The following is a 57,671-nucleotide window of genomic DNA, read 5'->3' as shown; positions in this document are numbered from 1 at the left end:
ATCTCAAACAGATGGTATTTGACAAAACGGGCACCTTAACAACTGGCGATTTTAATATCAAAGCGATTCAGACCTTTGGTATTGAACAATCGCAAGTCGAATCGATCATAGCACAATTGGAGAGTTATTCGAGTCATCCGATTGCCAAGTCGATCCGAAAACAACTCAAGGAGATAAAATCTTACCGCATTATCTTTAAGGAAGTCAATGAAATAAAAGGGAAAGGGATATTTGCTACAGACACAAATGGTAATAACTATTCCATTTGCAATGCAAAACTTGGTGAAAAGGATTACTCCAATCGCTATGATCTTGCCTTAACAATCAATGGCGTTGTAATTGCTGGAATTGTATTGGAAGATCAGATTAAGCCTTATGCAAAGGAACTCATCCAATACCTCAAAGATAAAGGGATACGCCCTATTCTTTTGAGTGGGGATCGACAAAGTAAATGTGAACGCACAGCACAAAAGCTTGGTATTGCTGATGTATACTGGGATAAGTCGCCAGAAGAAAAACTAGAAATATTGTTCAAGCTCAAAAAGAATGGCCCTACTGCAATGGTTGGTGACGGTATCAATGACGCTCCGGCATTAGCTGCTGCCGATGTTGGCATCTCGCTCGGTGATTCGACACATATTGCTATTCAATCGGCAAAGGTGGTTTTATTAAACAATGATCTCAAATCCATTGAAAAGCTGCTAAAGATTGGTCACCATACCCTATTGACAATAAAACAAAATCTATTTTGGGCCTTCGCTTACAATATTGTGGCCATACCGCTTGCCGCTGTGGGCTTTCTCGGACCTATGCTTGCAGCCTTAAGCATGGCCTTTTCAGACTTAATTGTCATAGGCAATTCGATTCGGCTCCGCTTTAAAAAAATCAAATAAAAACGATACCCCATAAGTACCAAGACAATCCATAAAAGATTGTCTTTTTTGTGTATATTAGGGCTTAAATCATTCGCTTTTGAGGTTAAATTTTTGTAACTTCGCATGCGTAGCAAGCCAGTTTACAGGGCTTGCTTACTAGTTTTATTGAAACCAAATTCATATGGCTGAAGAAACAGAAAACGACAACAATCTTGTTCCGGCAAACGACCGGATTATCCCAATCAACATCGAGGATCAGATGAAGTCTGCCTACATTGACTATTCCATGTCTGTCATTGTATCAAGAGCACTTCCTGATGCCCGTGATGGCATGAAACCAGTACACAGACGTGTTCTTTATGGCATGCTGGACTTAGGGGTTACCAGTGGCAAGCCTTACAAAAAGTCTGCCCGTATCGTCGGTGACGTATTAGGTAAGTATCACCCACATGGTGATTCGTCCGTTTATGACACCATGGTTCGTATGGCTCAAGATTGGAGTTTACGCTACCCTTTGGTAGATGGTCAAGGTAACTACGGTTCCATTGATGGCGATCCACCTGCGGCGATGCGTTACACTGAGGCAAGATTAAAGAAAATTGCCGAGGAAATGCTATCCGATATCAACAAAGATACTGTTGATTTCCAAAATAACTTTGACGATTCCTTACAAGAACCAACAGTCCTTCCTACGCGTATCCCAAACCTCTTGGTAAATGGAGCTTCGGGTATTGCTGTAGGTATGGCTACAAATATGGCTCCGCATAACCTATCTGAGGTTATCGATGGTACAATTGCTTTTATTGATAATCGTGATATTGAGGTTCCAGAATTGATGCAGCACATCAAAGGCCCAGACTTCCCTACAGGTGCATTGATCTACGGCTATGCCGGGGTTCAAGATGCTTGTAATACAGGACGCGGTCGTATTGTCATGCGTGCAAAAGCTGAAATAGAGGCAACCAAGTCTGGAAGAGAGCAGATTATTGTTACCGAAATTCCCTATCAGGTGAACAAGGCGAATATGATCGAGCGTACAGCCGAACTGGTTAATGAGAAGAAACTAGAAGGTATCTCTGCCATCCGTGATGAATCTGACCGTACGGGTATGCGTATTGTGTACGACATCAAACGTGATGCAAATGCAAATGTTGTTTTAAACAATTTGTTTAAATACACAGCGCTACAAACTTCATTTTCAGTAAACAACATTGCTTTAGTTAAAGGAAGACCAATGCTGTTGAATCTGAAAGATATGATTCATGAGTTTGTGGAGCATAGACATGATGTAATCGTTAGACGTACACGCTATGAACTGGCAGAAGCTGAAAAACGTGCTCATATTCTAGAAGGGTATTTAATTGCCTTAGATCATTTGGATGAAGTCATCAAATTGATCCGTAACTCGGATACACCAGAAGATGCACGCGTTGGATTAATTGAGAAATTTGGCCTGTCCGACCTTCAGGCTCGCGCGATCCTCGATATGACATTACGTCGTCTAACAGGACTGGAACGTGATAAAATCAAAGAGGAATATGCTGAATTGATGAAAACAATTGACTATTTGAAATCGATATTGGAAGACGAAGAGCTTCGTATGAAAATTATCAAAGACGAGTTAATTGAAATCAAGGAAAAATACGGTGACGAACGTCGATCTCAGATTGTACACTCTGCTGAAGATATGCGTATGGAAGATTTTATTGATGATGAAGAAATCGTTATCACAATCTCCCACAATAGTTACGTAAAACGTACACCATTATCCGAATACAAACGCCAAGGCCGCGGTGGTCGTGGATCAATTGGCACAAACACACGCGAAGAAGATTTTACCGAGCATATCATCACGGCCTCAGCACATAATTATATGTTGCTATTTACAGAGGCAGGTCGCTGTTTCTGGTTGCGTGCATTTGAGATTCCTGAAGGAAGCCGTACTTCTAGAGGTCGAGCACTTCAAAATATCATCAATGTTCCAAAAGAAGAAAAAATCAAGGCCTTCATCCTGGTGAAGAACTTGAAAGACCAAGAATATTTGGAAAACAACTTCATTATTATGTGTACCAAAAAAGGTACGATTAAGAAGACGTCTTTGGAAGCCTATTCTCGTCCAAGAGCAAACGGCATCAATGCCATCAATATTAATGAAGGCGATCAATTAATTGAAGCTTGTTTGACTACTGGGAGCAGTGAAATTGTCATGGCTCTCCGTTCTGGTCGAGCAATTCGTTTCAATGAATCTACAGTTCGTCCAATGGGCAGAACGGCAACAGGTGTACGTGGTATCACCTTGGGAGCTGAAAGTGATGAAGTGATTGGCATGATTAGTGTGAATGATTCGGAAACTACCGTGTTGGTCGTTTCTGAAAAAGGATACGGAAAACGGACAGATATCGAGGATTATCGCGTAACGAATCGTGGTGGTAAAGGTGTGAAAACAATCAACGTTACAGATAAAACAGGCGAACTCGTTGCGATAAAAGGCGTTACAGACAACGAAGATTTAATGATCATCAACAAGTCTGGTATTGTTATCCGTATTGCTGTGGAAGAATTAAGAGTAATGGGACGTGCAACACAAGGTGTAAGACTCATTAATTTAAAAGATAACGACGAGATCGCTTCTATTACGAAAGTCGATCGTGAAGAAGAATCTGAAGAAGAGTCTGAACTGACCGAAGAGTCAACGGAAAATGGCGATTCAACTTCTGAAGAAAACACGGACTCAAACGAAGAATAAATAGTCTAATGAAAAACTTACTGATATCATTGTTAATATCTGCAAGTAGTTTAACTGTTGTTGCCCAATCCAATCTGAAAGAGGGCAGCAACAGTTTTGCTTTATATACCAAAACTGGCGAATTTAAAAATCTTGAAAATGCGCGAAAGTTTGCAGACGCCGCCTTCCAATCGAAGAAAGATTCTGCTTCTGTCAACAATAACCTTTTAAGAGCATTGGTATATAGCTCCTTGGCAGTTGCAGATTCAACAAGGAAGCAGCCATATAAAATGGATCCTATCGACGTATCCATCAAATCACTTAAGCTTCTGGATCAAAAAAAAGCACGTCGAAACTTTCCTGCAGAGATGGACTATATTCGTCAAAATCTTGCTGGAGCCATCTCCTATCAGGGAGCTTTGGCTTTAAAAGATGGCAAGTTTGACAAAGCGTATAAAGCTTACCTTCGAATAGATTCACTTGGCTTCAAAAATAATGATCTCAAATATAATCTGGCCGTACTCTCCGGCAAGAATAAAGATTATATGAATTCGATCAAATATTATGACGAACTCATTAAAAGTGAACATCCAAAACCTAATTACTTTCTTGAATTGGCACAGATTTATTCGCTCGGAGGTACTAAACAGGATGTCTTGAACGTTCTTGAAAAAGGACATGCTATATTTCCTGAAAATAAACAGATACTTTTTAGATTAATTGATGTGTATTCAGCCAATAATTCTTATGACGCTATCTTAAATGTCATTGCTGATGCCATTCGTTTAGAACCTGAAAATGTCGAACTGAACTATATTGCGGGCTATTCTTATGAAAACGCCAATGATATAAAACGAGCGAAAGAGTATTATAATAATGTATTGCGGTTGGATCCGAATAATTATGAATCTAATCTTGCATTAGGACTAATTAATCTGGAGACTTTATTAAAGGAACCTTCCAACCAAGATATACAAGAATTGACCATCGAATATCTGTTGAAGGCAAATGAGATTAAGCCTTATGATGTCAATGCGCTTAAAGCTTTGGCTAAATATTATAAGCTTATTGATGACGCATCACAATTAGACAGAGTGAATTTATTATTGAATCAATTAACAGTTAAATAGATATGAATTTAAAATCTCTATTATTATTAGCAGCAATAGGTACTGTATCTACCTCAGTTTCTTTTGCGCAGACGGGTAATGTTAAAAAGGCGAAGTCAGCCCTAGCGAAATTCCAAGAATTGAAAGACGCTGGTACAGTTCAATTGGGTATCTCCAATTTGAAATCGGCAAAAGAAGCTATTGACGCAGCTGTTGTCAATGACAAAACAAAAGATAATGCTGAGGCATGGACGGTATACGCATTGGTAAATGCAAACCTATCAACAATAGATAAGTCATCTGAATTAGCGAAATTGGCTGAGGACGGAATTGCTAGAGCAAAACAGCTCGATACAGACGGTGCAAATAAAGCGAATATTACTGTTGCAGAACAAATTCTGGGACAATATAATTTCAATTTGGGTGCAGAAGCCTATCAAGCACAAAAATATGCTGAGTCTTATAGCTCCTTTACAAAAGCATTGACATATCTTCCTGGAGATACATTAGTTACTTATTACAGTGGCGTTGCAGCACTATCAAACAAAGATTATAAGAATGCTGTGGAACGTTATAAAGAACTAATTCCAAGAAAAGATTTCTCTTCGCATAAAACGATTATGGTCGATTTACCTAAATTGTACCTCTCTATGCAAGATACGACTTCAGCACTTGAATATGCAAAAAAAGCAGCTGAAGCTTATCCAGATGACAATGCAGCAATGACTCAAAACATCGAATTGAATTTGATTACAGGTCACGAAAAAGAAACAATTGATGCCATTACAGCACAATTAGCAAAAGATCCGAACAATAAAAGCTTAAATTATTACTTAGGTATTGCCCAATCTTCAGCAAAAAATGAGGATGCAGCAGTTGCAGCATACAAAAAGGCTTTGGAAATCGACCCTAACTTTTTTGAAGCAAATACAAATTTGGCGATCACGTTGATGAACAAAACACGTGAAAAATTAAATGTTGTTAATAATAACAGAAAATTGACGCAGGCCCAATATGATGCAGAATTAAATAAGATTAAAGCAGAATTAAAGCCAGTGCTTCCGTACTTGGAGAAAGCAGTTTCTTTGCAGCCCAAAAATGTAGATGCTTTAACGAATTTAAAGAACTACTATATTTTTATGCAAGACGAAGCTAAAACTGCAGAAATCAATGCTAAGATCAAAGAAGTAGAATAAAAAAATAAACTTTCAAAAAAAGCCCGCATCTTGTTATGCGGGCTTTTTTTTTGAAAGTCTTTTTTGTGTTAAGCTAAAATGGCAATCAACTCAATCTGAAATATCAACGTACATTCCCCTCCTTTTCGAGGTAACAATTCTTCCTTTCCATAAGCCAGCTTTGGTGGAAGACACACCTCCCAGATTGACCCAACAGGCATCATTGAAATCGCTTCTTGCCAACCGACTATGAGTTCATTGATATAAAACGTTTCGGGGCGCTTCCGTTTGTACGAACTGTCGAATACGGTTCCGTCTAAAAGCTCGCCTTTATAATGACAGATAACTTTCGCGGACTTTTTGGGAATCTGCCCCGCCCCCGTTGTTAATACCTTATAGTGCAAACCCGATGCACATACAACAGCTCCTTCCTGCTGTGCATACTTTTCCAAAAATACCTTTCCAGCCTCTAGATTCTTTTCCGCAAGCGCTGCTGAACTTAACTTATTTTTCTTTCTCTGAACCAAAACTCAATTGATTAAAATTCAATATTGCTAATTATTTATGATATCCTCAAAATAACAGCTTTTTCTCCTTTTTACGAAAAAAGACCGAGTTTTTGTTCAGTACTGTACCTTTATCAGCGTAGCTTTGCATCTAAGGTTTTCTCGAAGCTGAACGCCTTACTCACAGGACAGTTTTCCTTCGCTTTATGCGCTATTGTTTGAAACTCAGCTTCGGTAATCGTTGGAACCTTTCCTTTCAACTCCAGTTCAGATCGCACTATTGAACCGTTTTCGAATACAATTGTTGACACTGTCGTTAATTCCTCGGGAACAAAACCAGACTCAGAAAGATAAGCGCTCAATTGCATGGTGAAACATCCAGCGTGCGCTGCTGCCAATAATTCTTCGGGATTTGTCCCAATACCATTTTCAAAACGTGTCGAAAATGAATATTGCGTATGATCCAACGCTGTACTGTCTGTAGTCAGACTACCTTTTCCTTCTTTCAGATTGCCATTCCATTGGGCTGTTGCTTTTCTTCTCATGTTTTCTACAATCAATTATTTAATTTTTCCTATGTCAATTTCTCCTATCGCGTTTCTAACTTTTCAGGTATCTTTTATAGAACAAAGAGTCGATCAAAAAGTTGTACACTATTGAATAAATTAATGTCGCATTTTAGACAGTGCTTACGTTAACAGTTGTATTAAAACTAAACTCATGAATAAACTATTGTACCTTTTTATCTTTGTAATTGCGTTCACTTCATGTAAAACTCGTCAAGTCAAAGAACAGGCTTTAATACAAGACTGTCCTGAAGAGAAGATTGTCAATAAAATCCCCGGCCCTCCAGTAAAGGGTGAATCTGAAAAAGTTTACTATATCTATCAAGGCAAAAGAATTTCACCAAAACAATTTGATCAAGAATGGCTCGAGAAAAATTGTGATATTAAAGAGACAGTTGTTTATTGATTTTATTTCTAAAAACAAGCATAAAGACGTAATTTCGCCTAAAATTTTTTATAATGACAATTTCTCTTCGGGAGGTCAATCAAAAGATTTTAGGCTATGTCTCTTTAACTTTCCTTGGTTATTTCACAATCGGCCTATCGCTTGCAACCCTTCCCATCTTTATTCATCAAACTTTAGGATTTAATACAATTATTGCGGGATTGGTCATTAGTGTTCAGTATGTTGCTACATTCTTAATCCGCAGTTATGCAGGAAAAATTGTGGACACCAAGGGTCCCAAGATTTCAGTTTTGCGCAGCATGTTATTTTTTGCATTATCTGGACTCCTTCTGCTCCTTGTTTTCTTATTTAAATCACAGCCTTTTATCAGTTTAGGGCTTCTGCTCATTACCCGTTTGTTTACTGGAATTGGAGAGGGTCTGGTGGGTGCGAGCCCTATAAATTGGGCGTTAATGGAACTCGGCGATGAACATGCTGCAAAAGCAATTTCTTTCAACGGAATAGCCAGCTATGGTGCATTGGCTATTGGCGCACCCCTAGGTGTTTTGCTGGTGGATCATATCAATTACGAAGCTTTGGCTCTACTTACCAGTGCGGTTGGCCTCCTTGCTTATTTTTATTGTCGCGCTAAAACGCCCTACCAAGTGGCACGAAAAAAGGCTGAAAAAGTGAGTTTTAAACGCGTATTGCTTTTAGTAGCACCCTTTGGAATCTGTCTTGCTCTAGGAGGTCTAGGCTTTGGCAGTATCTCCACATTTATGACGCTTTACTATGAACATTTCAATTGGCAAAATGGTGCAGCTTGCTTAACTATATTTGGCGTATTCTTCATTTTAACAAGGCTTATTTTCAATAAGGTTATTGACCAATATGGCGGACTTAAAGTTGCTTTAGTGAGTCTTTTCGTTGAAACATTAGGTCTCATGGTTATCGCGGTGGCTATTGATCCATTATGGACCCTATTGGGCGCAGCATTAACGGGTTTTGGCTTCTCATTGGTATTTCCAGCACTTGGTGTCGAAGCCATTAAGCGGGTAGATCAAAGTCAACAAGGCTCTGCTCTGGCTGCTTACGGGCTATTTATAGACATTTCACTAGGCATCACAGGCCCTTTAATTGGCTTTGTGGCCAATAATATGGGTATGACAGCGATATACCCATTTAGTACCATTATGGTCTCTATTGGTTTTGCCGTTGTTGGAAACCTACTCTATCAAAAACGGCGGGAGCTGACACCATAGTCTCCTAAACATATAAACATAGCATCAAAGATATACCTACAAAAAGAGCGGAGAATGTTTAAACACATTCTCCGCTCTTTTTGTAGGTATATCCGTTAAAATTAACCTTCAATACTAGGTACACCAACAACTTCATTGGTATCAGCGTTGTAATCGATACCGTCGAAATTGAAACCGAACAAATTGAAAAACTCGTTACGATAACCTTCAATGTCTGAAATTTCGGCTAAATTTTCAGTTGTTGCTTTCTCCCATAATGCTGCAACTTCAGCCTGAACATCTTCACGCATTTCTAAGTCATCAACACGGATACGACCTTTGTCATCAAGCAATACCTTTCCGTCAGCGGTATAAAGTCGCTCAGCAAACAAACGTTGCATTTGTTCAATTGTACCTTCGTGAATACCTTTTTCCTTCATGACTTTATACAATAAAGAAATGTATAAAGGAACAACTGGAATAGCTGAACTTGATTGCGTAACCAAGGCTTTATTCACCGATACATAAGATACACCATTAATATCGCTCAAAATCGCGTTTATTGCAGGCACTGTTCCTTCTAAATCATCCTTTGCACGACCAATCGTACCATTACGGTAAATTGGATAAGTAAGTTCAGGACCTATGTAAGAATAGGCAACTGTTTTTGCTCCTTCAGCTAACACACCAGCAGCTTTAAGATCTTCGATCCAAAACTTCCAGTCTTCTCCACCCATAACAGCTACAGTATTCGCAATATCTTCTTCATTTTCAACTGGCTGAATGGTAATGTCTGAAATTACACCCGTATGAAAATCTACCGTTTTGTTGGTAAAAGGTTCTTGTATCGGTTTCAAAACAGAAGCGTGTGCCACGCCAGTTTTTGGATGCGTACGACGTGGTGATGCCAAACTATAAACCACTAAATCAACCTGTCCTAGATCCTTTTTAATAAGTTCAATAGTCTGTTTTTTCACTTCGTCCGAAAACGCATCGCCATTGATACTTTTGGCATATAATCCCGCCTCATGGGCTTCTTTCTCAAAAGCTGCCGAATTGTACCATCCAGCAGTTCCTGGCTTGCCTTCTGCCGCAGGTTTTTCAAAAAATACACCGATTGTAGCAGCTCCAGAACCAAATGCTGCAGAAATCCGAGATGCAATACCAAATCCAGTAGAAGCACCGATTACCAATACTTTCTTTGGACCATTCGCGATCTCACCTTTGGATTTCACGTATTCAATTTGATTTTTAATGTTTTGCGCAGCCCCTTGTGGATGCGAGGTTAAACAAATAAAACCTCTAGTTCTTGGTTGTATAATCATCTTGATTAATTTTCTTACTACTTGTTTTATTGATTAGGCAAAATAAGGAATTTTAAATGAGAAAATCGCGATAAAAATCAATTAGTTTTTGTTTCATTTCCATTTGAACGGACATTTGCTTACTTTCACAAAGTTAAGTATACATCGCACTCCTTTTATTTATGCCAATCCAATTTACAATAAAAAAAAATAAAAAAAATGCACTTTTTTTAGGAACGCTAGCTGCATTATTTTTTGCCAGCACCTTTGTTCTAAACCGAATTATGGCAGTCTCCGGAGGAAGTTGGCAATGGACAGCCTCTTTACGTTTTATTTGGATGCTTCCAATCTTACTTATCATTGTTGCTATAAGAGGAAACCTCATCGATTTACTCAAAGAAATCAAATCCAACCTTTTGCAATGGCTTCTTTGGAGTACGATCGGATTCGGGCTATTCTATGCAACACTTACCTATGGCGCAAATTATGGCCCATCTTGGCTCGTAGCTAGCACCTTCGAATTCACCATTATAGCCGGCATGTTTATTGGTCCGCTACTTGATAAAAAAGGGCAACGAAAAAGCATTTCAAAAGCTTCACTCCTCTTCTCCATCCTTATTTTTTTAGGTATTCTTTTGATGCAAATTTCAGAAGCTCAGTCAACTTCCTTAAATACAATGCTATTGGGGACCATCCCAGTGTTGATCGGCGCTATTGCCTATCCCTTAGGTAACCGTAAAATGATGAAAATATCGAACAATAGATTGGATGCTTTTCAACGTACACTCGGTATGACACTCTGTAGTATGCCATTTTGGATTATCCTGAGCCTATTTGGCTATTTAGATAATGGTCTGCCTACTGATAGTCAACTTTTCCAAACCTTTTTAGTAGCCATCTGCTCGGGAGTAATTGCCACACTTTTATTTTTCTCAGCTACCGATTTCGTTCATCAGGACCATAAAGCATTGGCAGCTGTAGAGGCAACACAGGCCATGGAAGTCATTTTTACGTTGGTTGGCGAAATTCTTATCCTGCAGGCGGCGCTTCCGAATGTATATTCCTGTATTGGTATTGTCATGGTGGTCATTGGCATGATTCTACATAGTCGCACAAGTTAATAATACCCTCACCTTTCATCTGCATGTAATGTTCGGCTTATTTTATTCAGGTTTAAACTATTGGCCATTGCTGAGAAAATATCATAATAAGTTCCTTTATGTGCGTATAGATCTTCATGCTGCCCTTTCTCCACCACCATTCCCTTTTCCATAACCACAATGGCATTGGAATCGATGATCTGAGAGATACTATGGGAAACGATAATTACTGTACGGTCTTTCTTTATGGCATCCAAACTATTTTTAATCTGTTCGGTCGCGATGGCGTCCAAATTAGCCGTAGGCTCGTCGAGAAAAATAATCGGTGGATTTTTTAAAAATAAACGGGCTATGGCGATCCGCTGCTGTTGGCCCCCTGATAGTGACTGCGCATCTGAATCGTAACCTTTGGGCAGATCCATAATCTGCTCATGAATATAGGCTTTCTTGGCTGCTTCAATAATTTCTTCCCTAGAACTTCCCATCTTACCATACTCGATATTTTCAAAGATAGTCCCTTTAAAAATATGATTACGCTGCAATACCATACCGATATGCCGACGGAGAAACGCTGTATCATACTTTGCCAGATCTACCCCATCCAAAAAAATTTGGCCGCTGCTAGGTTCATAAAATTTATCCAATAAGTTGATAATCGTGCTTTTTCCGGCCCCACTCAGCCCCACTAAAGCTGTGATTTCATTCGGCTTGATCTCAAAATTCACGTCCTTTAAAGCAACGGTTCCATTTGGATATTCAAAAAATACATTCCGTAACGCCAAATGTCCTTGAATATGTGCTGGCTTATAATCACCCTTTGATTCAATATGCTCGTCAGATTCCAAAATTTCGAAGAAAGATTCTGAATAGATCAGGGCATCGTTTACCTCATCATAAATACGGTGCAGCTGACGTATCGGCGCCGATACGTTATTAAATAACATGATATGAAACATAATCGCACCAATAGTAATTTGGCTAGAGAGAACAAGATAAGCTGTTAAAACGATGATAATGACGACTGCAATCTGTTCGACAAAATTTTTAATGCTATCATAAAGAAAACTCGTTTTTCGAGTTTCCATTTGATTCTCCGTCATTTCAAATTGGATCTTTTCATGACGTTTAGCTTCTTCTGGCTCCCGAACGAATGATTTAATTACTAAAATTGAATCGATCAAACTAATGATCCGGTTATTTTTCGACTCCCTGTAATTGCGCATCTGCCGCCTAAAGCCTGTCAACTTGGAGGCTTGAGTCTGACTAATATAAAGGTACAAAGGAATAACAGCCACTCCCACCAGCCCTACATATACATTAGCATAGAACATACAGATTAATGCTATGATTGCATTTGCAAACAAAGGCAGAATATCAATAAAGAAATTTTGGACCAAACGTGTCAACGAGCTAATACCGGCATCTATTCGGGTAGCCAATTTTCCACTTTCATTATCACTTGAGGTATAAAAGGCTAACTTATAGGTTAAAATGCGGTTTACAATGGATTGAGAGAAGTCCCGTGCGATATAAATTCGAAGTTTCTCTCCGTAAAATTTCTGACCAAACTGAACAAAAGCGTAGACAATTTCTTTAATTAACAAAATAATACTGATCATGCCTACTAGATACATGCCTTTTGATAAGGGTTCTTTGGCGACCATCAGATCATTAATCCGATCGACGGTATAACGTAAAATAAAAGCGTTTATTTGCGCAGCAAAAGACCCCACTACCGTTAATAGCAAGGTATAAATAATCAACTGACGATAAGGTTTGGCAAAGGGAACAATTTTTTTAAATAATTGCGGGATAGTCATTGAAATTGATTTTAATATAGAGGAAACAACTAATCTAGGGACATTGTTTAAATGAAAGCATAAAATCAATGTGATCGCAATGACGTACTACGACAAAAAAGGCGTATCGTTTCAGGATACGCCTTTTTAATAATTTATGGTAGCAGTAATATTAACCAAAAATTCGGTTTAATACTTTAGCTAGCCTTAAGCCACCTTTTAGCATACATTGTTCCATAATATCCTTGTTTTGATAAACATAGGAGTACGATAAATTGGCATTATTAGCTACGTCAGCGTAAATCTTTTCAGCCAATTGATTTGATTCATACAACCAGTTAGCGAGCTCTCCAGCCGCCAGCTTTTCATTCTCTTTTTTGTTATTCACATCCAAAACAGTTGCAAACTCGGTATAACTATACTTCTCATTGTCTACCAAATCACTATCCCAAACACGGTGAATATTTGATTTTTTTCCAAACCAGCTTACTTCAATCTTATTACCACCTTGATCCTCGGCACGGCTAACATGCATAGGTTGATGCGCATCGCCCAGAATATGGATCAAGAAATACAGGTTTTGCTTTTGTTGATCCATTGGAACAGTCTTATCTGCAAAAGACTTCTCAATACGGAGTGCTGTCTTATACAGATTCTCATCAGCTGAATTTTCTAAACCCAATTGAAAATCGGCCCAAGGTAAATTTGAGTTTAAATTTATAAAATGAGAATTCCCTAGTTTTTTAAATTCAGGATTGGGATCTGATTTGATAAAATCCCCCCAGTTGGCCCAATAGGCCAGCTTTTGCTGTCCAATAATTTTTCCAATATTCTTTTTGGCTTTTTTAGTCAAATGGCGTTCCGCAATTTCAGCCACGACACGATGTCCTGTTGTCCCCCACGCAAATACCGAAGAAAGTTGAAAACACAATGCCATTGCCAGCAAACCCTTGATCATTTTTTTCATTAGATTGTTGTTTTAAATGATGACGAAGCTCCTACCTGTTAGAAAAACGCCGTTCGCTCCCACAAACTGGAGTTGAAAAGCGGAATCAGACCTGTAATAACTCATCTTACTATACTGAATGTTAATTATTTGAAAATATCGAACGTATACTTAGCCAATGACCAAAACTCATCCAAAGCAATTATTCGAGGTTTAAAAAAAGAAATGAGCTCGGCCCAGTCATCCTCTTTAAAAACACTGTAACCGGTTAAGCTTGTATAGATCCGACAAATCGGCTTTCCATATTCGTCCATTCCGTCCATATCCCAAATCCACTCTTCTTCAAGAAGATCCTGCAACAATGCTTTAAACTGAAGAAATTGTTCTGCCATTAATGCCCTGAGCCCAGCATCAGGTTGGGACCACTGTATCGCAATAGTTGCCAGCTTCTTATCCGCATCCATTCTGAAGTATAAATGCTTAATACCTGTCCTGTAGTTAATCCAATTTGCCTTCTCCCCATCTGCCGATGCATGTAAAGCCATAAATTGTCCAAACTTCGTCCAGAATAACTGTTTCAATTGTTTTATCTCTTCCCTTGAATACACCGATACAAATTTTTAGTCAACAAAATTAGTAAAATAGCTCGGTATGTCTAAACCTTATTGGTATCAAAATTGTTGTTTTAACAATAAACATATTCGAAGATGAACATGGATAAGAAAAAATCACTGTTACTATTAACTGGCATAGCACTTGGGGCTGTGGCTTATAACGCCTTTAAACCTGTCGTCTCGCGACCTGATGTCGTGGATCCATTTGATTTGGATAAATATCTTGGAAAATGGTTTGAAATAGCCAGACTCGACTTCTATTGGGAAAAAGGCTTAAGTCAAGTTTCCGCAGAATATAGCAAAAATAAAAATGGCACAATACGTGTCAATAACCAAGGGTACTCCGAAGACAAAGAACGCTGGAAACAGTCTATCGGAAAAGCCAAATTTGTCAACAGCCCCAATGAAGGCGCACTTAAAGTATCGTTCTTTGGTCCTTTCTACAGTGGATATAATATTGTAAAAATAACGCCGGATTATAAATACGCACTCGTTTTTGGTGACAATCTAGACTATATGTGGATTTTGGGCCGTGAGACAGAGATTCCAGATAAAATCAGAAATGAATTTTTAACCTATGCCTTGCAATGTGGCTATGAAACCGGCGATCTTGTATGGACCAAACATTAGTCGAAGATCGGAGCTAATAGCGGGTAGTTTAACGTCTTGTCCTGTGTGAGTACATCAGCTATTTCCTCAATATCTTCCGGCGTGATTGCATTTCTGATACCTGCATTGTAGAGATTTACAAGAAATAGGGCACCAGCACGTTTTTCGTTGAGTGGCAAAATTGAACTCCCGACATAAAAATTTAATACAGATACTGCATAATCACCAAACACGTTAAAACCGAAATCACCATTTTTCTGTAGGCAATAACGCATCATTTTTTCAAAATCAGAACGCAAAGTATCTTTAATCTCAGTAGTCATGAAAATCTTTTTAGAGGCGCAGGTACTCGAAATAGCGCATAGCATCATACACTTCTCTCCTGGCAGGACAAAAATGCAAAAAATATCCCAAACAATGTACCGCTAAGCAGTAGATTGTTTGGGATAACGTATGCGTTATGCTGCGACTAGGTTACAATGCTTCTGCATGTTGAGAAACATCCAAACCAAGCTCCTCATCTGTCTCTTCGACGCGTAATGGAGCAATAAGATCGGTGATCTTCAATAACACAAGTGAACCAACGAAGGCAAAAAATGACACGGCAAATAGTGCGACCATATGGACAAAAAACAACTTCGTTTCGCCAAAAAATAAACCATTGTCCACAACAACAGGATTAATGTTATGATGGGCAAACACACCGGTAAGTACCATACCAACCATGCCACCTACCCCATGACAAGGGAATACATCCAAGGTGTCGTCGATACTTGTTTTACTTCTCAGATATACAACCAGATTACTAACCAACGCGCCAACCAAGCCAATGATCATCGCATGTGGAATACTGACAAAACCAGCTGCTGGTGTAATCGCAACCAAACCAACAACGGCACCGATACATGCTCCCATTGCTGAAGGTTTCTTTCCACGTATGATATCAACAAATATCCATGCCATGGCGGCCATTGCTGATGCTGTAGTCGTTGTCGCAAAAGCGTAAGCTGCCAAAGAATTTGCTCCACCAGCTGAACCTGCATTAAATCCAAACCAGCCAAACCACAAGAGTGCTGTACCTAATATCACGTAGCTTATGCGCGCCGGATTATGAATTTGCATTTTACGTCCTTTTAAATAAATCGCTGCTGCCAATGCTGCCCAACCTGCCGACATGTGCACAACTGTACCACCGGCAAAATCAAGAACACCAAATTTTGCTAATATACCTTCAGGGTGCCAAGTAGCATGTGCCAACGGCATATAAATAAAAATACTGAACAGAATAATGAATAGCATAAATGAATTAAAACGAATACGTTCCGCAAAAGCCCCAGTAATCAATGCTGGTGTGATAATTGCAAACTTTAATTGAAACATCGCAAACAAAACCAAAGGTATAGTGGGAAGCGCTCCCCAAGCGACATTCCCTAATGTACCTTTCATCATAAAAAATGTACGCGGATCACCGACAATACCACCGATATCATCGCCGAAAGCCAAACTGAAGCCAACAATGACCCAGAGGATTGTCATTAAACACATACATATAAAGCTTTGCATCATCGTTGAAATTACATTCTTCTTGCTAACCATACCGCCATAAAAAAAGGCAAGTCCAGGTGTCATAATCAACACCAATGCAGAAGAAGTTAACAACCAGGCCGTATCTCCCGTATCAAATTCTGCCTTGTTTAAATCAGACAAGTCGATGGACGGAAATACAAGTCCCAATACTCCCAAAAGAACTAGAACAATGAGTGGAATAATTTTTTTCATTTGTTTAAACTGATTAGTGTTTTCAATATATTAATAAAATTGTTAAAAAAATACAAGAACAAAACAAAAACCTACTTTCCCTTATAATTTTTTCAAATATAAACTCTTTTTGTTAAAAAAATACTATGTTATTTTATTTTTTATGATTTTTTTTACATAATTTCACAAAAAACAAACACAAAAACCATAATTACCAATTAATTTTTAAACAAAAACCAATACAAAACAGACAAAACAAAAGAATTAAGCCTTAAAAAATCAAACAAATCAAACTTAAACCAAAAAAAACATGAAAAAACTTCTAACAACCATCTTTTTATCACTATTTCTAATAAAAACAGCGATATCACAAGAAGAAACAAAAGAAAAAGGGATAGAAATATCCGGATCAGTGGATACCTATTGGAAATATGATTTTCAAAACAAACCTAACATCAACACCTATTTTACCGAAGACAACAACTCCGTCTCTATCGGGATGGTGGATTTGGCTGTAAAAAAGAAGTTTAAAAAAGCATCATTTGTCGGAGAATTATCTTTTGGCCCCAGAGGGCAATATCGATCCATTATGAATGGCGACGGCCAGGCTGGCGACGACAAAAACAGTTTTCATATCCAAAATCTATATGTAGGCTATGATCTAACCGAGAAACTCAATCTTACTGCAGGATTCATGGGAACATTTGTGGGTTTTGAAGTGATATCACCAACCTACAACTTCCATTATTCAACTTCCTATTTATTCGGCGCCGGCCCATTTCAAGACGCTGGTTTAAAAGCTACGTATAGTTTCTCAGATAAAGTGGCTTTAATGGTCGGAATATTTAACGACTGGAATGTCTATCAAGATATGAACGGAGTTTCCCATGTCGGCTCCCAACTAGCCTATACCCCCAATGATAAAAGCAGCTTTTATCTCAATTTCCTGACAGGATCCTCTGCTGGCGGTAAAACCAATTACAGCTCTGGAACCTTGGTCGATCTCGTTGCTAATTATGACTTCACCTCCAAATTTTTCCTTGGTTTAAATGCTACAAATTATAAAAAGAGAGATGGTGGGGGGTACTCTGGAGTAGCACTTTACCCAAGAATTCATTTTTCAGAACATTTCGGCCTAGGATTACGCGAAGAGTTTTTCCAAACGCATAAAGAGGAAGAAAATGGAATCCCTAGTTCCAATATCCTCGCAACCACCTTAACAGCAGAATATAATTACCATGGATTCAAATTTATTCCCGAAATCAGAATTGACAAAGGAAATACCGAACGATTCATCAAAAACGATCTAAGCCCAACCAAATCTGCAGGACAATTTCTGTTGGCCTGTGTCTACAGTTTCTAAACAACATTGCATTACACATAAAAAGAAAGAGCAGGTTCCAGTGGAATCTGCTCTTTTTTATTTTCGCAGCGGTCTAGTTATGCTGCACAGAGCAATTATCGAACACTTATCGAAACGTGCCGGTCCATAATACGATCAGATTCTGGCGCATCGGCCTTATACTTAGCAAACTGTGAGCCGTACCCCTCTGCGCCTATCACCTGTTTGGAAAGCTGCTCTTTACTCAGGTAATCCTTTACAGCCGTTGCCCGCTCAAGCGATAACTTTTTATTAAAATCCTCATTGCCCGTTTTGTCTGTATAGCCACCGATCTTGATATTAGCTGCAGGAAAAGCCTTTAATATCGCTGCAAGATTACTTAGTTGCACCTGACTTTCAGGCAGCACCTCGGCTGTACCTGTTTTGAAATTCAGGTTATCGAAATCAAACCAGGTATTTTTCAGAGAATCTTCACCCATCGATTTATAATCGGATTTTAAAAATTGGACCAAGTGATCCTCTATTCCGCCTTTAAAAGCAGCAAGTTTGACCCCGTTTGGTAGGATAACCTCCGTTTGCTCGCGCTCGACCATACTGGAACCCGTTTTCATAGTATCTGACTCTACCTTTGCATTGTTTACACTGGTGTCGGTAGCACCGTCTTGCTTGCTTCCACTACAGCCTTTTCCAAATAAAAACCAAAGCGCAGCCAATACGGCCAGGGCGATTAAAATCTTCCACCAACCGCCACCGGAACCGCTTCCAGAACCGGTTTCAGCGATTGCTGCCCTGGACTCTTCCGCTCTTGGCAATGACAAGGGCTCTTTATGTGCTTCCAGTTCATTTGCAGGATTAATGGATATTGACTTATGACTATCCACCTCCTTAGCAACATCAGCAGGAATTGCATGTTCAGTCGCGGATTCTGCCGGTGCAGAAAAATGCGCACCATCAAAAAGCTTCCCAAAGGCGCCTAAGCCTAACCCAGCTGGAACAGCAGCAGCAAAAGCGGTTTTATTTTCCTCCAAAACATGACCGATACGATCAAAATCCCAATTTTGGCCCTTATTTGTTAGACTGGAAAATATCGCGGGCAAAGAAAAATTCATTAATTTCCCAATGGAACTGCCATCATACCCCAAATAACCGGCAACAGTACTCAAAACAGTATCCAGACCGCCACCAAATATTGATCCCAATAAACCCTGAGCATTCTCGCCTTTCACAGCAGGATCCCCTGCGGGCTCATCTGCTTTGGTCACACTACCGAGAAGCTCGTGGAAATCAAAATTCGCAAAGTGCTGCTTAGCCCTTTCAAGTATCGCCGAAATCCCACTACCGGAATCGGAATGTTGGCTTAAACCTAAAAACAAGGCGGGAATTGTTACATTCAAACCCTGCTTTACCCCCTCTTTATCCTGATTTAAAACTTGCCCTATCTGAGCGACCGCCTCTTCGTCAAAAAAGTCCTTCGCCCCTTTTAAAAGCTGATTTTCCATAATCTTTGTTTATTTATAGTTTATATAAAACTCTAACAAACAAAGGTTTAATTTGTTTACCCTACACGATTTAACGATCAAAATCACCCGAAAGCCATTTTGGTAGAACAAACTCGGATGCCAGGTGGGCCCATTGGTAACTTTGCCAATCAGCTCTACTGATCCACAGCACTTCTTCCAGTTCTTCATAAGGCTCAAATGCATGTCGCTCTGCAAGTTTAATTAAATAGATATAGCCCACGACCACCGTATTTACCTCATTTACAGCCTGTGTACTGTGACTACCGATAAAGCTTATTTCCATGCTGCTCACATCATACCGAAGCTCTTCTTTAAGTTCACGAATTAAGGTCTGCTCACGGCTTTCTTCCGGCCCTACCTTCCCTCCAGGTAGTTGAAAATAGCTAGACCCTTTTTTACGAACCATTAGCAAATCTCCTTCCGGAGCAAGCATCACCGCCGAGCAAATAACAATTTTGTCCATATCATTTATTTCAGATCACAAAACTAACTTTTTATCCATCATCGAAGAAATATCTCCCCCGCATTCAAGACAGCTCTTTAAAATAAAATTTTACCGCAATAAATGCCTTATCATTGAAAATCTGTTACAGTTCACAAAACGAATAGTAAGGTTTAACAGCAAATCTATTTCCTTCAACTGCAATAAAATTGCAAATAATAAACTAATTATCTAAGTTTAAGGTATAAAACGATAATCTATACTTCCATATATGAATCGAAGATTAACCTGTTTAATACTAAGCATATTGTTTCTATTGCCGGGATGCCAGCAGGACAAGAAAAACACAGCAAAAACCAATCAGCAAACTGAGCAGCAAAAACCTACTCCACCTAAAGAGCAGGTTGAGCAGAAAAAAATATTTACCGCTGAGGATATTATCTTAAAAAAAGAGCTGCTTTACAACAAATACACCCTGGAAGACAGCTATCCTTACAAAGACACCACACGCAGTTTTCAATTGGAAAAGATCAAAGAACGCCTGGCCTTTATCGAAAATTTTCAACAGACACCATCGCTGTATGGGGTTCTACAGAATTATCAAAATGAAAAAGGCGAAGCCCCAACAATACAGGACTATAAACGGGACTCTTATAAACGCGTATCCGACAGTTTCAACGTTGAACGCTATCAAGCGGCACCACTCTACGATCTTAACAGCGCTAAAGCTGTTCGTTACGGTCGGGACGGCTGGCTCGTCCGCATACAAGGCCCCGACAGCATAGCTCGAATTCCGATTGACGGGATTTCATTCGAAGGAAAATATACGGTTCCCAAAAGGTATCTGCGTATTATTAGCGACACTGTGCAGTTCAAGATCATCAATGTCGTCGATGTAAAGAACCAAAATATCTGTACCTTGGAAAAAGTCGGAAACGAATGGCTTATCCGAAGCATGAACCCTGTGACGAGTGGTCGGCACAAACCTCCTCATGCCCAGGAAACACCAACAGGCCTCTTTGTTGTTCAGGAACACAAATCCAAGATGTTTTATTATGAAGACGGCACCAAAACTTACGCCGGATTCGCACCTTATGCCACTCGATTTACCGCTGGAGCCTATATACATGGAGTTCCAGTCAACAATCCCAATGGCAGCATTATCGAATATAGTGAGAGCCTAGGCACAACACCCAAGTCGCATATGTGCGTCAGAAATGCGTCATCTCACGCTCAATTTGTCTATAAACGGTCAAAAGACCTCGCTTCACTGGTCGTTGTTATTGATTAACAATATTTAACATTCTGTAAATCAAATATGTATTAACTTTAATAATTAATTTTGTAAACATCTACACAGAAAAGGGAGAAGAATGGGAAATACGTTTATGTTTCTTTTGATGGCACTCAATACAGCATTGTCCTCACAAGAAGAATTAAAAACAACAGATCAACAAACCACCAGCACTCATCGTATCAATGTCGAACGTCAACGCACCGAAGTTGACTCGTTGTATGATGAAATGAATCTAGGCAAAGTATTAAAATACGAAGCGTTTCGTCAAGCAATGGAAGGCAGAAAAGAACTTCCGATCCACAACAAGGACATCATGACCGTCATTGACTTTTCATTGGCATCAACGGAAAAAAGACTTGTGGTACTCGACCTTGCGCACAAAAAAGTACTTTTCAACACACTGGTTGCGCATGGAAAAAATAGCGGAGAAAACTATGCCGTCAATTTTTCAAATCAACAGGAGTCACTTAAAAGTTCTTTAGGGTTCTTCACAACAGAAAATACGTACAACGGCGAGAATGGCTACTCCTTGGTATTAAATGGTCTTGAAGAAGGTATAAATGACAATGCAAAAGCAAGATACGTTGTGATGCATGGCGCCGATTACTGTAGCACAGGTACAATAGCAAGTTTAGGCAGACTCGGTAAAAGCTACGGCTGCCCCGCGGTACCAAGGGAATTTGCAGGCCCTATCATTAATACCATCAAAGATGGAACGTTGTTGTTTATTTATGCCGACAACTCCGAATATCTCACAAAGACACACTTGATCCATCAACCCAATATATTGATGGCACAATTTCAAAAAAGACCGCCTGCATTTGATCACGAAGGCTAATAAATAAAAAAAGCCTGATGGAAATACTTCATCAGGCTTTTTTTATTTATAAATTGTCTTTCGATACACCGCTACCGGACCAACACGATCCTAAGATTTATGCTTTTTCTTAAACTTCAACATCCAATTGTAAATTGCATCATCATGGAACAATCGCTCCACACTTCCATGCGTCCCCCCTTTTATCACATTTAAGCTCACATTTGCATCCGGATCTTCTCTTTTAATCGCATTCATAATTTTTCTGGACTCCGAAATTGGCACTGCACGATCAGCGGTACCATGATGAAGCCATATCGGCACCTGCGTCAGGTTAGAAGCATACTGACTCGATCCGCCGCCACATATTGCTACTGCAGCAGCCACCCTTTCAGGATATTTACCAGCCACATCCATCGTGCCATAGCCCCCCATACTCATACCGCAAACGTAAATACGGTCGGGGTCAGCATTGTAATGTTCAATAACATAGTCAACAATTTCGATTACTTTGTCCGGATCCCATCCTCCCCGGGACTGTGGCGCAACAATTATCCCAGGTACCTCCTGCCCTTTGTTGATGGCATACAATACACCATAACGCTTTACACGATCTAAATTTGTCCCGGACAAACTTCTTCCATGTAAAAACACAAATACAGGTTGTTTTTCAGATTCCAATGAATCTGGTGTGGCATCTTTCAATAAAAAAGGATAAGCAGTTTCTCCTTTTATAGCATGTATTTCCTGCGCGTTTAAGCGCATCAACAGCATAAAGAAAAAACAGATATACAGGTAAACTTTTCGCATATTTCTTGTCTATGACTATCTAGCTTAATTTTGGAGCACTAAAAATACAATTAAATGACTCTTATGACACGCATTTAACATGTTTTAACATTTCAATTGCAACAACATTACACTTTAGCACAACGAAAAGACGACATCCCATATTGGCCCCAAACTGATCATTTGGAAGATTCCATCCAATTATAATTGCATTTCATGCCAAATTTATCTTAGTTTGTAACATTGCGCAAAATATCCAAGCTCTCACATGAAAATATTGCATACCGCCGATTGGCATTTAGGAAAACGATTGGACAGTTTCTCCCGGATAGATGAACAAGTACTGGTCATGAATGAAATCGTTGATATCGCAGACCGGGAAAACGTGGATCTCGTGATCATCGCAGGAGATCTGTTCGATGCCTTCAATCCCGGTGTGGAAGCCATCGAGCTATTCTACCGAACAATCAAGCGTCTTACCAAGAATGGCATACGTCCAGTACTAGCAATCGCGGGCAATCACGATTCACCCCATTTGATTGACGCGCCCGATCCTTTGGCACGAGCGTCGGGCATCATCCTAATTGGGCATCCGCATGCTGTGGTTACCCCTTTCACAACAGATGGTTTCACCGTGTTACAGTCAGATACGGGCTTCATTGAATTGAGCTTACCGCAATTTGACTATCCGATTCGTATTCTTCATACAGCCTATGCCAACGAAATACGCTTAAAACAATATCTAGGCGAAGAGAAAGAAAGTAAATTAAATGAGGTCTTAGCAGCAAATTGGCAAAAAATAGCCAATACCTATTGCGATGATAAAGGCGTAAATATATTGACGGCACATCTTTACATGAATAAATTGGGCAGCCCACTTTTAGAGGAGCCTGACGGCGAAAAACCGGTCAAAATTGGCAATGCAGACTTAATCTATTCAGAGGCCATCCCACCACAGATCCAATACACCGCATTAGGGCATCTCCACGGGTATAAAAATATCGGTTCTGCCGAAAAACCGGTAGTTTATGCATCTTCACCCCTATGTTATAGTTTTTCGGAGGCTGGGCAAGCTAAATACGTTGCGCTGGTCAATGTATCGGCCGGCGAGCAAGCAAGGGTTGAGCGCATTCCACTAACTCAGGGCAAACCGCTGATCCGAAAATCGTTCGACGATATTGAACAGTGCATATCCTGGTTGTCTGAAAACCCCGATGCTTTGGTGGAGCTCACACTGAAATCAGAAACCTTCTTAAAAGCCGAAGACCGCAAGCGAATCTATCAGAGCCATTCGGGAATAATCTATCTCATTCCGCTCGTTAAACAAGATGAGCAAGCGCTTCGGGACAACAAAGAAATCAATCTTACACAAGACATGTCGACCTTATTCAACGATTATTTCAAATCCAAGAATAGCAATCAGGCGCCCAATGACGACATCCTTGATCTTTTTCGCGAAATCCTAAACTCTTAATCCATGATTCCATTAAAGCTAACTCTAGAGGGGATATACTCTTATCAAGAACGTCAGACGATCGACTTTACCGCACTTTCTCAAGCTGGGCTTTTTGGTATCTTCGGTGCTGTAGGCTCCGGTAAATCATCGATATTGGAAGCGATTACCTACGCCTTATTTGGAGAAACGGAACGCCTGAATGCACGGGATAAACGCGCTTATAACATGATGAATCTCAAGTCCAATCGATCTTATATCGAGCTTGATTTTGTCAATTTTGAAGACCGTACATTTAGAATTACCCGCGAATTTAAACGCAATTCCAAAAATTTCGATGATGTAAAATCCCCCACGGTTGTACTCTACGAAAAAATAAATGAAGAATGGATTCCACAGGAAAGCAGCAATACACAGCATATCATTGGATTAAGCTATGAGAACTTTAAAAGAACAATCATCATTCCCCAAGGGCAGTTCAAAGAGTTTATAGAACTTGGCGCTAAGGAACGGACAGATATGATGAAAGAGATTTTTCAACTGCATCGATTTGACCTGCAGGATAAAGTTTCCAACCTCTATAAAAGAAATCAGTCCGAACTGGATCACCTCAACGGTCAATTAATAGGTTTTGACGAGGTTACAAGCGAACAGATAGAAACGACCGAAACAAATCTCCAACTGGCAGTCGAGTCCTTTGTCGCGATTGAATCGTCGTACAAGTCGCATCATGAAAAGTTCTTAAGGCTCAAAAAACTCAAAGAGGATGTCTTAGAGCTTCGTGCGGTGAAGGCACTCTTTCAGCAATTGCTAGAACAAAAAGGTGAAAAAGAGACCTTACGATTAAAGCTAAACCGCTTTGAGGAAGCGCAAACCAACTTTCTACATATTCTTAAATCCAAGGAAAAATTAGCACAAGAAGGCCTAATTGCACATAAAAGAGTAGAAACCGAAAAACAGAGGCAGGCCGAAATTCAGCAGCTGATGCAGGAGCATTCCTCAAATCTCAATCTGTTGAAATCACAATACGAACTGCTGCCGCAACGTCGTGTCCAGGAACTGGATCTTGAATTGATAAGCCAATTGATTACGTTTTCAAATGAAATTAAGAGTTTACAGGATCGGGCACAGAAGGGGCGCAATTTTGTGGAGGAAACAAGAGCGCAACAACGACATTTTAAAGCCAAAATCCAAGAGACAGAAATTCAGATCGCTAGTCTAAAGCAATCAAAGCCTTCTGCCCATGAACTCATGGAGCTGGGCCAGTGGTACACCAAACAGCAAGGCATCCAACAACAGGAAGACGATCTAAACAAGCAGGCCATTGATTTAGAAACAAGTATAGCTGTGCTGAAGCAGGAACTCCAGGCCATTCATCCGGACCTCGAAAAATTCCGATCAAATCACCTCCTTGTAGCCAGTGCCCTCGAGCAAAAACTTCAGTCTCTCCAAGATGAAAAATCACATCTTCTCCTGCAGCAAAGGTTGACCCAATATGCAGAAAACCTTAAAGCAGGATCCCCATGTCCACTATGTGGAGCATTGGAACATCCTGCTATCAACCAAGGACAGGATATTTCCCAGGAAGTTGCCGCCAATGAAAAATTGATTGTCGAGACAAATGAAAGTCTTAAGCATCAACAGGACCAACAATTCCAAGTCGAAAAACTCCAGCTGCGCTTGCAGTCATTAAATGATCAGCAACAAGATCTAAACACGAAAATTCAGCTGAATGCCAATAACAAAATTGTGCATGCTCAGCAATTTACATGGATCGGTTATAGCGCTACGGATGAATCCAGCTACACATCAAATAAGCAGGAACTTGCCCGGATCGAAACACAGATAACAACAGTGGAGCAACAGCTTGGTGAGCACCAGGCTACACTCGCTTCCGTTGAGGAAAAGCTGGAGAAATACAATAAAGCACTGCATCAGTTTGAACGTGATGAAGCAAGCAAACAGGCCCAGATTAATCAAAATATGGGGAACCTGAAAGCGCTGCGCTGGTCTGATTATGCGATGCGGGAATCCGAAGCAGTTGAAAAGGAATATACTACACTGAAAAGATCAAATCTGGAGATTGAGCGCGACTACATTACTTTAAGCGAACGATTAAATGAGTTAAACAGTCAATTTGCTGCACAAAACAGCTTGGTACAGACGATTGTTGAACAGCTTGCAGATATCCGTCGTGAAAGTCAAGAAACCGATGCTACAATCCAGCAGCTACTTGTAGCTTCACCCTTTGAAACTTTGGCAGAGATTCGGCAAATCCTTGCCGAGGATTTGTCTGTCATACAGATCCGACAAGAGCTTGAACAGTTTCAAATCCAGTTTGAAACTGTGAAGGCACAGATCAGTCAGTCGGAAAAGAAGCTCGTCGACCAGGTATATGACGAGAACGAATTTCTTGCACAAGAAAAAATCCTGGATGAGAGCGCCCAACAATTGAAAGCGAGCACTGAATCTGTTGCCCGACTTCAGCAGGAGCGCGATCAGCTAAAAATCGCCTATGCAAAAAAGGAAAATCTCCTGCAACAACAGGTAAAACTAAATTTACGCCATGACAATTTGAAGCAACTTTTTAATCTCTTTAAAGGTGCGGGCTTTGTACAATATGTTTCTTCGATTTACCTAAGGCAACTGTGTGATCATGCAAATATTCGGTTCCATCGCATGACCCGAAATCAGCTTAGCCTACAGCTGAACGACAACAATGAATTTGAAATTATAGATTATTTGAATGAGGGAAAAAGTCGCAGTGTAAAAACATTATCCGGTGGACAGGCATTTCAGGTATCCCTAAGTTTGGCTTTGGCTTTGGCCGAAAGTGTACAGTCAAATTCGCGTGCGGCCAAAAACTTCTTTTTTATCGATGAAGGTTTTGGAACACAAGATATCACTTCTGTTAATATTGTTTTCGAAACGCTATTGGATTTACATAAAGAAAACCGGATCGTCGGTATTATTTCACACGTTGAAGAACTCAAAGAACGTATTCCAGTGTCCCTTTCGATAGAAAAGGACGAAGAACAGGGTAGCCAAATTTTTATCAATTAATTCCGTTTTATTTTGTATATTAGTTATAGCGGTCCCGCTGAACAAGCCTGATCGCTATAACCAACAAAAACGAAAGATTATGGGCTTATTTTCAAACAACAAAAAAGGAAAAGGGTCTCATCCTTTTTTTCATAAAGCGACCAAAGCAGTAGTCAACACGACCTTTTCAGCTAAAGATTCCAGTCCATTAAGGACAACGCAATCCATGCTTTTTGTCAAACAATACGATATCCTAACGATCTTGAGGGAGGTTTTAATGCCGCAGAATCAAAACTAAATTCGCATAAAAAGGCAGATCTTTCCATCCAAAAGTGAACAATTGGTTTGGAGTCGCTGGATGCAAAATAGCGTCATTGCCATTTTCATGGAGCCACCTCATCCAAGCTGATCAGGGGGCAAAAAAAAGAAATTCAAAAAATCATTGAAATTATAAAAAAGGAAGTTTAATTTAACAAGATAAAACTTTTCTAAAAAAATATTGTCATACGATAAATAACAATCGATAGACAGTATATTTGTCAGCTATATGAAGTACAAACAAATCAACAATAATTCCATCAATCAAATCATGCTAATCGTCATCATTTTGGCGATATGTATATTGATCTTTACAAGCCTATTTTACTACCTACCCGGTTTTCTGGGAGCAGTTACCTTATATGTTCTTTTTAGAAAAATCAACTTTAAGTTGACTGAAGAAAAAAAATGGAATAAATCTTTCGCCAGCATTTTATTGATATTATTGACCATCATATTCTTGGTTGGACCACTCTATCTGTTAATCAACTACATGGTACCTCAGGTAACAGAAGTCATTAGCAACAAAGACGATCTGATGCACAAGTTTGACTCGATCAAAACCTACTTTAAAGACAGTCCTTATTTAAGCAATATTGATCTTTCAGATACTGCCTTAATGGGAGCGCTTCAAAAAGCAGCTAAATTCATACCCAATATTCTGAATTCCGTTGCAGAAGTGGGTGTCAATATATTGGTTGCTTTGTTTGTTTTGTATTTCATGTTGGTTAGCAGCAAAAAATTAGAACAAACCATCTATCAAGCGATCCCTTTCACCAAGGCCAGTAAAGCCGAATTGTGGAAAGAGTTTGACATGATGGTAAAATCCAATGCAATCGGTATCCCGATTTTGGCCATGTGCCAAGGTATTGTAGCCGGTCTTGGCTATTGGTTCTTTGGCTTGGAAAGCCCTATCTTTCTAGGGATACTCACCGCTGTTTCCACCATAATTCCTATTTTGGGAACGATGGTAGTCTATCTACCGGCAGCGCTTTTTCTACTTGCGAATGGGCAGTCCGGAAATGCAATAGGTCTTGCCTTATACGGGATCATTATCATCGGGAGTATTGATAATGTCCTTCGGTTTACCATATTGAAAAAGTTGGGCGATGTACATCCATTAATAACCGTGTTCGGTGTATTATTAGGATTAAATCTATTTGGTATGCTGGGATTGATCTTCGGTCCGCTCATTTTATCCTGCGTTAGCGTACTCCTGAAAGTCTACAGTATTGAATTTGGACGAAGTACGCCTGAAATCATTCAATCTACCTCATTGACAGACACAAAGTCTACTCATGACAGCCCTGACATTATAGAATAAGGGCACTTCAATAGGTTAAGTTGATTTGATCACAAATGCATCAATATCCAGTAAACTGTCATAAATGAGATTCAACGATTGATAATCCCTTTTTTTTCATAGTTTTGAATCATTAATACAATAGATTGTTCAATGCTTTCTACGCAGAATTTGACGATTTATTAAGCATAAATATTAAAACGATAAAATCACTAAAACTGATTTAAAAGCAAACGTATTCTATGAATAAAAAGATAATCTTAGGAGTGACTGTGGCATTGGCTGCCGGAATTCTTTCCTCATGTAACAACAACAAACCGAAAACAGATCATACTGCAAATACGACTCAGGAAGCCAGCGCTGAAAGCCATGACCATGCAGGTCACGATCATGCAGGCCACGACCATAGTCAAGCTGCACCAACGCAATCTTCCGACCCTGCAGCCATTCTCCCTAACTTCACATTTTATCAGCTTCGTTCGGGCATCCGTGTTACGCAGGAAAACGTTGCCAAAGACAAGAATACCGTTTTTATCCTATTTGATCCAGGATGTAGTCATTGTCAACATGAAGCTACGGAGCTAGAAAAGAATATTGATCGTATAAAAGACGTCAATATCTATTATATTTCCATGAATGACCCGGCATTAGTATTAGGTTTTTTTGACACATTCGCTCCTAAGCTATCCAAAGCATCTAATGTAGAGGTATTGATTGATAAAGACCAAACGTTTATACAAACAATCCATGTGCCTTCACAATTTCCGGCAAATTATGTGTATGGTGCGGATGGAAAGCTAAAAGCGCATTGGGAAGGTGAAAAAAATATTAACGAAGCAATAAGCCAATTTCATAAATAATCTGAAATGCTAAACATAGCAATCAATGGATTCGGACGTATCGGTAGAAATACACTACGTAATATCTTTTTAAGGGAGGCTTTCGATGAACTGAATGTCATCGCTATCAATGATCTGACAGACACCAAGACGTTGGCCCATCTATTTAAATATGATTCTGTACATGGTCCTTTTCCTGGTACTGTGACCCACGATGACAAACATATTATTGTCAATGATCTTTCCATCTTGGTCACCAATGAAAAAGATCCCGCGGCATTGCCTTGGAGGGAGCTTCAGATTGATGTCGTCATAGAATCTACGGGGTACTTTACCAGTCGTGACAAAGCGTCGTTGCACTTGGAAGCTGGTGCAAAAAAAGTGATTATTTCCGCACCGGCACAAGATAAAGACATTCCAACAGTGGTATTGGGCATTAATGATCGTGTCATTGATCTATCTGTTTCGATTTTATCCAATGCCTCCTGTACAACAAACAATGTTGCTCCCCTAGTTAAAATATTGGATGAAAATTGGGGCATCAAAGATGGCTATATTACCACGGTTCACTCCATGACTGGAGACCAGAATCTTCACGACGCACCACATAAAGATTTAAGGAGAGCGCGGGCAGCATCGTCGGCGATCATTCCAACAACTACTGGTGCTGCTAAGGCTATAACCAATGTCTTTCCACATTTGCAGCATAAATTAGGGGGCGCAGGCATACGTGTACCTGTACTCAATGGCTCATTGACGGACTTTACCTGTACACTTGAGAAAGAAACCACGGTAGAAGAAATTAATAAAGCGTTCAAAGCTGCAGCAGAAAACGACTTAAAAAATGTATTATTTTATACAGAAGACCCCATAGTTTCGGTAGATATCATCAATAACCCCTATTCATGTGTATTTGATGCCCAGTTAACCTCGGTAGTGGGTGGTCTGGTCAAGGTTGTGGGCTGGTATGATAATGAATTTGGTTATTCTAATCGTTTGGTTGACCTCCTGATCAAGATCGACAAGATTGTATAATCTAGCTGTACCTGCAGCATCTTACCATAGGTTCCGGTATAAAAAAAGCGTCCTTGCCAACTATAGTTGACAAGGACGCTTTTTTCTTCACGCCTAAATTTTACATTTCCCCTTCTACGCCCAATCCAAACAACGCAAAATCATATTTGACCGGATCCAACGGATCTAGTAGGCGTAGATTGGCCGTTAATTCCTGGGCTGTTTTCCAATTCACTTTATCCAATGTAATTAGACCAAATTTACGGGCAACACGCTCAACATGGACATCGCACGGACAGATTAGATCTTTTGGTAACAGACGGTGCCAAATCCCAAAGTCTACCCCTTTTGTGTCTTTTCTGACCATCCAGCGTAAAAACATATTGATCCGCTTGACGGTTGACTTCTGTGCTGGACTACTAATGTGTTTCCGTGTGCGAACAGGATAATCAGGCAACGAAAAGAAATAGGTTTTAAAGGCATTCAGTGCCATTTCTAAGTCAACCTCCTCCCTGTTCTCCTGTCCTACGAGAAAAGCATCTTCTAAAGATTCGAAATGCTGATAGTGATGCTTAAAAAAAGAAACAAAATAAAGAATATCGGTATCATTGAACGTGCGGTGTTTAAATCCCAGTAAGGTTTTTAAGTCCTGCTCTTGGTGATTTATGATATAATCGTATGGTGAACCATCCATTCGAGCCACCAGCTCGTTGCATTTATTGATAATCGTCTTTCTTTGCCCCCAAGCCATAATGGAAGCCAAGAATCCCATGATCTCAATGTCCTGCTTCGCTGAAAATTGATGCGGAATCGATATGGGATCATTTGGAATAAAACCAGGTTGATTATATTCATCAACTTTCTTATCCAAGAAATCTTTCAGATCAAAATCAACTGCCATGCTAATTCTTATCTTCCTGTCTGCAATATGCCTTTACAAATCTTTGCGATCAAGCCTGGACCTTCGTAGATAAAACCGGTATAAACTTGAATAAGACTGGCTCCAGCATCTAACTTCTCTATGGCATCTTTCGCCGAATGAATCCCCCCTACACCAATGATAGGAAATGCCTTGTTGGACTTTTCACTTAAGTAGCGAATAACTTCTGTTGAACGCTTGGTCAAAGGACGTCCACTTACCCCGCCCGCTTCATTAATAAGTTCCTGTTGACTCTTTAAGCCTTCTCTTGAAATTGTTGTATTCGTTGCGATGACACCTGCAATTTGTGTCTCCAATACGATCTCGACGATATCATCCAATTGACTATCCGTCAAATCAGGTGCTATTTTAAGCAGAATTGGCTTCGGAGCTGTTTTAGCGACATTAAGGCTTTGTAAAGTATTTAATAGATGTTTTAAAGGTTCCTTTTCCTGCAAATCGCGTAAGCCCGGTGTATTCGGGGAGCTCACATTGACCACAAAATAATCCACGTAGTCAAACAATGCATTGAAGCAATAAATGTAGTCATTGACAGCTTCTTCATTAGGTGTCACCTTATTCTTACCGATATTCCCCCCAATTAACAATCCTTTTCGATCCTTTAGATTTTTCAATCTTGTGGCGGCAACGTCTGCCCCTTGATTATTAAATCCCATTCTATTGATCAAAGCTTCATCGGAAACAAGTCGGAACATCCTGGGTTTATCGTTGCCCGGTTGCGGCTTGGGAGTTACCGTTCCTATTTCGATAAAACCAAATCCCAAATTAGTCATATCCGCAATATATTCCGCATTTTTATCAAAGCCAGCAGCAAGGCCCACAGGATTTTTAAATTTCAATCCAAAGACTTCGCGTTCCAAACGTGGATCTTCCACGGTAAAAAAAGCATTCAATAATTGTTTGGCGCCCCAAATTTTTGAGAAAACATTCAATCCACCGGTCACTTTATGGTGAGCCGTCTCCGGATTCATTGTAAAGAATATAGGTTTGACTAATTTATACATAATCGCAAAGTTACTCAAAGAAGAAGAAATATTCATTACTTTTGTACTTTTGCAGTTGAAATGATATCAATAAATAATTTAACATTTGAAATAGGATCTCGCGCTTTATATGACGAAGCAAACTGGCATATCAAACCAGGAGATAAAGTTGGCTTGATCGGTGCCAATGGTACAGGTAAATCGACTTTACTTCGCCTTATTGTCGGTCAATATACGCCCACATCAGGAACGATTTCCATGGCGAAGGACCTTAAGATTGGTTATTTAAACCAGGACTTATTGTCGTACCATTCTGACAAAAGCATTTTGCATGTTGCCATGGAAGCTTTTGAGCGCCAAAATCAATTACATGCCGAAATCGAGGACTTACTCCACAAACTAGAAACAGATTATTCGGATGACATCCTGAATAAACTAAGCGATAAACAAGTAGAATTTGAGGCCTTAGATGGTTATAACATCGAATTTAAGGCCCATGAAATCCTTGCTGGTCTAGGTTTTTCGGAAGAAGAACAAAAAAGACCATTGGCCACTTTCTCTGGAGGGTGGCGTATGCGGGTTATGCTTGCCCGTATCTTATTGCAAACTCCGGATATTCTGTTACTGGATGAGCCGACCAACCACATGGACTTACCTTCCATTAAATGGCTGGAGAACTATCTGCAAGCATTTGATGGGGCCATTGTGATTGTTTCCCACGATCGATATTTCCTTGACCGCATCATCAAGAAAACAGTAGAATCACGTAAAGGAAAATTAACACTTTATGCAGGTAATTACAGTTTTTATCTTGAAGAGAAGGAATTACGAAATGAATTGCAGGCCAATCAGTTTAAAAACCAGCAAGCCAAGATAAAACAGGAAGAACGTTTAATTGAGCGTTTCCGCGCTAAGGCTTCCAAAGCCAAAATGGCGCAGTCGCGGATCAAAGCGTTGGATCGCTTGGAGAGAATTGACGATGTTGACGATGACAACCCTACAGTAAACTTCAGCTTTAAATTTTCAAAACCTTCAGGTCGTCACGTTGTGACGTTGGAAAATATTTCCAAGTCCTACCCTAACCTGGAGATCTTAAAAAATACCTCAGCAATTATAGAAAAGGGTGATAAGATTGCACTAATTGGTGCCAATGGTAAAGGTAAATCTACCCTCTTACGTATCGTGGCTAACGCGGATCACGAGTTTGAAGGAAAGGCAGAACAGGGACACAACGTGTCGCAAACATTTTTTGCACAACATCAGCTGGAAGCCTTACACCTGGAAAATTCCATCCTTGCCGAGTTACAAACTTTTGCACCGAAGCATACAGAGACCGAATTGCGCTCCATTCTTGGATGTTTTCTATTTACCGGAGACGATGCTTTCAAAAAGATCAAAGTACTTTCCGGAGGGGAGAAATCACGTGTGGCTCTTGCAAAAGCATTAACCGCAGACGCTAACTTCTTAGCGCTCGATGAACCTACCAACCACTTGGATATGCAGTCTGTCAACATTCTAATCCAGGCTTTGCAGCAATACGAAGGTACATTTATCGTTGTATCCCACGACCGGTATTTCTTGGACAATGTGGCGAACAAAATCTGGTACATTGAAGACAAACAGATCAAGGAGTACCCAGGTACTTACCAGGAGTATGAAGAATGGGCTGCAAAACGCGTTGTGAAAGCGGAGGTAAAAACCGAGAAAAAAGTCAAGGAAGAACCCAAAGTAAAGAAGGAGAAACATCCACTTAGGGAAGATAAGACACGTTTGTTGAGCAAGAAAAATAAGGAGCTAACGTCTTTTGAACAAAAAATTGAGGAGCAGGAAATTTTAGTCAAAAACTTAGAATCGAAGCTTGCGGACGAAGCGGTTTATTCGGATGCGACTAAGTTACAGGAAACTACACGTTCTTACAACTCAGCAAAGGCATTATTGACACAATTCCAGGAGAGTTGGGAGCAGTTGGCGGAAGAAATCATGGATTTGGAAAATGATTAATTTTTTTGGCTTAAAATCAGCTTATTAAGCATTAGAGCGTGATTTTAAGTCAAAATTATTTGCAGGAATAGGATTAAAGCCCTACTTTTGCATCACTTCAAACAAGGAACGGTAGTTCAAAAATAGAGAAGTAAGATTCCGTAGCTCAGCTGGTAGAGCAATACACTTTTAATGTATGGGTCCTGGGTTCGAATCCCAGCGGGATCACTAAAGAAAAGCTAATCGCAAGATTAGCTTTTTTGTTTATATGAATTGTAAGTGACAAAGACTGGACGATTATGTTATCTATTCTCACTCAATGACTTTAACCTTTTAATTCCGTTCAAAATACCTCCTCTAATCATATTCCCATATCCGTCATCAGATAATTTGTCCGTGAACGAAAGTGCTGATTGATAATTTTTTTCTGCATTTTCAACATCGCCTAGATCCTCATAGCATTTGGCAATATTCAAGTAAAGCGACGGGAATGCCTCGCTGACATCGTTGTCCTTTATTTCTTGAGCCAAATGTAAGGCTGTCTCATCCCATTTCAATTTGTCTGCAACACTCTTCTGATGTCTTGCTATATAATGGGCTGCTATAAATCTTTCAAAGTCATTTATCGCTTCATTCCAAGCTTGAGTAAATAATTTGCTTGCTTCTTCCGGTTTACCCTCGATGTCCATACCTTGGGCACAAAGTTTAACGACGTGGTTATCTGGATCTAAATACATATTGATTATTTTTAAAAATGTAACTAATCAAATTTAAAACATTCCAACTTTAGACGCGTTGATGTATGTCAAAAAATCATTTCGATTTAAGCCTGCTCAACGTTTCTTGTGTAATATCAAGATAAGAGGCAAGTATTCTGTTTGAAAGTCGTTGGATATAGATTGGTTCTTCACTCATGAGTTTGTCATAGCGCTGTTTAGCCGAAAGTGTTATACGATTCTCTATCTTCTGATTCTGGCATAAATAAGTACTTTCCAAAAATAGCCGGTAATATTTTTCCCACAGCGGGATATCTGACAATAACTGATAAAAATCTTTATGGTTTATTGCATACAGTTCTGAATTTTCGAGAGTTTCGACAAATTCAGTTGACTTTTTTTGCGATATAAAGCTAGAGATTGAGGTAATAATAGCATTTTCGAATGCGATATGTCTCGTTTTTTCCTGCCCTCGCGCAGTTACAAAGTATGTTCTAATACTACCGCGATGAACAAAATATAAATCTTTACAAGTCTCTCCCTCTGACAGCAACAGGGTATTCTTTTTTACATGCTGTAGTCTGAAGCATCTGCTTATCTGGTCTATGTGCTCATCGGCAATACGCGTATTGTTTTTAAGATAATATTGTATTTTTCCCATCAAACGAACTGTTGCTATGTTATCTATATCCGATTAAGACTCAAAGTTAGAAAAACTAGGATATGATGAATAAAATTGCGATGTAAAATCTTCATTTGATCATCGTTATTTAGCATATCGGATATTTAATTAGCTTTTCTTGTTTAACAAGATTACCTTAGATATTGACAACGTAGTTCATAAAATAGATTAAAAAAATGAGAATTGCTCTATTTGGCACGCACAAAGTAGGTAAAACCACCTTAGCAGAAGAGCTTCTAGAAAAGCTTCCCGGGTATACACTGGAAGTAGAACCTTACTATCAGCTGGAATCATCGGGGCATGAATTCCTTGAAGAACCCACTGCCGAAGATTTCGTTGAACAATTTAACTACTCTGCCCAGCTAATTTCACAAAGCGGAGACAATGTAATATTCGATAGATGTGTACTCGACATCTTAGCTTATCTGTATATTCTTGATCCAAAGAAAAATATTCAGTTCCTTTTTGAAAAGACCTTTGCTATATTGGCCGAAATTGATCTTTTGGTGTTTGTCCCCATTGAAGAACCCGATTTGATACCTTGCCACAAGTCGGATCTACCCAAACTTAGATCTAAAGTTAATGATTTACTCCGCGATTGGATTGACGACTTTGGTATACAAGCTATTGAAGTAAACGGCCCATTATCGAGTCGTAATAACCAGATACTTGCAAAAATTAAATCCTGAGATGTTAGATTTTTATATTATTGATGATAAACAAGTAAAACCAGATTTCCCTGAAAAGGCAGGATTGGTTTTCGCTGGACAACTTGACGAAAAAACTTTCAGCAGTCTTCAGCGAAAAGGCATAATCGCCACACGATTTGACTATTATACGGATTTCAGGCTGGATACTGCTCTGATTAAACAAATTGAGCAAATTATACTAAACAAGGGACTCCAAATGGATACTGACATAAAGAGCTTCATCCAAATCCTTGACATCGCAAGTAACAAACAAAGTGGTTTAATTGCCTATAGTGATTAAACATATCTTTTGCATGAAGCGCGGTCCCTCCTTCGCTAAAACGGATCGTTTGAGCTCCCTATAAAGTTCATAAACTCAATTTTGGGCTCAACAGCAAGGTTTTTATCTCTTTGTTTCTGTACATCACAAAAAATGAGACTAACCATCGGGATTTTGATACGATTTGATCAAATTTAAACCTGTTGTTTCATTATTTTCAGCCATTCATTCAATAACATTTATAAACAGTTAGCAAGTCCATAGACATCTTCGAAATACAATCAGAAGCCATGAACAATAAAAACCTTACTACAAAGCCACACTATCCCATTTTAGACGGACTACGAGGCGTCGCTGCGATTATCGTTGTAACCTTTCATCTCACGGAGCCATTGGGAACAGGACATCTCGATATCTTGGTCAACCATGGCTATTTGGCCGTTGACTTTTTCTTTCTTTTATCTGGATTTGTAATCGGCTATGCCTATGATGATCGCTGGCATAAAATGTCTATTGGCACCTTTTTTAAACGCCGTATTGAACGCCTTCAGCCGATGGTTATATTAGGTATGACTCTTGGCGCAATAGGCTTTTATTTTACAGATTCTACAATCTGGCCACTTATTCACACCGTTCCGCTCTGGAAAATGCTTTTGGTCATGCTCATTGGTTATACGATTCTTCCCGTTCCCCTCTCTTTGGATATTCGAGGCTGGCAGGAAATGCATCCGCTCAATAGTGTCGGCTGGTCATTGTTTTTTGAATATATTGCCAATATGCTATATGCCATCGGTATTCGCAAACTATCCAAAACAGCGTTAAGCATTTTGGTCTTTATTGCGGCTGTGGCACTCGCCCATTTGGCGATCACAAGCCCTACTGGAGATGTTAGCGGTGGCTGGACATTAAATGCTGAACAAGTCCGGATAGGAATCACCCGCACCATGTACCCTTTTTTTGCGGGACTCCTGCTATCCAGAATAACGAGCCCGAGCCGTATCCGACATGCTTTTTTATACTGTAGTATTTTAATCGCCATTGTATTGTATATGCCTCGTATAGGTGGAGCAGAACAGCTCTGGATGAACGGGATATATGAGTCGGTATGTATTATCATTGTATTCCCCCTGATCGTTTACCTGGGGACAAGCAGCAGATCAAGCAGCAGATTAGAAAACAAGCTTTGTAAATTTCTGGGTGACATCTCGTACCCGCTATACCTCGTACACTACCCTTTCGTCTATTTTTATGTTGCCTGGATCAGCAACAATAAGGATATGACGCTTATAAAAGCTTTGCCTTATGCCCTATTGATTTTGGTAGGAAGTATTACAATGGCCTATGTAAGCTTGAAATGGTATGACGAACCTGTCCGCAAATGGCTCAGAAAGAAACTGGGTTAATGTATAAAAAATTTGCCGGCATAAGGGGGCAACCGCTAAAAATAGTGCTATTCAATACACCTGTTTAACGTTCCAGTATTCTTCGAATAGCTTGTTGTTCATGCCGTAACAACAAATTAAGTTCGTCGGGACTAACAGTCGACTTTGCAGCAATAAACAATACATTTGGGTAGTCAATGAGTTTTTCTTGCAATAATTTCGCTCGCTTCATGTGAAAATCTGAGGTAATCACGATGAAGAGATCTGGAGAGATCTTTTTGATGATCTCTTTTGATAGCATAAAATCTTCGTAAGTATTTGTGGATAGTACACATGGAAGTAAATCTTTCTCTGCGACACCTCTTTCCATAAGATAAGCTTGAGCATAAGCGCCATGCGGCTTTTCTGTCCGATTGAAATGTTCACCCATGCCGCCGGTACACAAAATTGTAGTCCCTTCATTATGACAATAGAAATTATAGGCACATTCATTTCGATCTAATGCCATAACGCTGAGATTCCCCTGCTCATCATTGGGTGCGCCCAACAATAATATCAGGTTTTTAATTTTTTCCATACGATTTAAATATTCATACAATCAAATGTAATAAGACCTGGATGAAAATCAAGTAAGAAGTCGGTTAAATTTTACCCAGCCATTATTAACTCTCAATCATTTCATGCTCAAATAAATTAAAATGTTACAAAACATTTTTCAAAGTTGATTAATCAATCGATTGACTAAACTAATTGTGATAAAAGTTTATTTTTTTACACACCAATAAAAGATCCCTTATTTATATTTATTGATACACAATATAAACCATTATGAGAAAACTTTTAAATCTAATGCTTGCAACCCTCGCTTTAGGGGCTACGTCCTGTAACAAGACCTTGGTAAATACCGAAGAAAGTGTCGAAACTCTAAAAGCAAAAACATCAACTAGCTCGGTAACAAATGAATGGAACAGTAATCCCTACAAGCTGAACGTCATCTATTTTGTTCCAAATGATGTAGATTCCATTCCCAACTTCAGAAAGCGTCTTAGCAAGATCCTGTTGGACGCCCAAAATATGTTTGCAAATAATATGGATCGCGAAGGCTTTGGCAGAAAATCCTTCGGATTGGATCTGCTCAATGACAGCCTGATTAATATCCATTACATCGCTGGAAAATATGGCAAAGCTACTTATCCGTACTCAGGGGGCAGCGGCGCTGTGAAAGCGGAAGTGGACAGCTATTTTAATCAAAATCCGTCAGGAAAAAAAAGCGAGCACAATCTAATCATTATTCCAACCTACAATACAGATCCAGCTAATCCGGGAGGCCCTCCATTCTATGGCACAGGTACCAGCTGCTACGCATTAGATTATGTAAATCTGGATGCCAAAAACTTAGGAATAGGCGGTGATATTGGATGGAAAGCAACTGTATGGATAGGTGGAATGATTCACGAACTGGGCCATGGCTTAAATGCCAGCCACAACAGAATGAACAAAACGTTAGCGCCAGCTTTAGGTACGGCATTGATGGGTTCTGGCAATTCAACCTATGGAATCTCTACAACTTCTTTGACCAGTACCACAGCAGCAACATTTAACAATAGCCAAGTATTCAGCCCTGTAGTAAGAACTGACTGGTACGCATCCGCATCTGCAGAAATAACATCCTTGTCATCAAGCTTTGTGAACAATAAGATTATCGTTTCCGGGAAATTTACAACAACAAAACCGGTCAATGACATTGTTGTTTGGCATGATAGGGAGCCATTTGGAGTGAATAACGATTATGATGCCGTACAATGGGCGACAAAAATTATTGGACAGGATAGTTTTCGATTTGAGTGCCCATTAGCTGATTTTTATGATCTGACAGGGAATTACGAAATGAGAATAGGATTTCTCCATGTCAATGGAAGCCGTACCACCTTAGGATACGCCTATAACTTCGTTAACAATATACCCGATTTATCGAAGGTTTTGACCTATAAACTGTTACCGACAACAGGTTGGTCAATTGTAGCTAGCGATAGTAATGAGCCTGGATCACCAGCCAGCAATGTATTGGATATGAATAGAAGTACGGTCTGGCATACTCCGTGGTCGTCCACTCAAACCCCGCAGCCACATTTCTTTTCCGTCAATATGGGTGCATTACGCACCGTGAAAGGTGTTGCTTTCCGTAACCGCGATAATTTAAATGGAGCGATGAAAGATGTCAATATTTACTCAAGTACAAATGGTGTAAGTTGGACCTTGATCAAAACGACACAATTGAGCAAAGTCGCGGGCTCCTGGATCAATGTCGACCTTACTACATCCGTTAGCACCCAATACCTTAAAATAGAGTCGACAAGTTCTTGGGGTGATTTCTTCTATTCTCATCTTGCAGATTTTGGCGCATATTAAAACTTAGATCGATAGAATAAACGGCCGGTATAACAAATTGTACCGGCCTTTTTTAGCTTTGATCACCTTCGAATAAGTAAGATTCATCATTAGGTTAGCAAATAATTTTATATTTTTAGTAAGTCATGCTGACTTTGACTTATCAATAAGCTAGAAAAAACGATCGAAATAATCACTTATCACTAAAATTAGAATGAATAAACAAGAACTGATCAAAACTTTTTCTGACAACCACTATACAGTTATTGCCTATATCAAGGCATTACCTGAACCTCATTTTTCATATCGTAATCATGAAAAATGGACGGCAGGTCAGCAGCTAAAACATATTCTCTTAACGCTTCTACCCTTTCCAAGGGTACTTCAATCAAAAGATTACATGTCCCAAAAATTCGGATCCCTGCAACGTACAACCTGGGACTACGACACGGTGCGTAACAATTATCTCAAAACAAGCCGGCAGGCCCCAAGTCAATTTTTGCCTGAAGAAATCCTGCCTGCGCAGAAAGAGGGTCTGATTGCGCAACTGGAAGAAGTAATAGCTACAATCAATCAGCTATTTGTACTGTACAATGAAGAGGAGCTCGATAGCCTGGTTTTACCACATCCTCTGCTCGGCAAACTCAGTATACGCGAAATGTTTTTTCTGATGAGCTATCATCCCCTACACCACCTAAATCAAATCAAGGAAAACTTGGTCTCATTCAATCAGTGAGCTACACCTTATTCATCAGTTTTTCATCAAATCAGTGTTAATGGTATTATCTATTCTCTTGTATGGACCATATCATATAAATCAAAACCTTCAGCCCAGTAGTCTTTATGGATTTCCCTTAGTATAAAACCATTTTTCTTATAAAATCCGAACGTGAATTGAGAGGTACCGACTTCGATCTTTTCAACCTGATGATGGGTGTACAGAAAGTCAATACGGTGATGCAATAGATTTTTTCCAAAACCAAATCCGTGATATTTTGGATTTAAAAAACTCCAGCTCAAAAAACCTATGCGCTCATCATCAGAAAAACCTACTCCACCGCCACCAATAATTTGCCCGTTAACCAGCGCAACAAAATACGTCTCCATTTCCTGGTCAAGATATTCTGTGAAATCGGTAACCTCGCTCTGTGCAAAGTACTTCGGTATATTCATATGAAGAATATCGATCAGTTTATTTCTGTCCTGAACATCATATTTCCTAATTTCCAAATACTTATCCATAATTGGTATGATTACAAATCCCTGTCTATTGTTAACTTACATCTCCTATAAAGTTTATTAAATATAATAATAATTTAGTGTGTTTTTATTGCGCTATTTCCAGCCCTACCGATTGGCCGTATTTTTCCTAAAAAACATTAAAAACCATCGCTATTGGCTTGATTTTTGATTAATTTTACGGTCGCACTTCGGTAAGCAGATAATCATTAAATACCCAATATGCAAAAACCTCAAAAGGATATTCCGATTTTTTTTGAAGCATTAAATCAGATGCCGATTGCAACGGCGATTTATGATAATTCGAACCTCAATATCGCATTCGCCAACTCGCGAATGCTAAATATGTGGCGTACAGAGAACGAAATATTTGGACATTCCTTTGGAGAGGTTTTTCCGGTTTTTACCCAAGAAGGGTTTACAGATATACTCCGTAATGTCTGGGAAAGCGGCGTCACCTACAAGGCATTTGAAACCCCTGCAACGATCATTGACCGTGATTTCAAGATCAAACGCTATTTTGATTTTGAATACAAACCCCTCTTTGATAAGCTTGGCCGAACTTATTCCATCCTCCACACAGCCACAGATGTCACGCATAAGATACACGAAGAGAAATTTGAAGATCAAGAAAATATAACAATCAATCCCGCAACCAACCTGCGCATGATATCCTATACGCTATCACATGATGCTAAAAATCCTTTGGCTCTTGCTAAATTGGGTATAGGTGTACTAAAAGAACATTTGGATATGCAGTCCAATAGACGGCTCGAATTGTATGATGTCATTGATCAATCACTTGAAAACATTGCTGATATTATCGACAAAACGGTCGAACTGACTCTTGCTCCAATTAATAGACTACGGAAACAACCTGTTCATTTAGATCATACATTGCCCAATTGGTGCCGGGAAGCGAAATTACTATACCGTAGCCCACATACTGAACTTATCTTTGGTGACCTTTTTCCAGTAAACAGTGATCAAAATGCAATCTACCAAATCTTTACAAACTTGATCAACAATGCGGTCAAATACTCTTCGGCTAATAAGAAAGCGGCGGTGCATATCTATAGTGAAAAAGTAACGAACGGTGTATTATATATCATCAAAGATAATGGTATCGGTATTCCCCAGCATGAACTCGAAAATATACGCATGGAAAGACTCCGTGGTTCAAATTCAACGGATTACCAGGGAAAAGGCATTGGGCTGTTTATCGTTCAGGAAATTCTTGAGAGACTCAAAGCGCAGATGGCCATCTTCAGTAAGGAGAACCAAGGGACCGAAATCCGTCTATTTTTCCCAAATTGATCGAGTGACCTAGCTCTTTTATCTTCCTTTGATGGCAAATTTTGTCAATCTTACTCTGCTATTCAAGAAAAATCATTGTTGGACTCCTGATTTATGGCTAATTTTGAGTGTTTAGAAATTGTAAGCAAAATCAGACACGTCTCTATGAATCATTTTCGTAAATATTGGAAACTATTTTCCCATATTGGTGCACATCCGGGCATGTCATACATCGATTTCAAACGTGTACACATGATAAATTTGATTGCATTGTTATGTTTATTTCCGACAGTTTTCTTTTCAATCCTCAATCTTATCGATCACCGCTATGTTTTATCGGCGATTAATTTCTCCAATTCTATATGTTCGTTTACGGTCCTTCTGCTTCAATATTATGGGAAACACAATATCGCTAAGGCAACTCTATTGATAAGTAACTCTGTGTTTTTCTTCGCTGGGGCACTACTTTATAAAAATGGCGGCGAATATTTTCTATTGTGCACATTGATTGTCTCGATGTTGATGTATGACAACCGAAAGATCCATATAGTCCTTTGTATTACGGTAGCTTTCCTGATTTTACTGTTATATTTGCTTCCTGATATACTTCCCCTGAGCCAGCAAGTTCCACGATCCAGATCTGTTTTCAATATTATCAATGCACTTGCTTTTATGGTCGTTGCGGTCAACTTTTTTCTTGATATCATCTATAAGAATATGAAAAAAATTGAGCAGCAACGCCTCAACTTAGAATCCATGAATCGGGACAAAGAAAAAATTTTTTCTATTATCGCGCACGACATCAAAAGTCCTTTTGCCAACCTGGAAGCATTGGTATTTATGTTTCGTAATCAGATGCTCGATAGTAAGGCATCCCAGGAATATATCCAACAGATCCATCAGCAGATTACGCAGCAGAATCAAGCTTTGGATGATTTACTACAATGGGGCAGCAGCAGTATGCAAGGTATGAATACCAAAGCATCACCCCAATTAATCAAACCTATGATACAACAAATTATTAAAGTTTTTAATGAGAATACACAATCTAAACAACTAAAAATCAATATTAATATACCCAACAATACGCAGATAATTGCCAATCGAGATCATACCATTATTATTTTACGCAACTTGATTAGCAATGCGATCAAATTCAGCTATGTGAATGGGAATATCAACATCTACACCAGCGTGGATGAAACCTATACACATATTCATATTCAGGATGAAGGAATAGGAATTAACCCCTTGAAGTCTGCTGCACTTTTTAATGAAATTCAGCAAAAGTCCTTTGGCACTGAAGACGAGCCCGGATCGGGTGTGGGCCTTGTCTTATGCAAGGATCTTATTGAACGAAACAAAGGTGTTGTGAACATCCAAAGTACCCCCAATAAGGGATCCGTTTTTACAGTTGGATTGCCATCCTGCCCCAGCCATAAGCAGCAAACCAAGATCGAAGTTCCTACATGCTGTTAACCCAAATATAGGTTTAGAAAATTTTTGATGAGATTATTTATGGTAGAAAAACTTTGTGTACTTCAATATAGGTTCATTTTTGTAGATTTACTCCTAATACACATTGACGCAAAAGAAATATGGAAGCAAATGCCAATTATGTATATAAAATCATCGACACACCAGTTGGCCCTATACACTTAATCGCTACCGAAAAGGGACTTTCAGGTTTAGTTTGGGCGGACAAGGATTATATCCGCACAAAACTTCCTACAGCAACCTACAATGAAGAGGCTCCCGTTTTAATACAGGCGGAACTGCAGCTGAATGAGTACTTTGCAAAAAAAAGACAGATATTTGATATTCCGCTTGATTTTCAAGGAACAGCCTTTCAGATCAAGGTCTGGAAAATGCTTTTAGGTGTTCCCTATGGCACAACCAGGACTTACGGTCAACTGGCGCAGCAACTTGGCGACAGCAAAGCCGTCCGGGCCGTTGGTGGCGCGTTGAATAAAAATCCTATCGCTATCATTGCCCCTTGCCATAGGATAGTTGGCACCTCGGGCAAGCTCGTTGGCTTTGCCGGAGGCATTCGCAATAAGTCTATCCTGCTTGACCTTGAACAACAATATCGGACCCCGACACTATTCGATCTTTAACGCTGACTATTAGCCTTAGAGTATGTTATTCCTGCGGAATAACAATCATTTCAGGGAATCTTTGAATTGCCGATGAAGAGAAAAAAAATTGCATCTCCGCTTTTGTAATTAAAACTATATCTTTATGAAAAGAATTACACGGTCACTATGATAGAGAATACGTTTGGAATGGATATAATGCCTGAAAATGAACATGACAGACTGGATGCCCTCAGACGCTATAAAATAACTGGAACCCCTTCTGAAGCCAGCTTTGATGGAATTGCAAAATTAGCCACACAAATCTTCAATGCCCCTATTGCATTACTCTCACTAGTGGATGCAGAATCTGTCTATTTCAAAGCAAATATTGGCATGGGCACCACAAAGGAAACGAATCGAGGGCAAAGCTTGTGTAGTCTAGCTATTCTGGACAAGAAAGTAACGGTCTTTGAAGATACACTGAAAGAAGATATCCTACTGACCAATCCAAATGTAATTGGTGATTTTGGATTACGGTTTTACGCAGGTGCACCACTTATTACGCATGATGGTTTTATGATCGGTTCGCTGTGCGTCATCGACAAACATCCACGCGTTTTCACTACAGCTGATCGACAGATATTAGAAGGTCTTGCACGGACCGCAATGGACCAAATCGAGCTTCGAAGTTCTTCCATAGATAAAATTGATGAGCTTGAGGGTGTTAATATTACCATGGCAACTATGCAACAACGGCTGCTCGAACTTAATGACGAGATGGAACTTGCCAATGATGAACTTTATCGTACCAATAGCCAGCTCAACAAATCCTATGATTTGACAGTACTGCTCAACAAAAACCTCAAAAAAAGTGAACGTCGATTCAGATCCTTTATAGATAAGGCTCCAATAGCATTTGCGATTTTAACAGGTCGTGAATTAGTCATTGAAGTTGCCAATGATATGATGCTCAAGCTCTGGCACAAAACAGAAATCATTGTTGGCAAACCACTTGGACAAGCACTTCCGGAATTACAGGGACAGCCTTATTTGGAAATATTGGATGATGTCTTTACTACTGGCCAAAATTATATTGGAGACACTGCCTACGCAAGACTTGAGTCTATGGGAGTATTGGGCGATCATTATTTTGATTTCACCTATGAGCCGTTGAAGAATGATGAAGGCGAAACGGAGTCTATTATTGTCATCGCCAATGAGGTTACGGAGCGTATCAAAAGAAACGAACACCTTGAGGCCCTCAACTATCAGTTGGAAATTGCACTAAAAGCTGGTGAACTCGGTTCTTACAATCGCGATATAAGAACAGGTAAAATGGACTGCTCGGAAACCTGTAAACTCAATTTTGGCCTCACTAAAAATGATCGCTTTGACTATGATGTCCTCATGCAAAGCATCGTGCCCGAGCACCGCGAAATGGTCTATCAAAAAGTTCAGGATGCCATCCAGAACAAGACCACTTATCACGCTGAATATCTCATACGTTGGCCTGATGGATCGTTGCATTGGATCAATGCGTCAGGTCTTCCCAAATACGATGCAGAAGGTAATGCGACTCACCTCATTGGTGTAGTGGCGGATATCACAAAACGGAAAAATTATGAGTCTCAAAAAGATGATTTCCTGGGTATTGCCAGTCATGAACTAAAGACGCCCGTCACGGGATTAAAGGGAACGATTCAACTGCTGGAACGATTCAAGGACAAAACTGGAAGTGACATCATTTCAAGACTTATTGATCAGTCTGCTGTCAATATCAAAAAGATCGTTACACTTGTTGACGACCTGCTCAATATGCATCGAATCAGTGAAGGGCAGCTTCATCTCGAAAAAACAACCTTCAAGGCATCAAAGATACTTACCTCCAGTTGTCACAATATCATATCCCAAGGCAACCATCAAGTTAATATTACCGGCGATCTCGATGCAGATATCTTTGCCGACGAACAACGTCTGGAACAAGTCCTTGTCAATTTTGTCAATAATGCCGTTAAATATGCTCCAGAATCGAGAGAAATCAATATTACGGTTGAACAGTTGCAAGATCGTATCAAAATAACCGTCAAAGATCAAGGTGAAGGTATTAATCCGGCAGTACAGCCATTTATTTTTGATCGATATTATAGAGCTAATCACGAAGGTAAATCCTACTCGGGGCTTGGACTGGGGCTCTATATTTCCGCTGAAATAATCAAAAAACACGCGGGTCAGATAGGAGTTGATAGTACCGTGGGTTTGGGCAGCAGTTTCTGGTTTTCCATCCCACTCCCGACAGCAGAAAAATAAACACAAAAGAGCCGGTTTTTACCCGGCTCTTTACTATCAAATCCTACGTGCTTATTGACAGACTGCTTACGTGTAGTAGTCCGGCATTTGAAAATAGACTTAGGCTATCTCCTCAACCGTCGCATCAGGCGCATTCTTCTTGACAGAATCAATGCCATTTTCCATACCACTTGCGCTTTCATACATCTCGCTGGTTCCAATAATTTGGCCATTGGTAGCCTTGAGGTTGAAGTAGTGCTTACCGTTCGTAGAAGTTTTACGATCAAATTTGTTATCGTCCTGAGCGTTCTTTTTTACAGATTCAACGCCATTTAAGCAGTTTGCTTTAGTTGTATAACCTTCACTGCTTAAAATCACCTGTCCGTTTCCAGCTTTTAGATTAAACTGGAATTCTCCATTTTTCCGTGTTTTTACTTCAAATTTACCCATTTTCTCAATTAATTAAATAAATATGTGGTTATCGGAATTAACTTCCATACTAAAGATAATACTTTTCAATGTTTTTATTGTAAAACAACGATTAATTTTTTTATCATCAATAAGGCACATACTTCCTATACATCTGTCCTAACAGATTCAACGTCACAGTACGCAAGACAGTTTAATCTCTTAAAGCGGTTAAATCTTGTGTAGGAGCCGGCAAATTCAGATCACTTATGGCCGTATAGACAGATTCATCAACTTTAAAACCCCATTTTCTAAAAAAATCCGAAAGATCTTTTTGTGCAATCTGACATGCCGACAGCATAAAATAGCGCATTTTCTCTGCGTCTGTTGAAACTGTGGGTCTGTTCTCGCGGGTACTTTTGCTAAGTTTGATGTAGAAATCATCACCAAATCCTAGCCAAAGCTGATGAAACATAATCATTTTCAAATCATTATCCCCTGAATTAAAGTTGCGGTCCGCGATGTTTTTCTGAAAGTAAGTCGTCAATTTAGGCCAGGAATTATTGGCAGTCACCCGGCTTACCGGCAATCCAAATCCCCTTTCACTGGCTAGAGAATAGACATTCACGGTTGTTTCTGTCAGATTGCCCCAGGTCCAAGCTTTTTGTTGATAGGTATGCCCTACTTCATGCCATATTCCCCATCCATTTGTATTGGACAGGTATTTTGGCTGCAACATACGATAAGATAAAGCATCGGTAAAATAAATTGAAATACCGGCAGCCATATAACCACCTGCACTCGAATCTCTCACGGTAATCAGGTGTTTATTATATGGTATGGCATGGACTCCACTCGTACCATTCAATCCACTGATACGATTGGAAAAACCAATAATTGAATCCAGTCTATCCACAATAAGCTGTTGATCTTCGTTCTTATACAATAGCGCATCGGCAATTTTGGCCACCATAATGGTGTTATCTGACGAGAAGACGACATCCGGCACGGTATTTTTCAACGAATCCAATGTAGCTACCCATTGCTCATGGGTGGTAATTCCCTTTTGAAAGTAAGGCACCGGGATAAAACCATTGCCAAAAGAAAGCTCTATTTCTCCAGTTGTTGTGTAGTTATCAGCTGTATAAATCACATAAACCAAGCCCCCGTATTGGTCCACTGTGAACGTTTGCGTACCTGCCTGGAGATTGAAATACTGCCGCACTGGTCGAATATTGTCTCTAAAAGGCGTCCCGATCGCCAAGCGTGCTGCTGTAGTCCCCGAGTTGACTTTCACTTTTATGGTTATAGTACTGTTTGGTGCTACATAAAATCCGGTCACTTGCATTTCATTATGATTTGCTCGAAACTGAAGTCTATCAACCTCAGTTGCAGCGGAAGGACTTACCTTAAATAGTTGGACCGAATCCGCTATCGCTAAGGATTCTGCACTGGAATCGTTCAACAAAGTGTACATTAAGCTCCCATCCTTCCGGCAGGAAGTAGTCATAGCGATCACTAAAATCGCGATTAAGGAAAACACGGTCTTTCTCATAATTTTTAATTAAAGTTTATAAATTGTATTAATTGTCCACACTTCTTTTGGATCACCCTTCAAAGCCTCAGCGGTTGTTTCGAAGTTTTTATTTTTCTGATCGATTTATGGTTCATCGAAACTTGAAAACCAGATGATCCATGCAAAGAATTCACTTCACCTTCAGCAAAGTATTTTAGTTCATAATCTAAAAGCAAGATATAATATATTGTACAGAAAAATAATCAACCACTCCACATCAAACGTTTGCACAATTCACGAAAAGCTTTTCGCTATGATAAATTTCAAATAATTTTAAAGAAAATCTGTTTAAAACAAAAAATAAGAAACGAGTAATAGCCCTATTCTCTACTGCTATAGAGGCTAGATGTTATTCAAACTAATTATACGGGCCCAGCGTTATTTCCTCGAACACCACATCATAAGGGACTAATATGGCAACACATGATCATCATATCTTTTAACATCAATAAAATTATATTTCATTCTCCTGACGTAGAATAATCATCACGTGAAGTCTAAAAACCTCAAAAAAAACAGCATAACCAAAAGTTATAATACACCTGTTTCAATATTTAATTTTTAATACATATAACATACACAAAAAGCTATAATACAAAGAATAATGAAAAATATAAGTATAAAAAGCAATAGTCAAAAATTAAAGTAAAAAAGCGATTTGTCTGTTATTGGAATCAGGATTTTTATTCATCCACCTATTTCTCCAGTAATAGTCTGCAACAGGTTAGTTCTACCACAATCTGTGATAAAAAATTATAATTTTAAAAAGCGAATCGTTAAATTCGAAAAGTACACTATGAAATTAATACGCTAATTTTGCTTTCATTCAAACAAGATTGATGGAACACTTAACCTAAACTATAGGCCTTGACACTATAGTGGGGCAATAACGAGCGATTATCTTAAAACATGAAAAACAACATAAAGGAACAAAACGAAACGTTAAATCAATTGGATCAAAATTCAGCATTGCTAGCAGAACACCCCATTCTAGTAGAATTTAAAAACCTTATTCACCAGTATCCTCAGAATCACTGGGACCTCCAATTCTACTTGAAAAAGCTCAATATATCAAGAATAGCGCTACATCGATTGACGCTTTCAAGCAGTGAAACTTCACCCAGCACGATCGTTAAAGAGATTGTTGCAAGTGAGATTGCAAAAAAGCTAGCTTCTACTGAAATTCCCATTAAAGAGTTGACTTCGTATTATGGCTTTAGTTCATCAGCATCATTAACGCGGTTTATAAAAAAACATACGGGTCTTAGTCCGCGAAGATTTAGAGCATTAAACGCATTGGATTATATTTGAACTTATCCAGCGGCAATCTCTCATTTCGATAGCTAAAAATTGAATATCGTTGGACAAACCTTTTTATGATATTTTAATGATACTCATGTATTTACCAATATTTGTTATTGATTGGATAAGGCTGCACAGTGACTAAAAATCAAAATAGTGCAGCTACTGCTTTTTGATAAGCTCGTAATTATTCTGCGATTCGTCCTTTTGCACGGTATACTGATCTTTGAGGTGCATCCCCCAGCCATCACCCTCTATTCGCTGTCCTTCGATTTTTATAGGCTTGCTAACTGTTATTTTATCCCAATTGGGTGCCATAAGCGCTCCACTTTTGACGTCTAGAATCCCCCAGTTATCGGTGATCCTTATGGTTGGATAAACAGTTCCCAAATCCGCGATTGGGAGGATATTTCTCGGATCAAAAGACACATTCATTTTCTCAAATTTTATGGTCATATGAGGCTGGTCCACAAACAAGGAACGGTACAATGCAATTTGCTGTTTTATTTTTTCCGCACGTAGTTGTTCCTCTGTGAATATCTGTTTTTCCATTATACTCCGCTGTAATGGCTTTTACTGTTGCTGCAAGATCTTTCGGAAGTTCAATGTTCAATTCGCGCATAAAGAATATGGTTAAATCTGTATTTACTGAAATCTTTTGATTCCAAAGCGGATCCTTTAAACTCATTATATATCCATAGATCGGCGTGGTATTGTAAGCAAAAGACCTTACATAAGTGGGGTTCTTGAAAAACCTGTCTATTACATCAATGAAATGTTTTTTTGTTTTTTCTTTATCTCTCCCACTGATCACTACTCCGGTATACTCTGCAATCCCTTCATTAAGTTCCAATTGATTTTCAATGTGGGCAGAACCTGGAAAAAGTGAATTTCGATACTTCCGAAAAATCAAAGCATTTTTCAAGTGCATTCGTTGTTCATCTTGCGCATCTGAACAAACGGCCTTTTTAAGCGCCTCCAATTCTAAACGTAAGTATATCCGTCCATTCTCTTGATCGAGATGGGTACTTTCGCTGTTATTTTGAACGAATCCCAAAGCCGATTGTGCGGAATGAAACAATTCATGAGCCAACAAATTGATCCGTGCATAATAATCTTTAGATTAAGGCAACATAATCATCGCCCAAGTGCGACCATTCCACGTTAAAGACGTATTGGCAATATTTACACTGTCGGGCAATTTACCAATATAGCTATTTTTATATTGCACAAATGAACTATCGGTACCAAAGTTATTACTAAATAACTGTCGTTTCTGAGGATTCACTAAAATAATATCGCCATATAAATCCCTATTCCATAACGAATAACTCATTTTAGTTACAGTTTTAATTTCACTAAAATATTGAACGATACTGTCTGGCTTTACCTCCTTAGATTCTTGTCCAAGCGCTAACGCACTGAACAAAAGATATAGAAACGTTATAGATATTTTCTTCATTTAACACTTTTGAAAACGGTTATAAATGGTATTTTTTAGTTAAAAAGAGATTATTAGAATTTGACAAACATCTTCTTTCAAATTCCTAAAAATACATTATATCACTAAAATATCTATCATTAAACAAAAAAAAGCACACTTAATATGTGTACTTTTTTGCTCAACATAGACTATGCTGTGTTTATACATCAATATAAAGACTCTTTGAACTACAAAGTCTCCTTGAGATATACTACTGATTCCAAGTTCAATCCATCGAGTCTGCTAATACCCGGTTGTTTTACAAATCCATTCTGTTCAAAAAGTCCGATCAACGAACTTCTTAAGGGTTCATTGATCCAAATCACGTCGTATGTACTGCAGACGGCAAGACATTTGTCCATCAATGATACCTCCATTTGCTGCAAAGCCTCATGCTGGCAGACACCGAAATCCGCGATTCGAATCACACGTTTACCTGCCAAGCCATCCGGCTTCTGCCCTTTCGAGGTTATTCTGGCATAACCCATGGGTTGATCGTTAGCATATACCACCAGCCATTGATTTGACATACTGTTTATTTCGTTGACAAGTGTTTTGGAATTAAAACTATCAACAATGTAATTGTCTAGTTCAGCTGGCTCCACTAAACTGCCGAATTTTTCTAGGGCTAGAGTTTTGGTGAGCATCGACAACGCTTCAATTCCCTGCTCTGTTGCTACCGTAAATTTTGTAATTATATTCATATGTGCATCTACTATTAAATACACAAATGTACATGCAATCACTTGCTAATATTCGATACACATTGTTCATTTAGCATCAGTACAGGCGCCCACACAAATAACGACCTATATGCTGGATCGCTTCTATTCGTTTAGCAGAAAACTTGTCCGCGATGACCAACCTAAAATAATGTTCAAAAGTATTCGCAAAAGAGAACGTATAGCCCGGCGTAAATCTTGCACCAATTTTTTCACACTGCGCGTAAAAATCCGCCATATCTGTACTTTCAGGCATTTTAACCCAAAGATTATACCCGCCTGCAGGTGTGATCACTTTGGTTTTTTCAGGAAAACTGGAAGCGATTAGGTTGGTGGCCAGATAGGCATTTTTTGCCAGTTGCATCTTCAGTGAACGAATATGCCGATCGTAACTGCTGCTACCGATCAAAAGGTTTACGGTCTCCTGATTCAGAGGAGAAACTGTACTGCCCAATGCGAACTTGATCTGTTCAGCATCTTTCAGAAATCGCCCTGTGCTTAACCAACCCAGCCGAATTCCAGGTGCCAGGTTTTTTGAATACGATGAATACGTCATGACCAATCCGCTTTCATCAAATTGTTTTAGTGTGGATGGTCTGCTCCCCTGAAAGTTCAGGTCTCCATAGATATCGTTCTCGATTACAGCAACATGATATTTATGAGCAATCGCCAATAAAGCAATTTTCTGTTCATCTGAGAGCAAAATACCTGTTGGATTATGAAAATTCGGTGTTAGGACGACTGCTTTTACAGCACTTCCTTGACATGCTTGTCTAAAAAAGTCTATATCAAAACCATCTTTAGTAAGAACAGGAATTTCAATAACGCGCAGCTTGAGCACCCGAATGACCTCCAATACAGAAAATACGCACGGACTTTCCACAGCAACAATATCTCCGGCTTCACATGCAGCAGCCAAGGCGATATACAAAGCCTGCAGGGCGCCATCTGTGATCAGTAGTTCATCTGCATGCAGTAAGGTCTGATAGGAGGCCGCACGCCTGATAATATTGTCCTTCAATTGTACCGAACCGTTAGATGGATAATAGCGTAGTAATCCTGCCCCCTGTTCCCGAATGACCTGCTGCATGGTCCGAAGTAAAAGTTTTTGCGGAACAAGAAGGTCCCCTGGGGCAGCAACATTAAATTCCGAAAAACCCCGTCCCACAGGTGACGCTGTTGTCAGACCAAGCCCTTGCTCAAAGACAGCATCCCTTACTACCGGTGGACGTCGACGCCCTTCCGGTTCTGCCAGCATTTCATTCTTCGCACTGACATAGTAGCCAGATTTCGGAACGCTCTCCACCAAACCAATAATCATAAGATACTCATAACCTGACTGAACAGTACTCATACTTAAACCGTAGTAATCTTTAAACTCGCGTACTGAAGGCAGCTTTTGCCCCGGTTTATAGACTCCTGATTTTATATTTTTCTCAATTGCTTGTGTAAAAATTTCAAATTTATAGCTCTTCATCTGTATTGATCACTTTTACCTATACTGTACCTGTATCGCAAATCTAATCAATCTAAATTTGTCTAAAAAAGAAATGACAGGTAATTATCAAATCAACAGCCCTAGCGAATTACGTGCTCTTCCACAGGAGGTATTACCCGAATTAAGTCAGGAACTAAGAAACTTCCTCATTGACCATATTGCCACACATGGCGGTCATTTTAGTTCAAGCCTTGGTGTTGTAGAACTTACTATAGCAGTTCATTATGTATTTAACACCCCTAAGGATAAATTGATCTGGGACGTTGGTCATCAGGCTTATATCCATAAATTACTCACAGGGAGAGCGGCTCGCTTCCATTCGAACAGACTTCTAGGCGGCATAAGCGGATTTCCTGTTATGGAAGAAAATAACTTTGACGCCTTTGGTACAGGTCATTCTTCCACATCCCTATCAGCAATTCTGGGTATGGCCTGCGCAGCCAGGTATAAGGGTGATAACAGCCGTCAACACATCGCTGTTATCGGTGACGGCGCCATGACTGCCGGTCTAGCATTCGAAGCTTTAAATAATATAGGTTTCGAACAGCCTAACCTATTGATTATATTAAATGACAACGATATGTCTATTGATGCCGGTACGGGAGCCCTACAAAACTATCTGACCGACCTGACCTCGGGGCAAGCCTATAATCAGTTCAAATCACAGATCAAAAAGCTGCTGTCACCCCATAAAGATCGGACACAATGGTCAATTGCTGCGATTAGAAAAATAGAGAAATTGATAAAAACAGGGCTATTTGCTTCGAGCAATATTTTCGAGGCTTTAGGAATACGTTATTTTGGACCAGTGGATGGTCATAACGTCCAGAAACTTATCAAAATATTTGAACAGTTGAAGCATATTCCCGGGCCCAAAATAGTGCATTGTGTAACACAAAAAGGAAAAGGTTTTACACCGGCCATGTTAAACAAGGCGGAATGGCATGCCACAGGGAAATTCGACAAACTGACAGGTATACCGTTAGAAAACCAACTACCGCAACTCTACAAGGAAACTTTTCAGCAAGTGCTAGGCGAAACGCTGATACAGCTCGCCCAACATAATAGCCGTATTATCGCTATAAGCCCAGCTATGCTTTCTGGCAGCAGGCTGACGGCAATGAAACAGCAAATGCCTAACCGCGTTTTTGATGTTGGTATCTGCGAGCAGCATGCCATTACTTTTTCCGCAGGCCTTGCTGCTGATGGGCTACTTCCTTTCTGTGTGATTTATTCGACATTCTTACAACGCGCCTATGATCAACTAATCCACGACGTCGCTTTACAGAAATTACCGGTCGTGTTCTGTATCGACAGGGCCGGCGTTGTCGGTCCCGATGGCCCCACCCATCAAGGGGCATTCGACATTGCTTTTCTTCGCTGTATACCCAACATCGCAGGCGCTTCGCCCATGACGCTCACAGACTTTAAAAATTTGTTGTTCACAGCTCAGGACATCACTCTTGACGGACCGCTTGCAATCCGCTACCCAAAAGGCCCAGGTGGTCGAGAGAAGCAATCAGACAAATTTACAAGACTTGAAATTGGAAAAGGAAGAAGGCTTTGTTCAGGCCAGGACATTGCCATACTCTCTCTTGGGCCCGTTGGTCTATATGCGCAGGACGCCTGCAACGAACTGCTCCGGGAAGGCATGCACGTTGGACACTATGACCTACGGTTCTTTAAACCGCTCGACGAAGCGTTATTACATGAAGTATTCCAATCATATTCCTATATCATCACTGTTGAAGATGGATGTATAGCTGGTGGAGTAGGAACTGCAGTGCTGGAATTTATGGCCGAACATGGCTACTCAGCGACTTTGAAGCGACTTGGCTTGCCCGATACTTTTGCAGTACAGGGTACACAGCAACAGCTTCACCAACTTTATTACTATGACAAGCAGGCTATTGTCACAACCGTGAGGCAGCTATACACGGATCTACTCGAATCGGAAGACCCAGGGTGTAGCCTTAAGCCGAACGCGTCTTTCCCCAACAATTAACTTAGTCACATTAGCAGTGCTTAAACAATATAGATTTAATTATTATTTGGTCTGATCACAGGATGTAAATAGCAAAGGGCCGACCCTGTCAGACATTCAGCTTGCGAAGCTTTCCTAAAAGGTCGTTTTGTCAGGACATGCTTTTCATAGATTTACTTCGTCTTTCAATTGTAAAAAGAATCTATAAGAGCCAAAACTGTTTATATCTTCTAAGACAAACATCCAGAAAGGTACGGTGTTTGTGGCTTACATGAAAGAAACAATGTTGTTTCTTTCATGTAGCAATTCATACCATGAAACACTTATTCGTCCTCCTTGCTATAGCGACAGGCTTATTTCTGATCAGCAAGGTTTGCTTTTCACAAAAAGGGAAAGATTCAAAACCGTCAATACAAAATACTATGAATACTATAAATCAAAAAGATCATGTTGTCTATTTTGCCGGAGGATGCTTCTGGGGAACTGAGCATTTCTTTAAACAAGTCCGCGGGGTCACCGCAACCGAAGTTGGCTATGCCAATGGAAACCTTCAGCACCCTTCTTACGCACAAGTTTCGACAGGAACGTCAGGTTTTGCCGAAACGGTAAAGGTAAACTTCGACCCGGAGCTTGTCGATCTAAAGCTACTTGTAGACCTTTTCTTCAAAACAATTGATCCAACTTCATTAAATAAACAAGGCAACGATATCGGCACACAATACCGTACAGGCATCTATTATACCAATGCCGATGATGCCACTGTTATCAAAGAACAAATAGCTGCTTTAGCAAGTCAATACAACAGCAAAATCGTGGTGGAAATAGAACCTTTGCAGAATTATTATAATGCTGAAGCTTATCATCAAAAATA

Annotated in this window: 53 protein-coding genes, 1 tRNA gene and 1 pseudogene (2 of these 55 running past the window's edge); 31 read left to right on the top strand and 24 right to left on the bottom strand. The window is 39.6% G+C overall.

All coding sequences use genetic code 11. From position 1 onward, the window contains the following. The 4 genes from ACHWSC_RS19215 to ACHWSC_RS19200 form a co-directional block, all read left to right on the top strand. Positions 1 to 893 carry the 3' portion of a heavy metal translocating P-type ATPase gene (locus ACHWSC_RS19215; RefSeq protein WP_394677829.1) on the top strand. 1,207 nt of this gene lie to the left of the window's left edge, so 893 of the gene's 2,100 nt are visible here — the last part of the coding sequence; the start codon falls outside the window, past its left edge; its stop codon occupies positions 891 to 893. A gap of 163 nt (positions 894 to 1,056) precedes the next feature. Further along, positions 1,057 to 3,621, top strand: a complete 2,565-nt coding sequence (gyrA, locus tag ACHWSC_RS19210) for a DNA gyrase subunit A (RefSeq protein WP_394677828.1) — start codon at positions 1,057 to 1,059, stop codon at positions 3,619 to 3,621. 8 nt (positions 3,622 to 3,629) lie between these two features. After that, a complete protein-coding gene (locus tag ACHWSC_RS19205; RefSeq protein ID WP_070568880.1) occupies positions 3,630 to 4,730 on the top strand; it encodes a lipopolysaccharide assembly protein LapB in 1,101 nt (366 codons plus the stop codon). 2 nt (positions 4,731 to 4,732) lie between these two features. Further along, the gene (locus tag ACHWSC_RS19200) at positions 4,733 to 5,905 is read left to right on the top strand and encodes a lipopolysaccharide assembly protein LapB (RefSeq protein ID WP_075992766.1); all 1,173 of its coding nucleotides are present in this window, start codon (positions 4,733 to 4,735) and stop codon (positions 5,903 to 5,905) included. A 68-nt stretch (positions 5,906 to 5,973) separates the two neighbouring features. Here the strand turns inward: ACHWSC_RS19200 and ACHWSC_RS19195 are convergent, their stop codons facing one another. Beyond that, complete coding sequence (locus tag ACHWSC_RS19195; RefSeq protein WP_201668254.1) at positions 5,974 to 6,411, bottom strand: FKBP-type peptidyl-prolyl cis-trans isomerase; 438 nt, start codon at positions 6,409 to 6,411, stop codon at positions 5,974 to 5,976. Positions 6,412 to 6,524: 113 nt separating this feature from the next. After that, positions 6,525 to 6,935, bottom strand: coding sequence for an OsmC family protein (locus ACHWSC_RS19190; protein ID WP_145326812.1), 411 nt, complete (start codon positions 6,933 to 6,935; stop codon positions 6,525 to 6,527). Positions 6,936 to 7,110: 175 nt separating this feature from the next. Here ACHWSC_RS19190 and ACHWSC_RS19185 point away from each other — a divergent pair, with 175 nt between their 5' ends. Both ACHWSC_RS19185 and ACHWSC_RS19180 read left to right on the top strand, forming a co-directional pair. Further along, the gene (locus tag ACHWSC_RS19185; protein ID WP_088161696.1) at positions 7,111 to 7,362 is read left to right on the top strand and encodes a hypothetical protein; all 252 of its coding nucleotides are present in this window, start codon (positions 7,111 to 7,113) and stop codon (positions 7,360 to 7,362) included. Between the two features lie 53 nt (positions 7,363 to 7,415). Then, the gene (locus tag ACHWSC_RS19180; RefSeq protein WP_394677827.1) at positions 7,416 to 8,603 is read left to right on the top strand and encodes an MFS transporter; all 1,188 of its coding nucleotides are present in this window, start codon (positions 7,416 to 7,418) and stop codon (positions 8,601 to 8,603) included. 101 nt (positions 8,604 to 8,704) lie between these two features. On the opposite strand, the gene fabV is transcribed toward ACHWSC_RS19180, so the two are convergent. Further along, positions 8,705 to 9,907, bottom strand: a complete 1,203-nt coding sequence (fabV, locus tag ACHWSC_RS19175) for an enoyl-ACP reductase FabV (RefSeq protein ID WP_088161698.1) — start codon at positions 9,905 to 9,907, stop codon at positions 8,705 to 8,707. Positions 9,908 to 10,068: 161 nt separating this feature from the next. Here fabV and ACHWSC_RS19170 point away from each other — a divergent pair, with 161 nt between their 5' ends. Next, positions 10,069 to 11,007, top strand: coding sequence for a multidrug resistance efflux transporter family protein (locus tag ACHWSC_RS19170; RefSeq protein WP_394677826.1), 939 nt, complete (start codon positions 10,069 to 10,071; stop codon positions 11,005 to 11,007). 8 nt (positions 11,008 to 11,015) lie between these two features. Here ACHWSC_RS19170 and ACHWSC_RS19165 read toward each other — a convergent pair whose 3' ends face one another. The 3 genes from ACHWSC_RS19165 to ACHWSC_RS19155 all read right to left on the bottom strand — a co-directional run bounded on the left by ACHWSC_RS19165 (position 11,016) and on the right by ACHWSC_RS19155 (position 14,339). Further along, positions 11,016 to 12,806, bottom strand: a complete 1,791-nt coding sequence (locus ACHWSC_RS19165) for an ABC transporter ATP-binding protein (protein ID WP_394677825.1) — start codon at positions 12,804 to 12,806, stop codon at positions 11,016 to 11,018. 151 nt (positions 12,807 to 12,957) lie between these two features. Continuing rightward, entirely contained in the window at positions 12,958 to 13,752 is a 795-nt protein-coding gene (locus ACHWSC_RS19160) for a S1/P1 nuclease (protein ID WP_394677824.1), read from the bottom strand. Between the two features lie 125 nt (positions 13,753 to 13,877). Next, the gene (locus ACHWSC_RS19155; protein ID WP_394677823.1) at positions 13,878 to 14,339 is read right to left on the bottom strand and encodes a DUF4268 domain-containing protein; all 462 of its coding nucleotides are present in this window, start codon (positions 14,337 to 14,339) and stop codon (positions 13,878 to 13,880) included. 99 nt (positions 14,340 to 14,438) lie between these two features. Here ACHWSC_RS19155 and ACHWSC_RS19150 point away from each other — a divergent pair, with 99 nt between their 5' ends. Beyond that, a complete protein-coding gene (locus ACHWSC_RS19150; RefSeq protein ID WP_240199576.1) occupies positions 14,439 to 14,975 on the top strand; it encodes a lipocalin family protein in 537 nt (178 codons plus the stop codon). On the opposite strand, the gene ACHWSC_RS19145 is transcribed toward ACHWSC_RS19150, so the two are convergent. Both ACHWSC_RS19145 and ACHWSC_RS19140 read right to left on the bottom strand, forming a co-directional pair. Then, the gene (locus ACHWSC_RS19145; protein ID WP_075994821.1) at positions 14,972 to 15,277 is read right to left on the bottom strand and encodes a hypothetical protein; all 306 of its coding nucleotides are present in this window, start codon (positions 15,275 to 15,277) and stop codon (positions 14,972 to 14,974) included. The two genes, ACHWSC_RS19150 and ACHWSC_RS19145, sit on opposite strands and share 4 nt — an antisense overlap. Before the next feature lie 151 nt (positions 15,278 to 15,428). Then, the gene (locus ACHWSC_RS19140) at positions 15,429 to 16,733 is read right to left on the bottom strand and encodes an ammonium transporter (RefSeq protein ID WP_075992776.1); all 1,305 of its coding nucleotides are present in this window, start codon (positions 16,731 to 16,733) and stop codon (positions 15,429 to 15,431) included. A 289-nt stretch (positions 16,734 to 17,022) separates the two neighbouring features. Between ACHWSC_RS19140 and ACHWSC_RS19135 the strand changes: the two genes are divergently transcribed. After that, positions 17,023 to 18,075 carry an outer membrane beta-barrel protein gene (locus ACHWSC_RS19135; protein WP_394677822.1) on the top strand — a complete coding sequence of 351 codons (1,053 nt, stop codon included), beginning with the start codon at positions 17,023 to 17,025 and terminating at the stop codon, positions 18,073 to 18,075. A 95-nt stretch (positions 18,076 to 18,170) separates the two neighbouring features. On the opposite strand, the gene ACHWSC_RS19130 is transcribed toward ACHWSC_RS19135, so the two are convergent. Together ACHWSC_RS19130 and ACHWSC_RS19125 are read right to left on the bottom strand one after the other, a co-directional pair. After that, positions 18,171 to 19,553: an OmpA family protein gene (locus ACHWSC_RS19130; RefSeq protein ID WP_394677821.1), complete on the bottom strand. Its 1,383-nt coding sequence runs from the start codon at positions 19,551 to 19,553 to the stop codon at positions 18,171 to 18,173. A gap of 70 nt (positions 19,554 to 19,623) precedes the next feature. Beyond that, a complete protein-coding gene (locus tag ACHWSC_RS19125; protein ID WP_286848123.1) occupies positions 19,624 to 20,037 on the bottom strand; it encodes an NUDIX domain-containing protein in 414 nt (137 codons plus the stop codon). 250 nt (positions 20,038 to 20,287) lie between these two features. On the opposite strand from ACHWSC_RS19125, the gene ACHWSC_RS19120 reads away from it, so the two are divergent. After that, positions 20,288 to 21,307, top strand: coding sequence for a L,D-transpeptidase (locus ACHWSC_RS19120; RefSeq protein WP_394677820.1), 1,020 nt, complete (start codon positions 20,288 to 20,290; stop codon positions 21,305 to 21,307). Between the two features lie 82 nt (positions 21,308 to 21,389). Continuing rightward, the gene (locus ACHWSC_RS19115) at positions 21,390 to 22,151 is read left to right on the top strand and encodes a murein L,D-transpeptidase catalytic domain family protein (RefSeq protein WP_236582837.1); all 762 of its coding nucleotides are present in this window, start codon (positions 21,390 to 21,392) and stop codon (positions 22,149 to 22,151) included. Positions 22,152 to 22,241: 90 nt separating this feature from the next. On the opposite strand, the gene ACHWSC_RS19110 is transcribed toward ACHWSC_RS19115, so the two are convergent. Further along, complete coding sequence (locus ACHWSC_RS19110; protein WP_394677819.1) at positions 22,242 to 22,940, bottom strand: prolyl oligopeptidase family serine peptidase; 699 nt, start codon at positions 22,938 to 22,940, stop codon at positions 22,242 to 22,244. 247 nt (positions 22,941 to 23,187) lie between these two features. Between ACHWSC_RS19110 and ACHWSC_RS19105 the strand changes: the two genes are divergently transcribed. The 6 genes from ACHWSC_RS19105 (at position 23,188) to gap (ending at position 30,909) form a co-directional block, all read left to right on the top strand. Beyond that, entirely contained in the window at positions 23,188 to 24,393 is a 1,206-nt protein-coding gene (locus ACHWSC_RS19105; protein ID WP_394677818.1) for an exonuclease SbcCD subunit D, read from the top strand. 3 nt (positions 24,394 to 24,396) lie between these two features. Beyond that, the gene (locus tag ACHWSC_RS19100; RefSeq protein WP_394677817.1) at positions 24,397 to 27,435 is read left to right on the top strand and encodes an SbcC/MukB-like Walker B domain-containing protein; all 3,039 of its coding nucleotides are present in this window, start codon (positions 24,397 to 24,399) and stop codon (positions 27,433 to 27,435) included. Between the two features lie 79 nt (positions 27,436 to 27,514). Further along, complete coding sequence (locus tag ACHWSC_RS19095) at positions 27,515 to 27,712, top strand: hypothetical protein (RefSeq protein WP_088161708.1); 198 nt, start codon at positions 27,515 to 27,517, stop codon at positions 27,710 to 27,712. Between the two features lie 249 nt (positions 27,713 to 27,961). Then, a complete protein-coding gene (locus tag ACHWSC_RS19090; protein ID WP_075992785.1) occupies positions 27,962 to 29,056 on the top strand; it encodes an AI-2E family transporter in 1,095 nt (364 codons plus the stop codon). A gap of 221 nt (positions 29,057 to 29,277) precedes the next feature. Then, on the top strand, positions 29,278 to 29,895 hold the full coding sequence (locus ACHWSC_RS19085; RefSeq protein ID WP_075992786.1) for a redoxin domain-containing protein: 618 nt from the start codon (positions 29,278 to 29,280) through the stop codon (positions 29,893 to 29,895). A 6-nt stretch (positions 29,896 to 29,901) separates the two neighbouring features. Next, positions 29,902 to 30,909, top strand: coding sequence for a type I glyceraldehyde-3-phosphate dehydrogenase (gap, locus tag ACHWSC_RS19080; protein ID WP_394677816.1), 1,008 nt, complete (start codon positions 29,902 to 29,904; stop codon positions 30,907 to 30,909). Positions 30,910 to 31,009: 100 nt separating this feature from the next. On the opposite strand, the gene ACHWSC_RS19075 is transcribed toward gap, so the two are convergent. Both ACHWSC_RS19075 and ACHWSC_RS19070 read right to left on the bottom strand, forming a co-directional pair. After that, on the bottom strand, positions 31,010 to 31,789 hold the full coding sequence (locus ACHWSC_RS19075) for a TIGR02757 family protein (RefSeq protein WP_394677815.1): 780 nt from the start codon (positions 31,787 to 31,789) through the stop codon (positions 31,010 to 31,012). 8 nt (positions 31,790 to 31,797) lie between these two features. Beyond that, a complete protein-coding gene (locus tag ACHWSC_RS19070) occupies positions 31,798 to 32,832 on the bottom strand; it encodes a quinone-dependent dihydroorotate dehydrogenase (protein ID WP_088163570.1) in 1,035 nt (344 codons plus the stop codon). Between the two features lie 60 nt (positions 32,833 to 32,892). Between ACHWSC_RS19070 and ACHWSC_RS19065 the strand changes: the two genes are divergently transcribed. Further along, positions 32,893 to 34,812, top strand: a complete 1,920-nt coding sequence (locus tag ACHWSC_RS19065) for an ABC-F family ATP-binding cassette domain-containing protein (protein ID WP_394677814.1) — start codon at positions 32,893 to 32,895, stop codon at positions 34,810 to 34,812. A gap of 134 nt (positions 34,813 to 34,946) precedes the next feature. Next, positions 34,947 to 35,019, top strand: a tRNA-Lys gene (locus ACHWSC_RS19060). Positions 35,020 to 35,093: 74 nt separating this feature from the next. Here the strand turns inward: ACHWSC_RS19060 and ACHWSC_RS19055 are convergent. Continuing rightward, positions 35,094 to 35,528: a hypothetical protein gene (locus tag ACHWSC_RS19055; RefSeq protein WP_394677813.1), complete on the bottom strand. Its 435-nt coding sequence runs from the start codon at positions 35,526 to 35,528 to the stop codon at positions 35,094 to 35,096. A 76-nt stretch (positions 35,529 to 35,604) separates the two neighbouring features. Further along, positions 35,605 to 36,168 carry a Crp/Fnr family transcriptional regulator gene (locus ACHWSC_RS19050; RefSeq protein WP_394677812.1) on the bottom strand — a complete coding sequence of 188 codons (564 nt, stop codon included), beginning with the start codon at positions 36,166 to 36,168 and terminating at the stop codon, positions 35,605 to 35,607. A gap of 197 nt (positions 36,169 to 36,365) precedes the next feature. Between ACHWSC_RS19050 and ACHWSC_RS19045 the strand changes: the two genes are divergently transcribed. From ACHWSC_RS19045 to ACHWSC_RS19035, 3 genes are all read left to right on the top strand, one after another. Beyond that, positions 36,366 to 36,878, top strand: coding sequence for an AAA family ATPase (locus ACHWSC_RS19045; protein ID WP_120334172.1), 513 nt, complete (start codon positions 36,366 to 36,368; stop codon positions 36,876 to 36,878). A gap of 1 nt (position 36,879) precedes the next feature. Then, complete coding sequence (locus ACHWSC_RS19040; RefSeq protein ID WP_394677811.1) at positions 36,880 to 37,179, top strand: hypothetical protein; 300 nt, start codon at positions 36,880 to 36,882, stop codon at positions 37,177 to 37,179. A gap of 269 nt (positions 37,180 to 37,448) precedes the next feature. Next, a complete protein-coding gene (locus ACHWSC_RS19035) occupies positions 37,449 to 38,561 on the top strand; it encodes an acyltransferase family protein (protein ID WP_394677810.1) in 1,113 nt (370 codons plus the stop codon). A 64-nt stretch (positions 38,562 to 38,625) separates the two neighbouring features. Here ACHWSC_RS19035 and ACHWSC_RS19030 read toward each other — a convergent pair whose 3' ends face one another. Continuing rightward, complete coding sequence (locus ACHWSC_RS19030; RefSeq protein ID WP_394677809.1) at positions 38,626 to 39,117, bottom strand: YdcF family protein; 492 nt, start codon at positions 39,115 to 39,117, stop codon at positions 38,626 to 38,628. Between the two features lie 251 nt (positions 39,118 to 39,368). On the opposite strand from ACHWSC_RS19030, the gene ACHWSC_RS19025 reads away from it, so the two are divergent. Then, positions 39,369 to 40,949 (top strand): discoidin domain-containing protein, encoded by a 1,581-nt coding sequence (locus ACHWSC_RS19025; RefSeq protein WP_394677808.1) that lies wholly within the window; start codon positions 39,369 to 39,371, stop codon positions 40,947 to 40,949. A gap of 193 nt (positions 40,950 to 41,142) precedes the next feature. Then, complete coding sequence (locus tag ACHWSC_RS19020; protein ID WP_394677807.1) at positions 41,143 to 41,664, top strand: DinB family protein; 522 nt, start codon at positions 41,143 to 41,145, stop codon at positions 41,662 to 41,664. A gap of 50 nt (positions 41,665 to 41,714) precedes the next feature. Here ACHWSC_RS19020 and ACHWSC_RS19015 read toward each other — a convergent pair whose 3' ends face one another. Then, entirely contained in the window at positions 41,715 to 42,170 is a 456-nt protein-coding gene (locus tag ACHWSC_RS19015; RefSeq protein ID WP_394677806.1) for a GNAT family N-acetyltransferase, read from the bottom strand. A gap of 219 nt (positions 42,171 to 42,389) precedes the next feature. Here ACHWSC_RS19015 and ACHWSC_RS19010 point away from each other — a divergent pair, with 219 nt between their 5' ends. The 4 genes from ACHWSC_RS19010 to ACHWSC_RS18995 all read left to right on the top strand — a co-directional run bounded on the left by ACHWSC_RS19010 (position 42,390) and on the right by ACHWSC_RS18995 (position 47,848). Then, positions 42,390 to 43,484 carry an ATP-binding protein gene (locus ACHWSC_RS19010; protein ID WP_394677805.1) on the top strand — a complete coding sequence of 365 codons (1,095 nt, stop codon included), beginning with the start codon at positions 42,390 to 42,392 and terminating at the stop codon, positions 43,482 to 43,484. A 144-nt stretch (positions 43,485 to 43,628) separates the two neighbouring features. Next, positions 43,629 to 44,942, top strand: a complete 1,314-nt coding sequence (locus ACHWSC_RS19005; protein ID WP_394677804.1) for a sensor histidine kinase — start codon at positions 43,629 to 43,631, stop codon at positions 44,940 to 44,942. Between the two features lie 119 nt (positions 44,943 to 45,061). Continuing rightward, complete coding sequence (locus ACHWSC_RS19000) at positions 45,062 to 45,580, top strand: methylated-DNA--[protein]-cysteine S-methyltransferase (protein WP_394677803.1); 519 nt, start codon at positions 45,062 to 45,064, stop codon at positions 45,578 to 45,580. A 147-nt stretch (positions 45,581 to 45,727) separates the two neighbouring features. After that, positions 45,728 to 47,848, top strand: a complete 2,121-nt coding sequence (locus tag ACHWSC_RS18995; protein ID WP_394677802.1) for an ATP-binding protein — start codon at positions 45,728 to 45,730, stop codon at positions 47,846 to 47,848. Positions 47,849 to 47,947: 99 nt separating this feature from the next. Here ACHWSC_RS18995 and ACHWSC_RS18990 read toward each other — a convergent pair whose 3' ends face one another. Together ACHWSC_RS18990 and ACHWSC_RS18985 are read right to left on the bottom strand one after the other, a co-directional pair. Further along, on the bottom strand, positions 47,948 to 48,277 hold the full coding sequence (locus ACHWSC_RS18990; RefSeq protein ID WP_120334162.1) for a YegP family protein: 330 nt from the start codon (positions 48,275 to 48,277) through the stop codon (positions 47,948 to 47,950). 172 nt (positions 48,278 to 48,449) lie between these two features. Then, the gene (locus ACHWSC_RS18985; protein WP_394677801.1) at positions 48,450 to 49,790 is read right to left on the bottom strand and encodes a M60 family metallopeptidase; all 1,341 of its coding nucleotides are present in this window, start codon (positions 49,788 to 49,790) and stop codon (positions 48,450 to 48,452) included. Between the two features lie 930 nt (positions 49,791 to 50,720). Here ACHWSC_RS18985 and ACHWSC_RS18980 point away from each other — a divergent pair. Continuing rightward, the gene (locus ACHWSC_RS18980) at positions 50,721 to 51,122 is read left to right on the top strand and encodes a helix-turn-helix domain-containing protein (protein WP_120334160.1); all 402 of its coding nucleotides are present in this window, start codon (positions 50,721 to 50,723) and stop codon (positions 51,120 to 51,122) included. Positions 51,123 to 51,275: 153 nt separating this feature from the next. On the opposite strand, the gene ACHWSC_RS18975 is transcribed toward ACHWSC_RS18980, so the two are convergent. The 5 genes from ACHWSC_RS18975 to ACHWSC_RS18955 all read right to left on the bottom strand — a co-directional run bounded on the left by ACHWSC_RS18975 (position 51,276) and on the right by ACHWSC_RS18955 (position 54,795). After that, positions 51,276 to 51,569: a hypothetical protein gene (locus ACHWSC_RS18975; protein WP_394677800.1), complete on the bottom strand. Its 294-nt coding sequence runs from the start codon at positions 51,567 to 51,569 to the stop codon at positions 51,276 to 51,278. Beyond that, positions 51,553 to 52,194, bottom strand: coding sequence for a hypothetical protein (locus tag ACHWSC_RS18970; RefSeq protein ID WP_394677799.1), 642 nt, complete (start codon positions 52,192 to 52,194; stop codon positions 51,553 to 51,555). Before ACHWSC_RS18970 ends, ACHWSC_RS18975 begins: the two co-directional genes overlap by 17 nt. Positions 52,195 to 52,236: 42 nt before the next feature. After that, on the bottom strand, positions 52,237 to 52,449 hold the full coding sequence (locus ACHWSC_RS18965) for a hypothetical protein (protein WP_394677798.1): 213 nt from the start codon (positions 52,447 to 52,449) through the stop codon (positions 52,237 to 52,239). Positions 52,450 to 52,784: 335 nt separating this feature from the next. Further along, positions 52,785 to 53,300 (bottom strand): N-acetyltransferase, encoded by a 516-nt coding sequence (locus tag ACHWSC_RS18960; RefSeq protein WP_313188570.1) that lies wholly within the window; start codon positions 53,298 to 53,300, stop codon positions 52,785 to 52,787. A 76-nt stretch (positions 53,301 to 53,376) separates the two neighbouring features. Then, positions 53,377 to 54,795, bottom strand: coding sequence for a PLP-dependent aminotransferase family protein (locus tag ACHWSC_RS18955; protein ID WP_394677797.1), 1,419 nt, complete (start codon positions 54,793 to 54,795; stop codon positions 53,377 to 53,379). 73 nt (positions 54,796 to 54,868) lie between these two features. Here ACHWSC_RS18955 and dxs point away from each other — a divergent pair, with 73 nt between their 5' ends. Further along, positions 54,869 to 56,821, top strand: coding sequence for a 1-deoxy-D-xylulose-5-phosphate synthase (gene dxs, locus ACHWSC_RS18950; protein ID WP_394677796.1), 1,953 nt, complete (start codon positions 54,869 to 54,871; stop codon positions 56,819 to 56,821). 293 nt (positions 56,822 to 57,114) lie between these two features. Continuing rightward, positions 57,115 to 57,671 (top strand): annotated as a pseudogene (gene msrA, locus ACHWSC_RS18945) (peptide-methionine (S)-S-oxide reductase MsrA); its annotated part runs 19 nt beyond the window's last position; the annotation flags it as partial.

Origin of the sequence: uncultured Sphingobacterium sp., assembly GCF_964277905.1 — a bacterium.
In the GTDB taxonomy this organism is placed as follows: domain Bacteria; phylum Bacteroidota; class Bacteroidia; order Sphingobacteriales; family Sphingobacteriaceae; genus Sphingobacterium; species Sphingobacterium siyangense.
The sequence above is the reverse complement of the archived record's forward strand: the minus strand, read 5'-3'. Positions and strand labels throughout refer to the sequence as shown.

Excerpts from the sequence above, each read along its gene's own strand:
- gyrA (WP_394677828.1), top strand. The coding sequence starts at position 1,057 with ATGGCTGAAGAAACAGAAAACGACAACAATCTTGTTCCGGCAAACGAC.
- ACHWSC_RS19205 (WP_070568880.1), top strand. The coding sequence starts at position 3,630 with ATGAAAAACTTACTGATATCATTGTTAATATCTGCAAGTAGTTTAACT.
- ACHWSC_RS19200 (WP_075992766.1), top strand. The coding sequence starts at position 4,733 with ATGAATTTAAAATCTCTATTATTATTAGCAGCAATAGGTACTGTATCT.
- ACHWSC_RS19190 (WP_145326812.1), bottom strand. The coding sequence starts at position 6,935 with ATGAGAAGAAAAGCAACAGCCCAATGGAATGGCAATCTGAAAGAAGGA.
- ACHWSC_RS19185 (WP_088161696.1), top strand. The coding sequence starts at position 7,111 with ATGAATAAACTATTGTACCTTTTTATCTTTGTAATTGCGTTCACTTCA.
- ACHWSC_RS19180 (WP_394677827.1), top strand. The coding sequence starts at position 7,416 with ATGACAATTTCTCTTCGGGAGGTCAATCAAAAGATTTTAGGCTATGTC.
- fabV (WP_088161698.1), bottom strand. The coding sequence starts at position 9,907 with ATGATTATACAACCAAGAACTAGAGGTTTTATTTGTTTAACCTCGCAT.
- ACHWSC_RS19170 (WP_394677826.1), top strand. The coding sequence starts at position 10,069 with ATGCCAATCCAATTTACAATAAAAAAAAATAAAAAAAATGCACTTTTT.
- ACHWSC_RS19165 (WP_394677825.1), bottom strand. The coding sequence starts at position 12,806 with ATGACTATCCCGCAATTATTTAAAAAAATTGTTCCCTTTGCCAAACCT.
- ACHWSC_RS19160 (WP_394677824.1), bottom strand. The coding sequence starts at position 13,752 with ATGAAAAAAATGATCAAGGGTTTGCTGGCAATGGCATTGTGTTTTCAA.
- ACHWSC_RS19150 (WP_240199576.1), top strand. The coding sequence starts at position 14,439 with ATGAACATGGATAAGAAAAAATCACTGTTACTATTAACTGGCATAGCA.
- ACHWSC_RS19145 (WP_075994821.1), bottom strand. The coding sequence starts at position 15,277 with ATGACTACTGAGATTAAAGATACTTTGCGTTCTGATTTTGAAAAAATG.
- ACHWSC_RS19140 (WP_075992776.1), bottom strand. The coding sequence starts at position 16,733 with ATGAAAAAAATTATTCCACTCATTGTTCTAGTTCTTTTGGGAGTATTG.
- ACHWSC_RS19135 (WP_394677822.1), top strand. The coding sequence starts at position 17,023 with ATGAAAAAACTTCTAACAACCATCTTTTTATCACTATTTCTAATAAAA.
- ACHWSC_RS19130 (WP_394677821.1), bottom strand. The coding sequence starts at position 19,553 with ATGGAAAATCAGCTTTTAAAAGGGGCGAAGGACTTTTTTGACGAAGAG.
- ACHWSC_RS19125 (WP_286848123.1), bottom strand. The coding sequence starts at position 20,037 with ATGGACAAAATTGTTATTTGCTCGGCGGTGATGCTTGCTCCGGAAGGA.
- ACHWSC_RS19120 (WP_394677820.1), top strand. The coding sequence starts at position 20,288 with ATGAATCGAAGATTAACCTGTTTAATACTAAGCATATTGTTTCTATTG.
- ACHWSC_RS19115 (WP_236582837.1), top strand. The coding sequence starts at position 21,390 with ATGGGAAATACGTTTATGTTTCTTTTGATGGCACTCAATACAGCATTG.
- ACHWSC_RS19110 (WP_394677819.1), bottom strand. The coding sequence starts at position 22,940 with ATGCGAAAAGTTTACCTGTATATCTGTTTTTTCTTTATGCTGTTGATG.
- ACHWSC_RS19105 (WP_394677818.1), top strand. The coding sequence starts at position 23,188 with ATGAAAATATTGCATACCGCCGATTGGCATTTAGGAAAACGATTGGAC.
- ACHWSC_RS19100 (WP_394677817.1), top strand. The coding sequence starts at position 24,397 with ATGATTCCATTAAAGCTAACTCTAGAGGGGATATACTCTTATCAAGAA.
- ACHWSC_RS19095 (WP_088161708.1), top strand. The coding sequence starts at position 27,515 with ATGGGCTTATTTTCAAACAACAAAAAAGGAAAAGGGTCTCATCCTTTT.
- ACHWSC_RS19090 (WP_075992785.1), top strand. The coding sequence starts at position 27,962 with ATGAAGTACAAACAAATCAACAATAATTCCATCAATCAAATCATGCTA.
- ACHWSC_RS19085 (WP_075992786.1), top strand. The coding sequence starts at position 29,278 with ATGAATAAAAAGATAATCTTAGGAGTGACTGTGGCATTGGCTGCCGGA.
- gap (WP_394677816.1), top strand. The coding sequence starts at position 29,902 with ATGCTAAACATAGCAATCAATGGATTCGGACGTATCGGTAGAAATACA.
- ACHWSC_RS19075 (WP_394677815.1), bottom strand. The coding sequence starts at position 31,789 with ATGGCAGTTGATTTTGATCTGAAAGATTTCTTGGATAAGAAAGTTGAT.
- ACHWSC_RS19070 (WP_088163570.1), bottom strand. The coding sequence starts at position 32,832 with ATGTATAAATTAGTCAAACCTATATTCTTTACAATGAATCCGGAGACG.
- ACHWSC_RS19065 (WP_394677814.1), top strand. The coding sequence starts at position 32,893 with ATGATATCAATAAATAATTTAACATTTGAAATAGGATCTCGCGCTTTA.
- ACHWSC_RS19055 (WP_394677813.1), bottom strand. The coding sequence starts at position 35,528 with ATGTATTTAGATCCAGATAACCACGTCGTTAAACTTTGTGCCCAAGGT.
- ACHWSC_RS19050 (WP_394677812.1), bottom strand. The coding sequence starts at position 36,168 with ATGGGAAAAATACAATATTATCTTAAAAACAATACGCGTATTGCCGAT.
- ACHWSC_RS19045 (WP_120334172.1), top strand. The coding sequence starts at position 36,366 with ATGAGAATTGCTCTATTTGGCACGCACAAAGTAGGTAAAACCACCTTA.
- ACHWSC_RS19040 (WP_394677811.1), top strand. The coding sequence starts at position 36,880 with ATGTTAGATTTTTATATTATTGATGATAAACAAGTAAAACCAGATTTC.
- ACHWSC_RS19035 (WP_394677810.1), top strand. The coding sequence starts at position 37,449 with ATGAACAATAAAAACCTTACTACAAAGCCACACTATCCCATTTTAGAC.
- ACHWSC_RS19030 (WP_394677809.1), bottom strand. The coding sequence starts at position 39,117 with ATGGAAAAAATTAAAAACCTGATATTATTGTTGGGCGCACCCAATGAT.
- ACHWSC_RS19025 (WP_394677808.1), top strand. The coding sequence starts at position 39,369 with ATGAGAAAACTTTTAAATCTAATGCTTGCAACCCTCGCTTTAGGGGCT.
- ACHWSC_RS19020 (WP_394677807.1), top strand. The coding sequence starts at position 41,143 with ATGAATAAACAAGAACTGATCAAAACTTTTTCTGACAACCACTATACA.
- ACHWSC_RS19015 (WP_394677806.1), bottom strand. The coding sequence starts at position 42,170 with ATGGATAAGTATTTGGAAATTAGGAAATATGATGTTCAGGACAGAAAT.
- ACHWSC_RS19010 (WP_394677805.1), top strand. The coding sequence starts at position 42,390 with ATGCAAAAACCTCAAAAGGATATTCCGATTTTTTTTGAAGCATTAAAT.
- ACHWSC_RS19005 (WP_394677804.1), top strand. The coding sequence starts at position 43,629 with ATGAATCATTTTCGTAAATATTGGAAACTATTTTCCCATATTGGTGCA.
- ACHWSC_RS19000 (WP_394677803.1), top strand. The coding sequence starts at position 45,062 with ATGGAAGCAAATGCCAATTATGTATATAAAATCATCGACACACCAGTT.
- ACHWSC_RS18995 (WP_394677802.1), top strand. The coding sequence starts at position 45,728 with ATGATAGAGAATACGTTTGGAATGGATATAATGCCTGAAAATGAACAT.
- ACHWSC_RS18990 (WP_120334162.1), bottom strand. The coding sequence starts at position 48,277 with ATGGGTAAATTTGAAGTAAAAACACGGAAAAATGGAGAATTCCAGTTT.
- ACHWSC_RS18985 (WP_394677801.1), bottom strand. The coding sequence starts at position 49,790 with ATGAGAAAGACCGTGTTTTCCTTAATCGCGATTTTAGTGATCGCTATG.
- ACHWSC_RS18980 (WP_120334160.1), top strand. The coding sequence starts at position 50,721 with ATGAAAAACAACATAAAGGAACAAAACGAAACGTTAAATCAATTGGAT.
- ACHWSC_RS18975 (WP_394677800.1), bottom strand. The coding sequence starts at position 51,569 with ATGACCATAAAATTTGAGAAAATGAATGTGTCTTTTGATCCGAGAAAT.
- ACHWSC_RS18965 (WP_394677798.1), bottom strand. The coding sequence starts at position 52,449 with ATGAGTTATTCGTTATGGAATAGGGATTTATATGGCGATATTATTTTA.
- ACHWSC_RS18960 (WP_313188570.1), bottom strand. The coding sequence starts at position 53,300 with ATGAATATAATTACAAAATTTACGGTAGCAACAGAGCAGGGAATTGAA.
- ACHWSC_RS18955 (WP_394677797.1), bottom strand. The coding sequence starts at position 54,795 with ATGAAGAGCTATAAATTTGAAATTTTTACACAAGCAATTGAGAAAAAT.
- dxs (WP_394677796.1), top strand. The coding sequence starts at position 54,869 with ATGACAGGTAATTATCAAATCAACAGCCCTAGCGAATTACGTGCTCTT.